50 protein-coding genes and 15 pseudogenes (2 of these 65 only partly in view) are annotated in these 56,825 nt (G+C 68.0%); 40 read left to right on the forward strand and 25 right to left on the reverse strand.

The features are described from left to right. Positions 1–861, reverse strand: partial view of an EAL domain-containing protein gene (locus H4N64_RS22910; protein ID WP_186284284.1) — the beginning only. Its footprint begins 1,500 nt before the window's first position; 861 of the gene's 2,361 nt are visible here — the first part of the coding sequence; it begins with the start codon at positions 859–861; its stop codon lies off the left edge, out of view. Between the two features lie 879 nt (positions 862–1,740). Here H4N64_RS22910 and H4N64_RS22915 point away from each other — a divergent pair. The 7 genes and pseudogenes from H4N64_RS22915 (at position 1,741) to H4N64_RS46815 (ending at position 6,047) form a co-directional block, all read left to right on the forward strand. Beyond that, on the forward strand, positions 1,741–1,896 hold the full coding sequence (locus H4N64_RS22915) for a hypothetical protein (protein ID WP_336246779.1): 156 nt from the start codon (positions 1,741–1,743) through the stop codon (positions 1,894–1,896). 334 nt (positions 1,897–2,230) lie between these two features. Continuing rightward, positions 2,231–2,488: pseudogene (locus H4N64_RS46420) on the forward strand (transposase); the annotation flags it as partial. Positions 2,489–2,505: 17 nt separating this feature from the next. Further along, positions 2,506–2,751 (forward strand): annotated as a pseudogene (locus H4N64_RS22925) (transposase); the annotation flags it as partial. A 537-nt stretch (positions 2,752–3,288) separates the two neighbouring features. Beyond that, positions 3,289–4,509 carry a metallophosphoesterase gene (locus H4N64_RS22930; protein WP_186284285.1) on the forward strand — a complete coding sequence of 407 codons (1,221 nt, stop codon included), beginning with the start codon at positions 3,289–3,291 and terminating at the stop codon, positions 4,507–4,509. 274 nt (positions 4,510–4,783) lie between these two features. Beyond that, positions 4,784–4,915, forward strand: a pseudogene (locus H4N64_RS46805) (transposase); the annotation flags it as partial. Positions 4,916–4,989: 74 nt separating this feature from the next. Next, a pseudogene (locus tag H4N64_RS46810) lies at positions 4,990–5,394 on the forward strand (IS110 family transposase); the annotation flags it as partial. Positions 5,395–5,513: 119 nt separating this feature from the next. Then, a complete protein-coding gene (locus H4N64_RS46815; protein WP_418896284.1) occupies positions 5,514–6,047 on the forward strand; it encodes a transposase in 534 nt (177 codons plus the stop codon). A gap of 57 nt (positions 6,048–6,104) precedes the next feature. On the opposite strand, the gene H4N64_RS22945 is transcribed toward H4N64_RS46815, so the two are convergent. Then, positions 6,105–6,452 (reverse strand): VOC family protein, encoded by a 348-nt coding sequence (locus H4N64_RS22945; protein WP_260859910.1) that lies wholly within the window; start codon positions 6,450–6,452, stop codon positions 6,105–6,107. A gap of 69 nt (positions 6,453–6,521) precedes the next feature. Further along, positions 6,522–8,354 (reverse strand): annotated as a pseudogene (locus H4N64_RS45375) (ISAzo13 family transposase). 204 nt (positions 8,355–8,558) lie between these two features. Between H4N64_RS45375 and H4N64_RS22955 the strand changes: the two are divergent. The 4 genes and pseudogenes from H4N64_RS22955 (at position 8,559) to H4N64_RS22965 (ending at position 10,553) form a co-directional block, all read left to right on the forward strand. Continuing rightward, positions 8,559–8,900 (forward strand): VOC family protein, encoded by a 342-nt coding sequence (locus H4N64_RS22955; protein WP_186284287.1) that lies wholly within the window; start codon positions 8,559–8,561, stop codon positions 8,898–8,900. Between the two features lie 91 nt (positions 8,901–8,991). Further along, a pseudogene (locus H4N64_RS46820) lies at positions 8,992–9,282 on the forward strand (transposase family protein); the annotation flags it as partial. Positions 9,283–9,340: 58 nt separating this feature from the next. Then, positions 9,341–9,718, forward strand: a complete 378-nt coding sequence (locus H4N64_RS45380; RefSeq protein WP_260859893.1) for a transposase family protein — start codon at positions 9,341–9,343, stop codon at positions 9,716–9,718. Between the two features lie 337 nt (positions 9,719–10,055). Next, positions 10,056–10,553 carry a hypothetical protein gene (locus H4N64_RS22965; RefSeq protein ID WP_186284332.1) on the forward strand — a complete coding sequence of 166 codons (498 nt, stop codon included), beginning with the start codon at positions 10,056–10,058 and terminating at the stop codon, positions 10,551–10,553. Positions 10,554–10,623: 70 nt separating this feature from the next. On the opposite strand, the gene H4N64_RS22970 is transcribed toward H4N64_RS22965, so the two are convergent. The 4 genes from H4N64_RS22970 to H4N64_RS22985 form a co-directional block, all read right to left on the reverse strand. Further along, on the reverse strand, positions 10,624–12,279 hold the full coding sequence (locus H4N64_RS22970; RefSeq protein ID WP_186284288.1) for an NAD(P)/FAD-dependent oxidoreductase: 1,656 nt from the start codon (positions 12,277–12,279) through the stop codon (positions 10,624–10,626). Positions 12,280–12,311: 32 nt separating this feature from the next. Beyond that, positions 12,312–14,063: an NAD(P)/FAD-dependent oxidoreductase gene (locus H4N64_RS22975; RefSeq protein ID WP_186284289.1), complete on the reverse strand. Its 1,752-nt coding sequence runs from the start codon at positions 14,061–14,063 to the stop codon at positions 12,312–12,314. A 277-nt stretch (positions 14,064–14,340) separates the two neighbouring features. Beyond that, positions 14,341–14,541, reverse strand: coding sequence for a hypothetical protein (locus H4N64_RS22980; RefSeq protein WP_186284290.1), 201 nt, complete (start codon positions 14,539–14,541; stop codon positions 14,341–14,343). A 65-nt stretch (positions 14,542–14,606) separates the two neighbouring features. Further along, complete coding sequence (locus H4N64_RS22985) at positions 14,607–15,080, reverse strand: hypothetical protein (RefSeq protein ID WP_186284291.1); 474 nt, start codon at positions 15,078–15,080, stop codon at positions 14,607–14,609. Positions 15,081–15,315: 235 nt separating this feature from the next. On the opposite strand from H4N64_RS22985, the gene H4N64_RS22990 reads away from it, so the two are divergent. Continuing rightward, a complete protein-coding gene (locus H4N64_RS22990; RefSeq protein WP_186284292.1) occupies positions 15,316–15,723 on the forward strand; it encodes a hypothetical protein in 408 nt (135 codons plus the stop codon). A gap of 310 nt (positions 15,724–16,033) precedes the next feature. Here the strand turns inward: H4N64_RS22990 and H4N64_RS22995 are convergent, their stop codons facing one another. After that, positions 16,034–16,777 (reverse strand): hypothetical protein, encoded by a 744-nt coding sequence (locus tag H4N64_RS22995; RefSeq protein WP_186284293.1) that lies wholly within the window; start codon positions 16,775–16,777, stop codon positions 16,034–16,036. 520 nt (positions 16,778–17,297) lie between these two features. Here H4N64_RS22995 and H4N64_RS44465 point away from each other — a divergent pair. Further along, positions 17,298–17,771, forward strand: a complete 474-nt coding sequence (locus H4N64_RS44465; RefSeq protein WP_222109285.1) for a hypothetical protein — start codon at positions 17,298–17,300, stop codon at positions 17,769–17,771. Positions 17,772–18,282: 511 nt separating this feature from the next. On the opposite strand, the gene H4N64_RS23005 is transcribed toward H4N64_RS44465, so the two are convergent. Further along, entirely contained in the window at positions 18,283–18,819 is a 537-nt protein-coding gene (locus H4N64_RS23005) for a hypothetical protein (protein ID WP_186284294.1), read from the reverse strand. A gap of 175 nt (positions 18,820–18,994) precedes the next feature. After that, positions 18,995–20,365, reverse strand: a complete 1,371-nt coding sequence (locus H4N64_RS23010; RefSeq protein WP_222109286.1) for an FAD-dependent oxidoreductase — start codon at positions 20,363–20,365, stop codon at positions 18,995–18,997. 85 nt (positions 20,366–20,450) lie between these two features. On the opposite strand from H4N64_RS23010, the gene H4N64_RS45385 reads away from it, so the two are divergent. Beyond that, entirely contained in the window at positions 20,451–20,585 is a 135-nt protein-coding gene (locus H4N64_RS45385) for a hypothetical protein (protein ID WP_260859923.1), read from the forward strand. 31 nt (positions 20,586–20,616) lie between these two features. Here the strand turns inward: H4N64_RS45385 and H4N64_RS23015 are convergent. Further along, a pseudogene (locus tag H4N64_RS23015) lies at positions 20,617–20,953 on the reverse strand (laminin G); the annotation flags it as partial. 483 nt (positions 20,954–21,436) lie between these two features. Between H4N64_RS23015 and H4N64_RS23020 the strand changes: the two are divergent. The 6 genes and pseudogenes from H4N64_RS23020 (at position 21,437) to H4N64_RS23035 (ending at position 25,760) form a co-directional block, all read left to right on the forward strand. Continuing rightward, positions 21,437–21,895 carry a TIGR03618 family F420-dependent PPOX class oxidoreductase gene (locus H4N64_RS23020; RefSeq protein WP_186284295.1) on the forward strand — a complete coding sequence of 153 codons (459 nt, stop codon included), beginning with the start codon at positions 21,437–21,439 and terminating at the stop codon, positions 21,893–21,895. Between the two features lie 374 nt (positions 21,896–22,269). Next, positions 22,270–22,551: pseudogene (locus H4N64_RS47130) on the forward strand (recombinase family protein); the annotation flags it as partial. A gap of 154 nt (positions 22,552–22,705) precedes the next feature. After that, the gene (locus H4N64_RS45395) at positions 22,706–23,038 is read left to right on the forward strand and encodes a serine integrase family protein (RefSeq protein ID WP_260859924.1); all 333 of its coding nucleotides are present in this window, start codon (positions 22,706–22,708) and stop codon (positions 23,036–23,038) included. Positions 23,039–23,046: 8 nt separating this feature from the next. After that, complete coding sequence (locus tag H4N64_RS44480) at positions 23,047–23,541, forward strand: recombinase zinc beta ribbon domain-containing protein (RefSeq protein WP_222109289.1); 495 nt, start codon at positions 23,047–23,049, stop codon at positions 23,539–23,541. A 327-nt stretch (positions 23,542–23,868) separates the two neighbouring features. Then, positions 23,869–25,014 carry an MFS transporter gene (locus H4N64_RS23030; RefSeq protein ID WP_336246781.1) on the forward strand — a complete coding sequence of 382 codons (1,146 nt, stop codon included), beginning with the start codon at positions 23,869–23,871 and terminating at the stop codon, positions 25,012–25,014. A gap of 236 nt (positions 25,015–25,250) precedes the next feature. Continuing rightward, complete coding sequence (locus H4N64_RS23035) at positions 25,251–25,760, forward strand: TetR/AcrR family transcriptional regulator (RefSeq protein WP_418896285.1); 510 nt, start codon at positions 25,251–25,253, stop codon at positions 25,758–25,760. A gap of 92 nt (positions 25,761–25,852) precedes the next feature. Here the strand turns inward: H4N64_RS23035 and H4N64_RS45405 are convergent, their stop codons facing one another. Continuing rightward, positions 25,853–26,137 carry a response regulator transcription factor gene (locus H4N64_RS45405; protein WP_260859894.1) on the reverse strand — a complete coding sequence of 95 codons (285 nt, stop codon included), beginning with the start codon at positions 26,135–26,137 and terminating at the stop codon, positions 25,853–25,855. 551 nt (positions 26,138–26,688) lie between these two features. Between H4N64_RS45405 and H4N64_RS23045 the strand changes: the two genes are divergently transcribed. From H4N64_RS23045 to H4N64_RS23060, 4 genes and pseudogenes are all read left to right on the forward strand, one after another. Beyond that, positions 26,689–26,874 carry a hypothetical protein gene (locus H4N64_RS23045; RefSeq protein WP_186284298.1) on the forward strand — a complete coding sequence of 62 codons (186 nt, stop codon included), beginning with the start codon at positions 26,689–26,691 and terminating at the stop codon, positions 26,872–26,874. Between the two features lie 151 nt (positions 26,875–27,025). Then, positions 27,026–27,259: pseudogene (locus H4N64_RS45410) on the forward strand (O-methyltransferase); the annotation flags it as partial. 121 nt (positions 27,260–27,380) lie between these two features. Beyond that, on the forward strand, positions 27,381–28,598 hold the full coding sequence (locus H4N64_RS23055; protein WP_222109291.1) for an MFS transporter: 1,218 nt from the start codon (positions 27,381–27,383) through the stop codon (positions 28,596–28,598). Further along, positions 28,595–29,569, forward strand: a complete 975-nt coding sequence (locus H4N64_RS23060; protein ID WP_336246782.1) for a LysR family transcriptional regulator — start codon at positions 28,595–28,597, stop codon at positions 29,567–29,569. Before H4N64_RS23055 ends, H4N64_RS23060 begins: the two co-directional genes overlap by 4 nt. Here H4N64_RS23060 and H4N64_RS23065 read toward each other — a convergent pair. The 3 genes from H4N64_RS23065 to H4N64_RS23075 form a co-directional block, all read right to left on the reverse strand. Then, the gene (locus tag H4N64_RS23065) at positions 29,555–30,178 is read right to left on the reverse strand and encodes a TetR/AcrR family transcriptional regulator (RefSeq protein WP_336246783.1); all 624 of its coding nucleotides are present in this window, start codon (positions 30,176–30,178) and stop codon (positions 29,555–29,557) included. The two genes, H4N64_RS23060 and H4N64_RS23065, sit on opposite strands and share 15 nt — an antisense overlap. Then, positions 30,154–31,290, reverse strand: a complete 1,137-nt coding sequence (locus H4N64_RS23070; protein ID WP_186284301.1) for a chorismate mutase — start codon at positions 31,288–31,290, stop codon at positions 30,154–30,156. The genes H4N64_RS23065 and H4N64_RS23070 overlap by 25 nt, the downstream gene beginning before the upstream one ends. 79 nt (positions 31,291–31,369) lie before the next feature. Then, positions 31,370–32,137 carry an AfsA-related hotdog domain-containing protein gene (locus H4N64_RS23075; RefSeq protein ID WP_186284302.1) on the reverse strand — a complete coding sequence of 256 codons (768 nt, stop codon included), beginning with the start codon at positions 32,135–32,137 and terminating at the stop codon, positions 31,370–31,372. A gap of 286 nt (positions 32,138–32,423) precedes the next feature. Between H4N64_RS23075 and pdhA the strand changes: the two genes are divergently transcribed. Beyond that, positions 32,424–33,554, forward strand: a complete 1,131-nt coding sequence (gene pdhA, locus H4N64_RS23080; RefSeq protein ID WP_186284303.1) for a pyruvate dehydrogenase (acetyl-transferring) E1 component subunit alpha — start codon at positions 32,424–32,426, stop codon at positions 33,552–33,554. Between the two features lie 26 nt (positions 33,555–33,580). Here the strand turns inward: pdhA and H4N64_RS23085 are convergent, their stop codons facing one another. Beyond that, positions 33,581–34,882 (reverse strand): RNA-guided endonuclease TnpB family protein, encoded by a 1,302-nt coding sequence (locus tag H4N64_RS23085; RefSeq protein ID WP_186284304.1) that lies wholly within the window; start codon positions 34,880–34,882, stop codon positions 33,581–33,583. A gap of 17 nt (positions 34,883–34,899) precedes the next feature. On the opposite strand from H4N64_RS23085, the gene H4N64_RS46825 reads away from it, so the two are divergent. Both H4N64_RS46825 and H4N64_RS23095 read left to right on the forward strand, forming a co-directional pair. Then, positions 34,900–35,244, forward strand: a complete 345-nt coding sequence (locus tag H4N64_RS46825; RefSeq protein ID WP_186284305.1) for a toxin-antitoxin system HicB family antitoxin — start codon at positions 34,900–34,902, stop codon at positions 35,242–35,244. Continuing rightward, positions 35,195–35,723: pseudogene (locus H4N64_RS23095) on the forward strand (alpha-ketoacid dehydrogenase subunit beta); the annotation flags it as partial. The gene H4N64_RS46825 and the pseudogene H4N64_RS23095, both read left to right, overlap by 50 nt. A 73-nt stretch (positions 35,724–35,796) precedes the next feature. Here H4N64_RS23095 and H4N64_RS23100 read toward each other — a convergent pair. Further along, a pseudogene (locus tag H4N64_RS23100) lies at positions 35,797–35,983 on the reverse strand (chorismate synthase); the annotation flags it as partial. A gap of 278 nt (positions 35,984–36,261) precedes the next feature. On the opposite strand from H4N64_RS23100, the gene H4N64_RS23105 reads away from it, so the two are divergent. After that, positions 36,262–36,825, forward strand: coding sequence for a DinB family protein (locus tag H4N64_RS23105; protein ID WP_186284306.1), 564 nt, complete (start codon positions 36,262–36,264; stop codon positions 36,823–36,825). 212 nt (positions 36,826–37,037) lie between these two features. On the opposite strand, the pseudogene H4N64_RS23110 reads toward H4N64_RS23105, so the two are convergent. The 5 genes and pseudogenes from H4N64_RS23110 to H4N64_RS23130 all read right to left on the reverse strand — a co-directional run. Continuing rightward, positions 37,038–37,222 (reverse strand): annotated as a pseudogene (locus H4N64_RS23110) (chorismate synthase); the annotation flags it as partial. Between the two features lie 149 nt (positions 37,223–37,371). Further along, on the reverse strand, positions 37,372–37,980 hold the full coding sequence (locus H4N64_RS23115; protein WP_222109293.1) for an acyltransferase: 609 nt from the start codon (positions 37,978–37,980) through the stop codon (positions 37,372–37,374). A 25-nt stretch (positions 37,981–38,005) separates the two neighbouring features. Further along, on the reverse strand, positions 38,006–39,214 hold the full coding sequence (locus tag H4N64_RS23120; protein ID WP_186284308.1) for an FAD-dependent monooxygenase: 1,209 nt from the start codon (positions 39,212–39,214) through the stop codon (positions 38,006–38,008). A 40-nt stretch (positions 39,215–39,254) separates the two neighbouring features. Then, positions 39,255–39,809 carry a flavin reductase gene (locus H4N64_RS23125; protein ID WP_186284309.1) on the reverse strand — a complete coding sequence of 185 codons (555 nt, stop codon included), beginning with the start codon at positions 39,807–39,809 and terminating at the stop codon, positions 39,255–39,257. Next, positions 39,806–41,398: a 4-hydroxyphenylacetate 3-hydroxylase family protein gene (locus H4N64_RS23130; RefSeq protein WP_186284310.1), complete on the reverse strand. Its 1,593-nt coding sequence runs from the start codon at positions 41,396–41,398 to the stop codon at positions 39,806–39,808. The genes H4N64_RS23125 and H4N64_RS23130 overlap by 4 nt, the downstream gene beginning before the upstream one ends. A gap of 263 nt (positions 41,399–41,661) precedes the next feature. Between H4N64_RS23130 and H4N64_RS23135 the strand changes: the two genes are divergently transcribed. The 4 genes from H4N64_RS23135 to H4N64_RS23150 all read left to right on the forward strand — a co-directional run bounded on the left by H4N64_RS23135 (position 41,662) and on the right by H4N64_RS23150 (position 44,904). Beyond that, a complete protein-coding gene (locus H4N64_RS23135) occupies positions 41,662–43,086 on the forward strand; it encodes a class II 3-deoxy-7-phosphoheptulonate synthase (protein ID WP_186284311.1) in 1,425 nt (474 codons plus the stop codon). Between the two features lie 56 nt (positions 43,087–43,142). Beyond that, a complete protein-coding gene (locus H4N64_RS23140; protein ID WP_186284312.1) occupies positions 43,143–43,622 on the forward strand; it encodes a MaoC/PaaZ C-terminal domain-containing protein in 480 nt (159 codons plus the stop codon). A gap of 148 nt (positions 43,623–43,770) precedes the next feature. After that, entirely contained in the window at positions 43,771–44,145 is a 375-nt protein-coding gene (locus H4N64_RS23145; RefSeq protein WP_186284313.1) for a TetR-like C-terminal domain-containing protein, read from the forward strand. A 24-nt stretch (positions 44,146–44,169) separates the two neighbouring features. After that, the gene (locus tag H4N64_RS23150) at positions 44,170–44,904 is read left to right on the forward strand and encodes a siderophore-interacting protein (protein WP_186284314.1); all 735 of its coding nucleotides are present in this window, start codon (positions 44,170–44,172) and stop codon (positions 44,902–44,904) included. Between the two features lie 206 nt (positions 44,905–45,110). Here H4N64_RS23150 and H4N64_RS23155 read toward each other — a convergent pair. Further along, positions 45,111–45,760 (reverse strand): annotated as a pseudogene (locus H4N64_RS23155) (ISAzo13 family transposase); the annotation flags it as partial. Here H4N64_RS23155 and H4N64_RS23160 point away from each other — a divergent pair. The 6 genes and pseudogenes from H4N64_RS23160 to H4N64_RS45425 form a co-directional block, all read left to right on the forward strand. Continuing rightward, positions 45,757–45,960, forward strand: a pseudogene (locus H4N64_RS23160) (transposase); the annotation flags it as partial. The pseudogenes H4N64_RS23155 and H4N64_RS23160 sit on opposite strands and share 4 nt — an antisense overlap. 192 nt (positions 45,961–46,152) lie before the next feature. Continuing rightward, positions 46,153–46,818, forward strand: a complete 666-nt coding sequence (locus tag H4N64_RS23165; RefSeq protein WP_186284315.1) for an SMI1/KNR4 family protein — start codon at positions 46,153–46,155, stop codon at positions 46,816–46,818. A 136-nt stretch (positions 46,819–46,954) separates the two neighbouring features. Continuing rightward, positions 46,955–47,494 carry a CU044_2847 family protein gene (locus H4N64_RS45415; protein ID WP_260859895.1) on the forward strand — a complete coding sequence of 180 codons (540 nt, stop codon included), beginning with the start codon at positions 46,955–46,957 and terminating at the stop codon, positions 47,492–47,494. Continuing rightward, a complete protein-coding gene (locus tag H4N64_RS23175; RefSeq protein ID WP_186284316.1) occupies positions 47,491–48,381 on the forward strand; it encodes a trypsin-like peptidase domain-containing protein in 891 nt (296 codons plus the stop codon). Before H4N64_RS45415 ends, H4N64_RS23175 begins: the two co-directional genes overlap by 4 nt. Continuing rightward, a complete protein-coding gene (locus H4N64_RS45420) occupies positions 48,378–50,957 on the forward strand; it encodes a prenyltransferase/squalene oxidase repeat-containing protein (RefSeq protein ID WP_260859896.1) in 2,580 nt (859 codons plus the stop codon). Before H4N64_RS23175 ends, H4N64_RS45420 begins: the two co-directional genes overlap by 4 nt. Before the next feature lie 219 nt (positions 50,958–51,176). After that, a complete protein-coding gene (locus H4N64_RS45425) occupies positions 51,177–51,308 on the forward strand; it encodes a hypothetical protein (RefSeq protein WP_260859897.1) in 132 nt (43 codons plus the stop codon). A gap of 361 nt (positions 51,309–51,669) precedes the next feature. On the opposite strand, the pseudogene H4N64_RS23185 reads toward H4N64_RS45425, so the two are convergent. Further along, positions 51,670–52,476 (reverse strand): annotated as a pseudogene (locus tag H4N64_RS23185) (multicopper oxidase domain-containing protein); the annotation flags it as partial. 821 nt (positions 52,477–53,297) lie between these two features. Between H4N64_RS23185 and H4N64_RS23190 the strand changes: the two are divergent. Further along, positions 53,298–55,271 (forward strand): sensor histidine kinase, encoded by a 1,974-nt coding sequence (locus H4N64_RS23190; RefSeq protein ID WP_336246784.1) that lies wholly within the window; start codon positions 53,298–53,300, stop codon positions 55,269–55,271. After that, positions 55,268–55,687 (forward strand): roadblock/LC7 domain-containing protein, encoded by a 420-nt coding sequence (locus H4N64_RS23195; RefSeq protein ID WP_186284319.1) that lies wholly within the window; start codon positions 55,268–55,270, stop codon positions 55,685–55,687. Before H4N64_RS23190 ends, H4N64_RS23195 begins: the two co-directional genes overlap by 4 nt. 992 nt (positions 55,688–56,679) lie before the next feature. On the opposite strand, the gene H4N64_RS23200 is transcribed toward H4N64_RS23195, so the two are convergent. Beyond that, positions 56,680–56,825, reverse strand: partial view of a TetR/AcrR family transcriptional regulator gene (locus H4N64_RS23200; RefSeq protein ID WP_186284320.1) — the 3' portion only. It continues 412 nt past the right edge of the window; the window shows 146 of its 558 coding nt (coding positions 413–558); its start codon lies beyond the right edge, outside the window; it ends in the stop codon at positions 56,680–56,682.

Genomic DNA, 56,825 nt, shown 5'->3' on the forward strand with positions numbered 1-56,825 from the left:
GCCGCCGACGTCCGCGATCAGCACGACCGGACCGAGGAGGGCGGGCAGGGTGAGGACACAGATACGGGCGCGGGACAGCCGCTCCCGGTTGCGCGGCACCAGCTGGGTTGTCCTGGCCATGGACGGATGCAGGGCGCCCGCGCCGAGCAGCGCATAGGAAGCCATCCACAGGGCATAGCAGACGTCGGCGGCGACCGGAGCGCCAGTCGCCGCCAGCGTGGAGTAGTACAACGCGTCGGCGACCAGCGTGGCACCCACCCACAAAGTGAACAGGGCGAGGGCTGGCAGGCGGACTCCCGAGACGAGTGCCAGCTTGGCGACCATGCCCAGCAGCAAGAGATCGGCCAGCGGATAGGCCAGGGAGACCGTCAGCGCCAGCGCCGACAGGTGGCCGCGCAGGTAGGGCATGACGATGAATGCCCATGCCAGGGTAGACATCCCCAGGGTAATGATCCCCGCATCCAGCACGGCCCCCCATCGCCAGCCCGAGCCCCGTGCCGCCATCAGGCTGACCAGGCCGGCAGCGAAGCATGGATAGGCCGCCAGATACAGCACGTCGGCCGGTGAGGGGAACGGCACCGGCGTGCCCGCGACCTGGAAGGCGCCGAAGATGGCATCCGCCCCCGTGAACAGCCCCATGCCGACAGCGAACAGATACCAGGAGTGGCTCGGGCGCGGCCGGTGCCACCGGACGCCGACCAGGATCGCGACCGTGGCACAGGCCGCCAGCACCGGGGAGAACAGGTGACGTACGGGCGCGGTGACCACGAGGTAGACCGTGATCACCGCGGCGCCGGCGGCCAAAAACCACCACCAGGCGTTCCTGCGCCTACGCAGCGCTTTGCTCTGCGCCTCCTGCATGACACCTCCGCGGACGTAACCCGTGGTCCTGGTGGCCGGGGTCGGATAGCCCACAGGGGCTGCCTGTACGCTCCACCCAAAGAGGACTCGGTAAAGATCGCAACCGCACCTCACGGCCGCGGAACCCGCCGTCGGCATGACGGTCAGCACCGTCCCGGCGCTTGGGCGGAGCCCTTCGAGGACTTGCCGTAGCGGTCCATCATGCTGCCGTAGGCGCCAAACTGCGGGACCTGCGGTTTTGCGGCGCAGGTCGACCAGGCCCAGCGGGTATGACTCGGTGCGACGGGGCGCCGTAGGCGTAGACCGTCTTCAGGATGGCGGTGTCCCGCAGGACCGCCAGGGCACCCTTGCGGCCCTGTCCCTTGCCCTTGGCGGGCCGGGCGTCGGCCGCGTCAAAGAGTGCCTGGACCCCGTCGTAAGTGAGCGGCCGGTGTGTCGGCGATCGCCCTCGTACTCCACCGTACGCACTGCCCGAGGAGAAGCAGGAAGCCATCAGTGCCCTGGGCGCCGGCGTCCTGGACGCGGCCCTGACTCAGCAAGAAGGAAGGGGATGGCACGCGACGGTCCAGGTCGAGCGGCGTGCGCCCTCACCCCATGGGCACCACCCGAATGGGAAACGACGATCGGGACGGTGACCACGCAGTGGCCGGCCGCGATCTTCTCCCCGCCTTTGGGGCCCCTCCGCCAACGCGCTCAACAGCCAGAACAACGACCTGTCCCGGCTGATAGGCTCCGCTTTCGGCGGTGCTTCCGCGGCAGCCGGTGGAATCAACCTGCTCGCGCTCCTCGACGCCGCGAGCTTCCTCATCTCCGCCGCATTGATTGCGGCAATCCCCACCGCACCACGGGCAGAGCTAACACCCTCCGCGCAGGTGGGTGGTGAAGCGCAGTCTGGGTTGGATCATGCACGCCCACCGCCTGGTCCGCGATTACGAACGCCTCCCGCAGCACAGTGAGGCCCTGATCACCTGGGCGGCGATCACCCTGATGACCCGCCGCCTGACACAGCTGACCCGCCAAGCGCTCCAGGCATGACCACCTGGGCGTACTGCTACGAAGGATCCCGGGGGCGTTGACGGTTCGGAGTCTCCGTCACCTCGATCCTCAGAATCTTCAAACCAGACGGGCTTCAGGCGCGAGAACCGGAGCAAACGGGCGGACACGTTCGCGGCTCGATGGACGCGAGGGTGAACGTATGGGGCAAACACCTCAAGCCCGACGGCCAGGAAAGTACTTACCGGCATAGACCGTCCCTAAATGCCCACTCGGAGGGCATTTAGAGCCGGTATGACGATCTTGTGGTCGCCTGATCGTGTGGGCTTGGGTGGTTCGGGCTGGTCGCGTGGCTTGGTCCTGCTGGGCTGTTCGGGTGAGTGACCGCAAGCCCTACAAGAGCGACCTGTCCGATGAGCGGTGGGCGTTGATTGAGCCGGTGATCGCGGCATGGAAGGCCGACCACCCGTCCCCGACGGGACATCAGGGCCGATATGAGATGCGGGAGATCGTCAACGCGATCCTGTACCAGGGCAGGACCGGCCGCCAGTGAGACTACTTCCCGCACGACCTGCCACCGAAGTCGGCCGTCTACTACTTCGCGGCCTGGCACGACGACGGCACGGACACGGAACCCACCTCTGCACGGACATGCGCCACTTCATCGACGGCCAGGACTGGCTGACCGTCGTCCAGCTACCCGCCTACGCCCCCGAGCTCAATCCCGTCGAAGGCATCTGGTCACTCCTGCGACGCGGCTACACCACCAACGTCGCCTTCACCAGCTCAGACCACCTCATCTGCACTGTCCGCCACGGCCTCCGCAAGATCCAGTACCGCCCCACACTCCTCGACGGCTGCCTTGCAGAAACCGGACTCGCTCTCCACCCCGCATAACTCACCACGACAACCCGAGTTCAAGCTCAGTAGTCAAAGTGTGCGGCGGCGGACACTACGCACACCGGTATCTGCGAGGCTCAGGCTTCGTACACCCATCGGCCTACTGTGCCGATTTGGAATTCCTGATCCGACAATGTCGCGCGCCGGTTGAAAACTGCGCTCAAGCATGGTCGCTAACTGGCTGTTCTCGGTGGGCCCCTGAGCCTCCAGCGCGGCAGTCTCCGGAGCGAAGACATCGCTCCTGCCGGTACCTCGCTCGTCGAGCACCACGAGGGCGCCGTCTTCGCGGCGATCGGCCAGCGCGGTACCGGCTCGCGTTGGAACATCTACCGTCGGCGCGCTCCGCTGACGGCAGTTCAGCCGGGGCAGCAGCGCCGGCTCGCTGTGAAGGCGGTGTCCGTGGCGGAGCCTTGACATCTCATCCCGCCAAGAACCGCTCCCGCCAAGGGGCCTCGCTCATGGAAGCCGGTCCGGTCAGCCGAAGGAGGGCCGGATACAGTGCGTGGAACGGCAACCTGCTTCGTGAGGGGAAGCGTGACCGACACCAGCGACACCCGACCCGCCGACAGCGAAGCACACGCGCCACGGCCAAGCCGGCTGCTCCGTCTGATGCGCTACCTCCCGCTGATCGCCCCTGTCCTGCTGTGGGCGGCGCCGTATGGGGTGCTCCTGCACACCGGACAGCACTGGCCGGTGCCCGTCACGCTCGCCGGCACCGCCGTGTCCGCCCTCGGCCTCGTCGGCATGCCGCTCGCGATGATGCGCGGACACGGCCGGCGTCAGCAGGACCGGGCAGCGATCGTCGGTGACACCTTGCTGGGCATCAGCTGGGTCCTGTTCACCTGGTCCATTCTGCTCGGTGTCCTGCTACGGCTCGCCCTGACGGTTGCCGACGTCGGCGAGGGCCAGGACCGGGCCCGAATCGTCACGTGGACCGTTCTCGGCATTACCGCCGCACTGCTCGCCTGGGGGTACGTCGAGGCCCGCCGCGTGCCACGCGTGCGCCGACTCGACGTGCAACTCCCCCGTCTGGGTGCCGGGTTGGACGGCCTGCGTGTCGTCCTCATCACCGACACCCACTACGGCCCGCTCGACCGCGAACCCTGGTCGGCACAGGTGTGCGAGACCGTGAACAGCCTCAAGGCCGACCTGGTCTGCCACACCGGCGACATCGCGGACGGCACGGCCGAACGCCGCCGCGCCCAGGCCGCTCCACTCGGAACCGTGCGGGCCACCCAGGCCCGCGTCTACGTCACCGGCAACCACGAGTACTACAGCGAGGCCCAGGGCTGGGTCGACCTGATGGACGAACTGGGCTGGAAGCCACTGCGTAACCGCCACCTGCTGCTCGAACGCGGCGGCGACACCCTCGTGGTCGCCGGCGTGGATGACGTCACCGCCGAGTCCTCCGGACTGGCAGGACACCGCGCCCACCTCGCCGGAGCCTTGCACGGCGCCGACCCGGACCTACCCGTCCTGCTGTTGGCACACCAGCCCAAGTTCATCGACCGGGCGGCAGCCGACGGCGTCGACCTTCAACTCTCCGGCCATACCCACGGTGGGCAGATCTGGCCCTTCCACCACCTGGTCCGCCTCGACCAGCCCGCCCTCGCCGGCCTCAGCCACCACGGCCCCCGCACCCTCCTCTACACCAGCCGCGGCACCGGTTTCTGGGGCCCGCCATTCCGCATCTTCGCCCCCAGCGAGATCACCCTGCTCGTGCTCCGCTCCCCGCACCTGCCCACCTCGAAGTAGCACTCGACCGGCCGGCACATCCGCCAGTAGTGCTCGGTCGGGTTGATATCGGTTCTGGCATGGCGCGGTGACCGGTGGGAGGGACAGGTGCCGGTCCACAACCCGACGAGTACCTGCAGTTCACGGGCACCTGGTAGAGGTTCAGACCAACACCGTCCGTTTTCTAGACCGGGTGATGGCCTGGAGGGTGCGGAGGGCGTGCGCGACGGAGACGACGGAGCGGTGGCGCCGGCCTCTGAAGATGCGCCATCTGCCGCAAAGTCCTGGAACTGAACAAGAGGTCCGTCGCCGCACCGACGTGGTCGGCATCTTCCCCGATCGCACCGCCATGCTCCGCTTGGCCGACGCCGTCCCGGCCGAGCAGAACGACGAAGGCACCGAGGCCCGCCGCTACAAGGGACTTGAGCGCGACATCGTCCGAATTGATGGATGCCCGTCAGCCGGTCCTGCAGCTCTCACTGGACATGGAGGACCCGGCCGATGGTGATCTTCGTCGTTGACACCCACAAGCGCAACCACACGGCAGTCGCAGTTGACGAACGCGGACGCGAGCTGGGCAGCCACACAACTGGTACCACCAGCCCAGACCACCTGCGCTTGCTTGCCTGGGCCCGTCGCTTCGGCGAAGACCGCACGTGGGCCGTGGAAGACTGCCGTCAGCTCTCACGCCGTCTCGAGGGAGACCTCCCCGCCGCCGGCGAACGGATCGTGCGCGTCCCGCCCAAGCTCATGGCCCACTGCCGCACCGCCGCCCGCACCTACGGCAAGTCCGACCCCATCGACGCTCTGGCCGCAGCCCGAGCGGCACTGCGGGAACCGGACCTGCCCACCGCGCACCTCGACGACGCGAGCAGGGACGTGCGCCTGCTGATGGACCACCGCGACGACCTGGTCGCCGAACGCACCCGCGTGATCAACCGGTTGCGCTGGTACCTGCACGAACTGGACCCGGCACTCGACCCTCCAGCTCGCAGTCTCACCCAGCGCCCAAGCAGGTACTCACCGTGGCGGCCTTCCTCGACGGCCGAAACGGCCTCGTCGCACGCCTGGCCAGGCAACTGCTGGCCCGCTGCCGAGAGCTCACCGCGACCGTCCGGGACCTGGAAGCCGAGATCACCGCCCTCGTTAACCGACTGGCCCCAGCTCTCCTGGAGATTCCCGGCTGCAGCGCTCTCACCGCAGCAAAGATTCTCGGTGAGACCGCCGGAATCACACGCTTCAAGTCGAAGAGCGCCTACGCCCGGCACAACGGAACCGCGCCTCTGCCCGTGTGGTCCGGCAATCGCGAACGTCACCGACTCAGCCGTATGGGAAACCGCCAGCAAACGTCGCACTACACCGCATCGCCATCACGCAGGCTCACTACCATCCCGAAGCACGGGACTACCTTGAGCGCCGCCGCCAGGCCGGGACACGAGCACAGAATCGATCCGCGTCCTCAAATGCCGACTTTCCGATGTCGTCTATCGGGCCTTGCGCCGCGACGTTCACCCTGCCGAGGAGCCACAGGTCCCCCTCGCAGCAGCTGCTTGGCATAGGAGCAGATGCGCAATCGGGACCGGGTCTGACGGGCAATACCTGTCACGCCGGTGATGTCAGGAAGACGTCAGGCAGAAGGGGTGGCCAGCTGGATCCAGGAGTACCCGCCAGCGTCCGTTGCCAGGCTGATGGTCCGGTTTGGCCGCTCCGAGTTCCAGCGCCAGCTCTTCCATCGCATCGAGGTCGTCAGCGCGGAAATCCAGGTGGAACTGTTGTGGCACGTCCTGACCCGGCCACCGCGGAGCCCGGTATCCGTCAACCCGCTGGAAGCCCAAATCACAGCCGGAGTCGTCCGTCAGCGCCGCGAACTCGTCCGTACTGAAGAGCTCGCGCATCCCGGTCAGTGCACCGTAGAAGCCCGCCAGCGTCTGCGGGTCGGCACAGTCCAGAGTCACCCCTCGCAGTTCAGCGCCTGGCACCATTCGCTCCTTCGTGTCCGCGCGTCTGTCTCCGTAAGCCGCCGCTGCACGCGATCACCGGCCCACAGCGACACCGTACTCGCCACATCCAGCGCTCAAGTAGCGGTTTACCCCTTCCTGAGAGCAACGGGTGGCTGTGACCAGCGCTTTCGATACACCCCCTAGGGCTCGCAGAGAATCGGGTTTGATCTTTGATGGGGGTCGGCCGCTGTACTTGTCGAGATGGGCAGCCACGTCTGTCGGAGTGCGGAATCTGGCAGTTGAGGGCGGGATCGCATGATCGTGCTCGGCCAGGAGGGGCCGTACTTGCTGAACGGCACGCGTGAGAGTGCTTCCGGCGACACCGAAGAGCCGGGCGAGCAGTTCATGGGTGCCGATCTTGCGGAGGCAGAGCACGGTGGCCAGGATCCGCTCTTCATCGGAGAGCTTGTCCTTGGCACCCGCGCCTCGCGCCCTTCGGCGCTCACCGCCCCGGCGTTCGTGTCGGGTCCGCTCGCGTCGTTGTGCCAGCGCCGGGATCAACACGCGGACCAGAGCGTCCAGTTGCGGAACGGTCATCCCGTCAGCTCCGGATCACGGAGAGAGCCGACGTCAGGGCCGACCAGAAGCTCAGGCAGTCGAGCGGTCGTGCCGGCGTCGGTCTCCGTTCCCACCTCAGGTGGTGAGAGCACGCAGGAATCGGCTGGGTGGAGCGTGTAATTCCAGTCGCCGTGGAAGCGGTGCCTGCTCATGGGCAAAGCGTCGACCTGCGCGTCGGCGACCTTCACGCCGGTGTCGTAGGTGCCGGTGTCGAGTTCGGCTTCGACTCTCAGCCCGGCCCCGGTGGCGGTCGCCGCGATGCTGTTCACAGTGACTTCGTGGCTGGTCAACGGCCTGCCACGCCAGTTCATAGAGATGTGGGAGAACAGCCGGTGCTCCACCTTGTTCCACTTCGATGTCCCCGGCGGCAGGTGGCAGACGGTGATCTCCAGGCTCGTCTCGGCGGCCAGGGCGGCGAGTTCGCCCTTCCAGGCCCGGGTGCGGTAGCCGTTGGAGCCGCCTGCGTCCGCGGTGATCAGCAGACGGGTGGCGTGCGGGTAGTCGTGCTGGCCGCGGGCCTGCCACCAGCGGCGGATCGAGGCGACCGCGAACGCCGCCGTGTCGTGGTCGGTGCCGACGCTGACCCAGCCGGTGTTCGCCGCGACATCGTAGATCCCGTACGGGATCGCCTTACCCGGCCCCTGCCGGTCCAGGAAGTCGTGCGTCTTGACCAGGGCGGGTTGCCCCGTGGGCATCCACTCGCGGCCGCCATTTTTGTACTGGCCAACCAGCTCCTTCTTCTTGGTGTCCACGCTGATCACCGGGTCACCGGCGCCCAGTGGTCCTTGGCCCGGTAGTTGATGTAGCGGAACTGGGTATCGTGGTCCGGGTGTTGTGCGCCCTCGATCGTCTTCGCGTTGGCCTGCAGGCTGAAACCCTCCTCACGCAGCAGGTCTCCGACTGCGTCCGCACAAACCCGGTGTCCTTGGCGGATGAGCTCGTCGGCGAGTTTCCTGGTCGACTTGGTGGTCCAGCGCAGCGGCGCCATCGGGTCTCCGCGCATGTCCGGCTCAACCAGGGCCAGCAGGGCCGGCCGCAGCCCCGGGTCCACCTCGGCCGCCCTCTTGCGCCCACCGCCCGGACGGCGCACCCGCCCCAGCGGCTCCGCCCCCGCTTCCAACTCGTCCACGCCCTACGGACCGTGGTCTCACTGACCTGGGCTGCCCGCGCGACCGCCCGGATCCCGCCGTGGCCCAAAATGCAGGCTTCTGCGCCCATCAGCAGCCGCCGCTGTCGCTCGTCCAGATGCGGGAACAACACCCCGAACTTCACGGCCAGTTGATCAGGCGTCTCGTCCAGGATGCCTATACCACGTGAACGAGCTCGGACGCGGGAAGCAACACCTTGATTGTCTGCGAGCCCTAACGGGCTGCCCCGCGATTGGTTTTGTACGCGGGTCGCGACAGCAGATGTACATCTCGTCGAGCCCCCTGTCGACGCAGAGTCGATGTACACGAGCACGGAGAGCACCCAAGTCAGGCCGGACGATGCGATGGTGTGATGATGTCGGTCATGGCTATCGAATCAGTCGTCGTGCGGCAGCGCGTCGAGGATCTGGACGCGGCTGTGCCCTTCTACGAGAAAGTGACCGGAAGCACCGCATCCCGTTTCGCCTTCGCCGGGGTCACCCTGGCAAGCGTCGGGCCCTTCCTGCTGTTCAGCGGTCCGGACGAGGCCGTGCAGCGAGTTGCCGGCGTGGCGGCCACCCTGGCGGTCGCAGACCTGGACGCAGCGGTGAAGGAAGCGGTGGCGGCAGGCGCCGAGGTGATGGTTCCTACCTCTCCAACACCGAATGGCCATCGCGCCGTGCTGCGGCACCCGTACGGCGGCGTCTTCGAGTACGTCGGCCCCTGAACCTTCGGCCACCGCGATTGATCGCGGGCCGTGACATGACGACGGCCGCGCGGGTTCTTGAGGGGTGAAGATAAAGCAAGCCCGCACGGCCATGTCGCATCCTGCCTTCTGCGGCGTCACACGCCCACATCTCGGCGAGTTGATCGAAGAGCTCGCGCCTCGCTGGGAAGCGCTCTGCGAGTCCGGGCGGCACGAGCGGCGTCGGGGCGCCCGCCGACGTCAGCCCGGCACCGGGCCGACGTACGAACTGGTCTTCACCGACCGGCTGCTGGCCACCCTGGTCCACCTGCGCACCGGCCTGACCCCACAAGGCCTGGCCGTGGTCTATGAGGTGGGCTCCTCCACCATCGGCCGCGCGATTAGCGAGATCCGTGCCCTGCTCGGCGAGCGCGGCTTCGCCGCCCGGCCGGCCTGGAATCCGCCTGCGCACCCTGGAGGATGTGTTCGCCTACGCTGCGGCCGAGAATGTCACGCTGCGGATCGACGGCACCGAGACCCAGGTCCGCCGGCCCCAAGGCGCACTGCCCCGGCAGAGGGCCTTCATCTCCGGAAAGCGCAAGCAGAACACCATCACGATCAGCGACGGCCAGGGCCGCACCCCGTGGTCCGGGGCCATCCGCCCCGGAGGTATGCATGACCAGACCGCCGTCCGCACCGAGGGCATCGCCGAGCAGTTCCGGCAGCACCCGACGGTGAGCCGAGGTGGACGAGGGCTGCAGGGGCCTGGCCAACGAGTTCCCCGACCAGGTCAGCGCTCCGCCCAGGAAACCGGCGGGCATCAACAACGCGCCGCTGACCGCATGGTACGCATGGCGTGAGATGCGCCGCCGTCAGTCCTCCCGCCGCATCTGCGTCGAATGCTGCGGGACCTGCCGTCCAGCGGCGACGCGGTGCGTCAGGTCCTGCTGCGGCAGGGCTCTTGGCCGCAGCACTGGTCCCCCTACGGTTTTCCCGGAAACACCAGCCCGGCCTCACGCCTTACGTCGCGGAGCCGCGGGCCACACTGGGGCCGCGGCAGTGCCAGGACTGTCACGCCTGGATTCCCCCGGTCGGCGGGCTGGATTCCGTTGCGACCCGTGCCGGCACTGGCGCGAGAGGCACCCCGGGGCCAGTGCGTGCGCTGGCCCGGAACAACCTCCCCTTACGCGGCGGTCGATGCTGCGGCTGCCACCCCTATTCGACATCGCCGGCCGGGACGACACCTTCACGTTCTGGCAACCGCACCCCCAGGCCGTCTTGGCCTCCCTAACGGTGAGGGCCTGGTCCTGCGACGTCTCGGCCACAGTGCAGGAGACGTTGAGCGACGGCCTCGGTGAGTGGGCGATCTTCCAGGACGTGACGCCGGAGCCGCCGGTGCGGGGACAAGGCGAAGACGCCAACGGGCGGGAGGTCGGAGCGGCTGCGGTAGGGACGGGGTTCGCGGTAGTCGTCGTGTTCCGGGAACTGGTCGAAGAGGAAGAGGGCCGCCAGGTGGGAGAAGCCCTCCAGACCCTGGAGGCAGGCCTCGCCGAAGCGTTCGTCGACGGTGATTGTGCTGCGGACGGCACCCCAGTCATCCGTGTGCTGGACGTCCGTCCGGTTGTTCCGGACCGTACCTATCGGTGTGATCTCGAAGCTCGGTACGGCCAGCTGCGCGGGAGGTCCAATTCGTAGCGAGCGACACGGGACCCCGGCAGCAGCACCCTTGCGGGTACGGCGGCCGGGGCCGTCGTACCTGTCCCGCTCAGAAGATCTTCCGGCCGGTGACGCGGAGCCGCAGTGCCTGGCCGCCGCTCTTCAGGAGCATCTTCCGTACGGTCGGGTCGCCGTGCCTGGTGAGCCACAGCGCCGTCTTGGCGATGACGGGCGGCTTCGGGCTCATGAAGTGCACCGAGCGCTTCTGGAATCCGAATGGCTTGGGCATGAAGTTCGCGCTCTCCAGGACGTCCCACAGTGCCTCGGCCGCCTCGTGCGCGGTGATCTTGCCCGCCTGGTGCGCGTCGACCTGGGCCACCATCGTGTCGAAAAGGTGTTTGTAGCCCTCGTGGTCGGGCCAGTCGTAGCCGAGGTACTGGCCCTTCTCCAGGTCCTTGAAGTGCTGGTCGCTGCCGTCCTTCTGGTACTTCGTCAGGCCGGCGCGGGCGCGGAAGGTGCCGAAGTTGTTGCCCCACACCCAGACCCGGAAGACGGCCTTCCAGAACTCGAAGTGGTCGAACGCGGTGTACCCGCCGTTGACGATCTCGTCGTTGTAATGGAAGCGGGCGCGCTGCCACTCGTCGTAGTCGGCGAAGCGCTCGGCGGAGAAGTCGCCGTCCTGGCAGGCCTGGATGAGGCGCCAGGCGAGCCGGTTGACCGCGTCGCCGGTGTTGGCGAGGCCGTAGGAGAACAGCGGGTCGATGAACCCGGCGGCGTGCCCCAGCAGCGCCCAGCGGTCGCCCACGGTGCGCTTGGAGGAGTACTGCAGCCGGTCGGCGCTGACCCACTCGCGGACCGGGGTGACGCCGGCGTACTGCCGCTCGATGTCCGGGAAGCGGGAGGTGATGTCGGCGAAGTCCTCCTCGATGGAGTGGTTCGGGTTCTTCGGGTAGACCCGTGGGTCGACGGTGAGCCCGATGGAGCACAACGGGTTGCGCGACAGCGGGGTGTTGTCGAAGCCGATCACCCAGGCCCACCCGCGGTGGAACGTGTGGTGGACGGTGCCCTCGTACCACGGTACCGGCGGCCTGTGCTCCGGCGCCCGGTCCCACAGGTCGTCTGTGTGGGTGATGCCGTAGACGTGAGTGAACATGGACCGTGAGTGGTGCTTGAACACCGGGATCTCGTCGCGCAGGTCGAACTTCTTCGCGATCGGCGAGCGGTAGCCGCTGGCGTCGACGACGTAGCGGGCGCGGAACTGTTCGCCCCTCTCGCCGTGCAGCGTGACGCCCGAGTCCTCGAAGTCGATGTCCCCGATCCGGAAGTCCTGCAGCGGGGTGCAGCCGCACTTGATTGCCAGGTGGAAGACGAAGGCGTCGATGTCCTGGCGGTACAGGTGGTGCGCCTCGTGCAGCAGCCCGGGGGTGTGGAACTCGTTGGTCTCACGCGGGTTTTGCGGCTTGCCCTCCTCGTGGCGCAGGAAGCCGAAGTGCGTCTTGGTGCCGAATGTCGGGCCGATCGTCTTCGCGCAGTCCTTCAGGGTGCACAGAGTCGTCAGCTCGGGCACGTTGTAGCGGGCGGCGATGATCCGCTGGGACACGTTGGTGTACGGGATCGTGGCCTCGCCCACGGCGAAGCGCGGGTGCACGCCTGCGTCGATCAGCAGCACCTTGAGGCCGTTGCGGGCCAGCGCCGCACCCAGCATGGAGCCGCCCATGCCGGCACCGATGATGGCAATGTCGAACCGTTTGTTCTGCGGGCTCATGTGGTGTGTGCTCCTCGGGGGTAAGACGGCGGTCAGGACCGCGGCGCAAGCGGCGAGCGCAGGCTCCGGCCCACGACGGGCCAGGTGGCGACGGTGTGCTTGAACTTCTCGCCGAGGCCCACCTCGTCCGGCGACCGGCGCTTCTTGCCGAGCAGGGCGAGGCCCTCGGCCACGAGAGGGCCGATCTCGGAGGGCGCGTCGTTGCGCGCCCATCGCCCGGTTCCGGCGCCCTTGCGCGGGAGGCCGTCGAACCAGCGGTTGGACGTGTCCGTGAGACCCAAGGCCGGCGGCAAGAAGTCCGCCCTGTGCAGGGCGGCGAGAATGTTGCCGGCCGCGGTGCCGCTGTCCTGCCCGCCCTCCTGCGCGAACTGCACCTGCCCGCTCACGTACGCGAGCAGCTCCCGCAGCGGCGGGTAGTCGGGGATTGCGCCGTCGCGCGCCAGCCCCTCCAGCCGGGCCAGGCTGGCGACGTCGTACGAGTCCAGGAAGTGCGCGTACGCGGTGCCGATCTCGAACGTGGCGAGGATCTGACCGAGCGACCAGACGCGCAACCAGGTGTCCCACAGGCGGAAGTCGGAGAACGACGTGTAGGCGTCGGCGGCCAGGGCGTCGTTGTTCCTGAGCAGCCCCAACTCCAGCTCCTCGACGTCCGTGAAGCGCTCGGCCGAGAAGTCGTCCTCCTTCAGCGCCTCCAGCAGCCGCCACGCGAGAGCATTGATGATCTCGAACGAGTTACTCAGGCCGTGGGAGAACAGCGCGTCCACGAAGCCGGCGGCGTGCGAGGTGAGGCACCAGCGCTCGCCCACGGTCTTCGCCGAGGAGTACTGCTGCCGGCCCGTGCGTACCCAGGGGCGGACGGCGACGGCGTCCGTGAACTGGCTGCGGATGTCCGGGAAGCGGCTGATGAAGGAGCGGAACTCCTCCTCCGGTGTGCCGTCGAAGTCGGGATGGACCCGCGGGTCGACGTTGAGCCCGACGCTGACCAGCGGGTTGGTGGTGCGGGCGTGGTTGTTGAACGGGATCACCCACATCCAACCGCCCTCGAAGACGTGGTGCAGGGTGCCCTGGCTCCACTTCGTCGGGTGGCCGTGCGCGACCCGCGACAGCAGATCGTCGTACGCCGTCACGTTCATCATGTGCGTGAACAGCGAGCGCGAGTGGTGCCGCATGACCGGCGCCTCATCGCGCGGGGCGAGCTTCGACGCCAACGGGGAGCGGGAGCCGCTCGTGTCCATGATGTAGCGGGCCCGGTAGGCGATGCCGCGCTCGTCCGTGAGTGTGCCGCCCTGCGCGTCGAAGTCGACGTCCACGATCCTCGTCCGCTGGCGGATCTTGGCGCCGTACTTCACGGCCACGTTGAGCATCCAGGCGTCGATGTCCTGGCGGAAGAAGTGGTTCCCGACGGGGGCAGTCCGCGGGACAGGGAACTGGTGGCACTCTTCGAGACGCTGGCGCTCACCCTCACGGTGGTACAGGAATCCGAGATTCTTCCTGATGCCCGAGGTCGTGGCGATCTTTCCATGGACATTCTCGAACGTGGTGAGGTACTTGATCTCCGGCACGTCGTAGCGCTCGCTCACGAGCCGCATCAGCATCGACGTGTACGGGGTCGTCGACTCCCCGATGGCGAAGCGCGGATGGGTACCGGCATCGATGACGAGGACGCTCGCGCCGCCACGCGCCAGAACTGCCGCCAGAGCGGTCCCGGCGAGCCCGGATCCGAGAATCGCCACATCGATGTCGGGCCGCTCGGCCGACCTTGCGGACTTGGTCACTTGGGGCATGAATCCCTCCGGAACTCGGACCGGCTCAGCTGGGTCCGACCGTCCGCAACCGGGCTCGCAGCGGCCTCGAAAACGAGCGGACGCCCTGTCCGTCAAGTCGGCTTCCCGTCCAGTGCTGCAGCCGAGGGCGAGGTCTGCCCAAACGGGACACCGTGACGAGCCCCTGCCATCCACGGACAGCGGCACGGCCAGGAAGGGGGCCACCGAGCAGGGCGATTGCAGTGCCGGAGCGGCCGGGCCTGCCGGGGGCTGGAGGAAACGGATGCTGAGCCTGCCGCTACCAGTCTCGGACGGACTCCACTCCGGAGATGAGGCTGTCGCGGGCGTCTTCGCGGACGGGGCCGTGGGGTACTTCGGCCTCGTTCACGCTGTGGTCGAGGGCGGCGAAGAGTTCTTCGCGCTCGACGGTCTCGAAGAAGCCGGGTCGGCGGTCAAGCTGGTCGCATGCTTCACCGTAGGCGCGCCCGATTTCCTCCATGCGTGTCGATCGGACACCTGCGGGTTCTTCGGCGAACACCTGAAGGATCGCCTTCCGTGTGCGCGTCACCGCTCATCGACGGATCCCTGCCGGGCAAGGAACTCCTCGAACGCCGCCTTCTGCTTCGGATCCATGAAGCCTTGGCGGACATCGCGGGCCTTCGTCTGCAGCCAGTGCGCCTCGTCGGGGTCCAGTAGCTCGGCGACTACCACGCCGTCACGGGCAACCGCTGTGCGCCCTCCTACGCGACGACGAAAGAGCGTGAACGCGCCGAATTCCGTTGGATGGGCCAGTTCTGGCTCCTGCGCCACAGCCCGGTTCTCTCCCCCAGCGGCACTGTTCGGGGAGGCGGTGGGGGCCCAATGCTCCCAGAGCGCCAGCGTGGCCGCGGGCACCAGCACTGCGCGTTCCCCCTCTGCACGCCCCTCCCACACGAACGTGACCGTGACTGGCTCGCCGACGGCCTCGGCCAACCCGAGCACCCTCTCCACCTCATCATTGATCGGGTAATCCACCACGACCTCGATCTGAATGCCCATGACGCCTGAGACTACTGGCCGCCTCAGACTCGCCGGCCCAAAGTCCCTGTGCCTCGACGTCCACGGCGCACCAGGTCGACCGTCCGATACCGGTGATTTCACCGACTGAGCGCCTTTCCGAGGCAACACTGCGATGGAGAGCAGGTAACGGAAAGTCACAGAACGGCCACACCTCTACAGCTCCACCCCAACCAGCGCGATGATGCCCGTCCGCAACTGTGCTCAAAGGGGAACCATGCGCATCCGCACTGCCGCTGTCACCGCCGTCGCGCTCACCTTCGCGCTCACCGCCTGCTCCAGCGACACCGACCAGCCCAGCTCCGAGCCGGAAGCCGGCGCGAGTGAGGTCTCTCAGAAGGACACGGACGACGCTCTTGCCGCCGCCGGCATCCCACCCGCGCCGACCGGCGCCGACCGGCAGGCCCTCCTCGATGCCCTGGCATCCGCTGCCCCGGACGTCGTGCGGTACGAGGACGAGGCGATCGACGCAGCCCGCAATCAGTGCTCGGCGATCAATGGTGACGCAGGCATGCTCGACTACCTCGCCGCGCAGCGCTTCACGTACAAGGACGTGACGACTACGCAAGAGCAGGCAGCGAAGATCAACGAGGCATTGAAGTCCTCTGGCTTCTGCAAGATCTGACGCATGATCCTCCTTTCCGGCAGGGCGTTGATACGGCAGACCAGGGGATGCTTCCAGGCGCCCACGCAGCGGGCGCCAGGCTTCGCCCGGCACGGACATAACGGGGGCGGCAAGGGACCCGGTGATCGCGCCGACGATCGCCTCCTGCGTTTCGCGCACCTGCTGGTGAAGCCGCAGTATTCGAGAAGTGCGCTGTTCCCCTTGAGGTCGATGCTGTCTGCGATGGTTGGTGGTCGAGGTTGCCGTCGGCGCACGTGCGGAGAAGGCTGTCGGCCAGCCTTTGCCACTGGCGTTCGGCGAGGCATCGCGGCTATCCGGATTGTGGTCGCATGAGCTTGAGATCTTCGCCCCATGCGTCGAGCACCTCGCTGTGTCCGGCTTGTCGAGCCGCGGCCTCGACAAGCGTGAAGAGGTGTCGTTGCAGGGATACGTCGCCTGTTGCCGAGATGCGGTCCACGGCACGAAGCAGCACGTCAGTGTTCCAGCCCTGAAGTGGGTGTCGGGCCAGCTCCCACTCCAGGTACTTGTTGTAGGGGCGGGGCCGACGGTCCAGAGCGAAGAGCAACTCAAGCAGGAACCGCACACTGTCGGCGGCGTCGAGGCGCGCGGCGAGAGCCTGGCCGTCCCGATGGTTTTTGACGGAGCGGTAGAGAGAGTTGGCATAGGCATCGAGCCAGCCGCTGGCATCCTGGAACGCCTCATCGGCACTCAGCCGCGCCTTGTCGGCGAGGATCCGGGCGATGCCTCCGTCGAGCCGGTCGAGCACGATCCGGCCACGGGCGAGGGCGTAACGCTCGAAACCGGGCATGCCGGCTGCGCGGAACTCGGCGAGCGTGACGATGACGAGGTCGAGCTCGGCGGTGCGGTGTCCTGCGAACCGGGTGAGACTCGTTGTGGCGTCATCTGCCAGAACCACATACAGATCGTGGTCGGAGTGCCGGGTGATCAGGCCGTCGTGAGCCCGGGAACCTTTGAGGACGAGGCCGACGACGGCCGTATCAGCGGCGGCGAGGTCGACAAAAGCGTCGTAAGTGAGGGGTTGCTGAGCAGTCATGGTGTGAATCTCCGGTGGTGTAATCGCGGGAACGCCTGCCGGGGCGGCCCCTCAACGGGGCGCCCTGCATCGTCTGCGGTTGCACGCGGCCACCGCCCGGAAGATCAACGCACATTCGAACTCTAACGCCCGGCTCGGTGTGGAGCAGGGCATTCGAAGAGACCTTGGGATGGCGGTTCCCGGTTGGTCTCTCCGTTAAGTCCGGCGGGCGGCGAGGCAGTCGGACCAGCTGTCGCCTGCGAGCGGGCCCAGCGGGCGGCGGTGACGGGCTGATGCCGACGAGGTCGGAGATCACGATGGGTGGCAGGTCGGCGAGGGCTTCCATCATGGCGGCGTTGCGCGCTGCGCGGGCTGGCAGGTCGTGGCGCTTCATCGTGTCTCCGAGGCCCACGGGGTTGCGGGTGTCGGCGTACACCTGAACGTGGCCCTGGCAAGATTTCCGTGAAGCCGGGGTGTGCCACCGTGGCCGGTGACACACCGTCACGGGTAGTGGCGTCGGAGCACGGCTGGGGATGACTCGGTGGCGGAGCAGCGGGACCCCCGCGCGTCCAGCCATGATCCGCTTCTGGAGCTTCAGATCGGTGATGCGGCCTTCGTTGAAGCCGGAGTTGAACGGGATGGTGATGCCCTGAACGACTGCGGGCTGGTCTTCGCGGATGGCTTTGGCCAGGCTGGCCAGGGCCGGGAGGCGGGCGGTCGTGAGGTGCTCGAGCCAGTCCGGCAGCGGGGCGGCGTCGCGGGTGTCGAGCATGGCGGCGAACTGACGCACCAAATCGTGGGTGCGGTCCAGTTCAGCGCAGTGATCGAACAACCGCCGGAGTGCCTCGGCTGCGTGCAAGTTGCGGCGGGATGGCGCGGTGGTGATCCCCAGCGGCCGGAGAGGGCCCGGCTCGGGTCCTGTGTGCTGGGCAGGGCTGGTGGGTGCACGGTGATCTCGATGGCGGTGATCGGGGTGCTGTCGGGTGGACGTCGGTCGCGGTTCCAGATGTTGTAGCTGGAGGTTCCGCACTTGACGATGCGGGCGGACAGTCGCATCCGGCGCCCGGGCAGCAGCGTGTGCAGGACGCGGGCGCCGATGTGTCCCACCAGGTCGGAGCGGCTGCTCGGCCCTGAGGCCGCGGTTGCTCCGACCATGCTGACCACCGTGTCGCGGGCGGCTTCCAGAGCGACGATGAAGCCGGCTCGGTCGGGATCGCAGCCGGGCAGTGTCTCCACCGCGGTCACCATGACCGAGCGTAGGGACTGGTAGAGGGTGAGCAGTCCCCATATCTCCTGGTTGAGACCCACCGGGTCCTTCGAACGTAGAACTCGGCCTTTGAGCAGGGTGTGACGGAGCGCCAGGTAGGTGATCTCGATTTCCCAGCGCTCGTGGTAGAGACGCACCAGGTGGTCGGCGGGATCGGTGCGGTCCAAACGCGTTGTTCTCCTCGCATTCGGCATCGAACCGCGGGCCCGGCTCGTCGACCGGGGCGAGGAACAGCGCGGTGAGTGGGTGGAGCGCACGGTCAGCGTGGGATCAGCGAGCCCTCTCCCGTGACCGTCAGGCGTGCCTGGTGGCCGCCCGGCGAGCAGTTGCGGCCGTTGGGATAGGTAGGCTTCGCGGTGACACTGATCTGTCGGTCGAGCACGGTGGCGCCCCGCTGGTTCTTGAATACCAGCGTGACGTGTATCGGCGTTCCTGGGAGGTCACGTACGACCGCGAAGCCAGGCCAGACAAAGGGCTCAGGGGTTTGGGGGGTCCTCGCTGCCGGGCTTTCTGCGGCGGTAGCGGATTCCGTGGTCATCACGGGGTTCCCTGGGGTCGCCGGTTCATCCGACCAGGTCTCCCGCAGCTGCAATGTGCGCTTCCGGCATGTGCCGTCCCAGCAGGCCGTAAGGGTCGCGTCGGCCACCTTGTTCGCGAGTGTCGGGTGGACCTCGACCCGGATTCCGGCGGGCGCGTCCATCAGGGTGCAGGGATGGGTGTCTCTCGCAAAACCCGCGCACGCGGTCAGCAGCGCCAGAGACGCCAGGGGTACCGCCAATCCGGCGTTCTGTCTCACGCTGGCTCCTCGGCAACCGTCCGCGTCTTGATCATGGCCACTCATGCTCGCACGGCAACTGCACCACGCCGATCGACCTGGACCGTCGCGTGCCATCCCCTTCCTTCTTGCTGAGTCAGGGCCGCGCGGGGTTGTTGTCGTGGGGCTGGTGGGTTGCGTGTCGGGGGGGGTGAGATCAGGAGTGCATACGGCGCAGGGCGTCCATGGCGCCGGCGACGATCTGCTCGTCGGTGTGATGGGCGAGTCTGTGGGCGTAGGCGCCGGCGTTGAAGCCGAGCAGGACGGGCTTGCCGAAGGCTTTGCGGCCGTTGACCCAGTAGGCCCACAGGCCGGGATCATCGTGGTCGAACCATGCGAGATTGCTGGCGTCGCGGTCCCAGAACACTTCGTCGAACTCCAGCCACAGCTTGTCCAGGAGCCCGGCGCCCAGGGCATTGATGGCTTCCTGCTTCTCCTCGGGCAGTGCAGGGTTGAAGGCGATGCGGCCGGCTTTCAGGACGCCGATCGGGACGGTGACCACGCAGTGGTCGGCCGCGATCTTCTCCCCGCCTTTCAGGGTGACCACGGTCTGCCGCGTGTCGTGGCTGACTGCGGTGACGGTGGCGCCGGTGCGCACCGTGAGGTCGCCCTGGAGGTGCTCGACGAGCGAGTCGTAGCCGTCAGGCAGCAAGACGTCGCCGCCGCTGCCGCCGGTGCCCTCCTGAAGGGCGGTGATCGCGAGCTGGCCGGGTTCGGCGGCGTACTCCTGGGTGTAGGTTTCGTTGGCCGCCCAGCGCAGGGCCGCGGAGGGGGCGGCCGGCAGGACATCACCGATCGTGGTGGTGTCCGGGTCGTCGACCTCGTCCAGTTTCTCGCTGTATGGCTTCAGCTCAGCCAGCGCGGCCTCGTCCTCACCGGAGACGCTGTCATAGTCGAAGGGCAACGCGCGGCCTCCGCTCTGCCGGAGCAGTTCGGTCACCGGGTTGCCTCCTTGCCAGGAGTGAATCCATGACGCACCCATCTCCGCCGGCACTCCGGCGATCTGCTCGGTCCACACCCGCCCGCCGACCCGGTCGCGACCCTCCAGCACGCTCACCCGCATCCCAGCCTCCACCAGGGCACGCGCGCATCCCAGACCGGCGAAGCCGGCTCCGATGACGGTGATCGTCTGCTCCGCGCGGGTCGAGGTGAGGATGGCACGGGCCGCGCGGCGACCGCTGTCCAGGGCTCCGGCAGTGGTGGCCGGGGCCAGGCTGGAGGCCGCTTCACCCGCAAAGTGCAGCCGCCCACCGACCGAGGCGGCCAGCCGGGTGCGGGCATCAAGGCCCAGCGGGCTGGGAGCGAGGTACGAGTAAGAGCACAGCGCGAAGGGGTCCGTGGACCACGAGGTCCGCAGGAACGACACCGGATCGGGGATGCGGCGCCCGCCGACGCGGGTGCGGGTCCGGGCGGGACGGGACTGTCCCTGGGATGCTCCGCAGCCTGCCACAGCGACCACCGCCCCGGTCGCGCCGGTCACCGTGAGGAAACCCCGTCGGCTCATCTTCGCGGGCTGACGTTCCGTCATGACCGTCCGTTCCTTGTGCCTTGCGCCTGTACGTCAGTTGGACCGCCGTGTTGGATCTGCTCACGCATTTGGACTGCTCCCCTCCTTGAAGGACCCCGTTGAGCTCCGCGCTCTCATCGACAACGGCGACTTCGACGCCTGCTGGGCGTTGCACCTCGCCCGCGAGCACCAACGCCTCTACCCCACCCCCGACCAGCACCACTGCCAACTCACGGCCTGATCACAAACGTCCCTGCAGAAGAGCTACACCCGTTCCAGTTCGGGATCATGATCTGCGCGCTCAAGTCACGCGGCCGGGACCAGGTGCGGCCGTCGTCGTCGCTGTACTGCCCGGTCCACGACCGGGGCGGGGTTGCCGTGGCTGTCACCGGCACCGTCGCTGACGACCCGCAGCGGCCCCCAGGTACGGCCGCCGTCCATCGAGCGTTTCAGCACGATGTCGATGTCCCCCGCATCCCCGCAGGTGCGATGACGGCCCTCGGCGAACGCCAGGAGCGTACCCTGGCCGCTCTGCACGACCGCCGGAATCCGGAAGCACGCATACCCCGGATCCTGGGACACCTTGAAGATGACCCGCTGCTCGAACAAGGGTGCGTGCGCGAAGCCCCGACGGCATACAGGACCCTTCGATGTGACTGCCCATCCCGACAAACCACGCCCAACCTACGCATGATGGGCAGTACTTGACGTCAGAGACACGCCACAGGAGGAACGTGGCGCGCCACGCGACCACCCCCAGGGACATCCCCCAGCACCCCGGCACCGGACAGAACGTCCGCAGCGCCCGTCGGCAGTGCGGCCCCCCGAAAACCAGCGGAGCACACTGCTACACGCCATTGACGGGCGCGAACAGCCCCGACAACACCGGGACATGCCATCACCGCCAGACAGTGCGGAACCGGCCAGTACCGCAACCACGAAGCCTCGCCCAGCGGGCCAGATTGCGGCACAGGCAGCACCACGGACAGCGGGAGCCGCCACCGGCCACAACCACAGGGCGTGTTGTGGAAGTGGGCGTTGGGCTTTTCGAGTCCATGAAATTACTGGACGGCCAGGGACGTTGATCAGCACATGACTCGACGACCAGGGCCTCGCTCACTGTCCGACGACGCCCTCTCCAGCTTGCTTGGCCAGCAGCAGTTCGGCACGCTCGCCACCATCAAGCGCAGTGGCCACCCCCACCTGACAACCATGGTGTACAGCTGGGACCCCGAAGCCCGCATTGTGCGGTTCTCGACCACAGCCGACCGGGTCAAAGTCCAGCACCTGCGGCGCAATCCACGTGCGGCGCTGCATGTGTCGGGTGGCGACGTGTGGTCGTTTGCCGTCGCCGAAGGCGAGGCCGTGGTCTCTGAGAGCACGACGGTTGCTGGGGACGCGGTTGGGCGGGAACTGCTCGGGATGATCCCGAAGGCCGGGCGGCCCGAGGACGAAGATGAGTTCCTGGAGGAGTTGGTTGCCGAGCGCCGGGTGGTCATCCGGCTGGAGGTGGACCGACTGTATGGCACGGTGCTCGACATCGACGACTAGGACATAACGGTCGCTTCGCAACGGACCGCGAGTTTGTACCTCGTTGCCACGGCCCGGGGCCGCTCGAGACGGTTGATCCCGCACTCAAGGAGCAAGCCGTAGTGCACACATAGACGACGCTGGGACCGGGAATGTCCCGGTCATCGGGGTGGAGGGCCTGCTTGACGCTGCTGCCGTTGTGCGTCGGCTGCTGCAGAGGCGGGCCGACGTCGATGAGGGCGGTGGGGCTCGGCGGGCAACGACGGCCGTGAACTCCCCAGAACGGCCTGTGGGAGATGGTGCCGGAACTGCGCCGGGAACCGGCGGTGCGGTTGCTGTCCGAGCTGGTGGCACGGATGGTGACCGCAGCCGGCGGGGCGGGGGTGACGGCGATGATGGCGTCGCCGTCTCCGTGGAACCGGGTTGACGGCAAGATCCAGCCGAGGCATCTCGACCGTCTCGCGGTCGTCTATGTGCGCCAGTCGAACCCGCTGCAAGTCATCGATCACGCGGAGTCGACCCGGTTGCAGTACGGGCTGCGCCAGCGGGCGGCCGAACTGGGCTGGGATGCATCGCGGGTGCTGGTCATCGATGAGGACCTCGGCCACTCGGCGTCCGGTCTGGTGGCCCGGCCCGGTTTCCAGCGGCCGGCCTCCGAGGTCGGCCTCGATCACGTGGGGCTGGTGCTCGGGGTGGAGATGTCCCGCCTGGCCCGCAGCGGACGCGAGTGGCACAGCTGCTGGAACTGTGCGCGCTGGCCGGCGCACTGCTGGCCGACCCGGACGGCATCTACGACCCGGCATCTACGACCCGGCCGAGCACAACGACCGCATGCTGCTGGGGCTGAAGGGCACGATCAGCGAGCCCGAGCTGCACTTGATCAAGCAGCGGATGTGGAACGGGCGGATCGCCAAGGCCCACCGCGGCGAGCTCGCCGTCCCCCTGCCCATCGGCCATGTCCGGCTTGCGGACGGGCAGGTCGCAAAGGACCCCGACGAGCAGGTGCAAACCCTTGTCCACCTCGTCTTTGACCTGTTCGACGAGCTGGCCACCGTCAACGCGGTGCTGCGCTTCCTGGCCGACAACGGCATCGAGACGGCGTGCGGGCCCGCTCGGGTGCGGGCACGGGGCAGCTGGAGTGGCGCCGCCCGAGCCGGATCGTGATCCACAACATGCTCCGGCACCCGGCCTATGCCGGGGTGTTCGTCTATGGGCGCAGCCGCACCGATCCGCGCCGCCGCCTGTCAGGCCGCCCGTTCACCGGCCGGGTTCGTCGCCCGCGTGAGGAATGGCTGGTCTACCTGCCTGGGGGGCTGCCCGCCTATATCGACACCGGTCGGCACGAACGCAACCTCGCCAGGATCGAGGCGAACCGGGCACGCTCGGCGAGTATGGGAGCGGTGCGCGACGGACCGGCGCTGCTGGCCGGTGTGATCTGGTGCGGACTCTGCGGCACCCGCATGACCGTGCACTACCAGCGCGGCCGGGGCGGCAAGCTGTGGCCCAAGTACGAGTGCGACCGCCTCAAGGCCGACTACGGCGGCCGGCAGTGCCAGCAGTTGTCGAGCACCTGCCTGGACGGCTACGTCGCCAAAGCCCTCCTCGCCGCCATGGCACCCGCGACCCTTGAAGTCTCCCTGCAGGCCGTCGAGAAGGCCGAGCAGTAACGCGGGGGGCGACTGGCTACGCACGGCTCGTCCTGCACCCTTCCGCCGACGCACCGCCGAGCACGTCCGCCGGACACAGGCAAGACCAGGGAGCTGCCCCTCGCCGGTGAGTCGCACCCAGGCATGGAGGCCTTGAATAGACGCGACGACTAGTCTAATCTTGGTGATTAGACGCAACGGTAAGTCTCGTCTTGTGTCTCCCTCCCGTTGCTCGCTCCACATCCACACTCACGAGAGGCCACTTCAGTGGGGAACTCGACCGTCCGCGCCGTCAGCCCGGCAGGCTCCTCGACAAGGGCTCGCGGCAGCGGTCTCGCCGTATTCAGCGTGGCCTTCGCCTTCTGGATCACCATGGCGGGCACTACGGCACCCACACCGCTCTACCCGCTCTACGGAGACGCCTTCGGCTTCACCCCGTTCACCGTCACCGTGGTCTTCGCCGTCTACGCCCTCGGCGTCGTGGTCGGCCTGCTCGCCTTCGGGCGGCTCTCCGACCAGGTGGGACGGCGTCCGGTACTGATCGCCGCAACCTTGTTGTCCGTATGCGCCGCGGTCGCTTTCATACTGGCGCAGAACGTCGCGGCGATGCTTATCGCGCGGGTTGTCTCAGGCTTCTCAGCAGCCCTCGTCACCGGTGCGGCCACCGCCTCCCTCGCGGAACGGCTCGGACAGAACAGCCGGGTCAAGCCCGCCACCCTCGCCCTGTTCGCGAACATGGGCGGCCTCGCATGCGGCACCCTCCTGGCGGGAATCCTGGCCGATCTCGCGCCGTCCCCGCTGCGTACACCCTGGGTCGTCATGCTCGTCCTCGCCGCCATCGGCGCGCTCGGCGTCCTGCTGCATGGTGAGAGTTCAGAGCACCGTTCTGGCTTCTCGCTTCAGTTCCAGCCCCTGCACGTTCCCGCCGAGATCCGCTCGGACTTCCTGCGTTCGGCCATGGCCGGCGGTGCCGGATTCGCCGTACTCGGGGTACTGACCGCCGTGACGGGGCTGTTCCTGGGGACCGTGCTGAACGAGTCCAGCCACTCTCTGACCGGGCTAGTGGTCTTCATCGCCTTCGCCTGCACGGCATTCGGTCAGCTCCTGGTCCGTACGCTCAGGCCCAGCACCGCGCTGCCCGTGGCCTGCCTGGGCCTGATCGCCGCCGCCGCCCTGATCGCCGCGGCCATGGCCACCAGCACCCTGACACCTTTGCTCGCCGGCGCTGCTGTGAACGGCCTCGCGACGGGCATCGCGGTCGGCCACGGCATCGGCAGCATCACCACGCGCAGCGCGCCACAGCACCGGGGCGCGTCTATCTCCACCTTCTTCGCCATCCTGTACTCGATGCTCGCGGTGCCCGCCATCGGCGTCGGCGTCCTGATCCGCCAGACCAGTCTGCGCCCCGCAGGCGAGACGTTCAGCGCCGTGGTGGCCGCGCTCGCACTCGGCGTACTGCTCAGCCTGGTACGTCCGGCCAAGAAGGCCGCATGAGCCGGTTCGCACGCCTCGCATCTCGGTGAACCCGGCCCTGCCACAATTGAGGGACCCATACAACTCGAAGCCCGAAAGGTGAAAGAACCATCAGCGCCACGCGGAAACCCCAACCGGCCTGCGACCAGCACCCCGTCATCAGCCGAACCGGCCCTCGACGCAGCGAGAGCGTCCGGCTCGCGGTCCTCCACGCCGCGGACGACCTCCTGGTCGAGCGGGGATTCGCCGCCCTGACCATCGAAGGCATCGCCCAGCGCGCCGGCGTGGCCAAGCAGACGATCTACCGCTGGTGGAAGTCGAAGGTCGACATCCTCCTCGACACACTCACCGACGATGCCCGCGAGGCGTTGGAGTGGCGTACCGGGCAAGGCAGCCCCGAGGACGACCTCACGGACCACCTTCAGCGCGTGGCCGACTTCTTCGCAGAACCCGCCGGCCAGGTGATGCAGGCTCTGCTCGGGCATGCCCAGTTGGACAAGGAAACCGCCGCCTCGCTGCGTGGCGGTTTCCTGCGGGAACAGCGCGAGCGCGACATCGCCGGCCTGGGCGCGCTCCTCACGCGTGCCCTTGCCCCCGCCACCGTCGACGACCGGCTTGTCGACCACCTCGTGGATCTGCTGCTCGGGCCGCTGTACTACCGGGTTCTGGTGTTCGGCAAGCCGATCGACAAGGAGCTCGTGAACACCACGGCCCGGCTCGTCCTCACGCTGGCGCACGAGTTCACCTCCACTGAACCTGAAGCCTGAAACCGTCTGTCCCGGCACCCCGCCGGCCAACGTTGACGGTTGCATGCGAGTGGCCCCCGACACATACGTCGGGGGCCACTCGCATGCAACCGTCAGTGCAGGCTTATGGAGCCGTTCCGGATCCCCGCGATGACGGCCTCCGTACGTGAATTGGCGCCCAGCTTGATGAAAATTGAATGCAGGTGGACTTTTACGGTGCGCTCAGAAATACCAAGTAACCTTCCGACCATCCTGTTTGAATAGCCTTCCTTGATCCCGTCCAGCACCTGTCGCTCCCTGGGGGTGAGAACAGGGGCGGACGCCCCGTTTCTGAGGTCTCGAGCAGTAGAAACTCCCTCGGAAGTCGGACGAGGTATCAGAGACTTCCTCAGAGACATGTATCCCCCTGTTACGCAAAGATCATTGCTCGCTCACCAAGCGCACATGCGTGAGCACCATTGCCCGCACTGTCGCCTCGTCAACGATTACGCCTTATGACATCATCATATAGTCCAGGCTCAAGCAATCCGTTCAAACGTGGGTTACATCACAGGAAATAGTTGCAAGCTGAACTGAACGTCAAGGAATCACCGATTCCACTTACTGAAAGTGTATGGTGCATAGAAAGCACTGGATTAACCTGCTCCCGGCACCCTAGAGTGGATAGAGGAAGCTAAAGTCTTCCGCCGTACCACTTATCCCCTACGGGGAGGTGAGCTGATGCTCTTCAATCGAGAACGGCGCAGCACGTACTGGATCTACTTAGCTGGCTACCTATTTTTCTCGGGCGGCAAAGGTCGCCGCTCTCACCGCTTTCACTCTCTTCCTCTGCGGCAGCATCATCGACCTGCTCCGCTGGTCAGAGACCGCGCGCGGCCTGCACATCACCTCGGCCGGGGTCCTCGCCCTGGCCGTGCTCCTGTGCGCGTACGGATCGACCCTCATCATCATGAGCGGGTTCGGCATCCATGCCATCGATCTGCTCTCCATCACCATGACATCGGGACTCATCCTGATCCAGCTCTTTATCAAGGTGAATTCGGAAGCCATTGGCAGAACCAACCCGCTGACCCCAGAAGGAACACATAACCATGACGTCCACCCTTTTCTCCACCCAGACCCGGAACGTTCTTGAAAGAATCCTCAAAGAACAGCAGCGAGTAGACGAGACGGAACAGCCGAAACTCCTCGAAAAGATCCGCAGCCGGGTATCCCCGTGGACAGCGGAGGATATGATGGAAGCATGCTCCAGAGGATACTATGCAGCGCCGGGGAATATCAGCCGCATGCCGTATGCGTGCGCGGTGGATCTTCACAAAGAGAAATGCGAGGCCGCACGAGAGCATCTGAAATCTGCTGGGGTAGCCGAGCAGGCCGACGTGATCGAAGGGGAAGCCGTGGACGTGCTCTCCACGTTCGCGGAGCAGATCGATTTTCTCTACCTGGACGGGTGGGCAGATTTCTATCTCGATGTACTCAAGGCGGCGGAACCCCGGCTGCGTCCCGGTTCCCTGGTGCACGCGGACGACACCGAGAAGTTCGCAGCCGCTGCCCGTCCATACCTCGACTACGTCCGCGACTCCGCCAACGGTTACGTCTCCGTCGGCATCACCGACGGGCAGGGGCTGGAACTCTCCACCTGTGAATCTGGCCGTCGGCCGACTGGCCACGAGCGCGCTGCAACCGACCGCGACACAGGTGCTGTGGATCGTGGACAGCTACCTGATCGTCTTCGGCTGTCTTCTGATCCCCAGTGGCGCCATCGGCGACCGCTTCGGGCGCAAAGGGGCGCTCCTGTGCCGGCGCGGTCATGCCGTGGCGCTGTGGACCGCGTTGAGCGGAGGCGGCGGGGTGGCCGGCAACATGGTGGGCGGCGTCGTTCTCCAATTCTTCGACTGGCAGGCCCTGTTTGCTGTTGCCGCCCCTCTTGCCGCGCTCGGCCTCTTCGTAGCCGCGAAATTCCTGCCCCGTGTCGACCGGCACCACCATTCCGTCGACGTGCGCGGAGTGCTCATCCTCGTCGTCTCGGTCTTCGCGCTGCTCTTCGGCATCATCGAGGGAACCGAACTCGGCCGGACTTCCCCGGCCGTTCTGATGGCATTCATTGCGGGACTGTACTTTCTGACCTTCTTTGTCCGATACGAGATCCGCCGGGAACAACCGCTCCTCGACCCAAGGGTGTTCCGTCATCCCGGAATGCGAGCCGGGACGCTCGGCATCGTCGTGTCCTTCATCGCGATGTACTCGGTGTTCTGTCTCAACGGCCAGTACCTGATGAATGTGAAGGGTTATCCAGCAGCTCTGGCAGGGCTCGGTACCGCGCCGCTGGCCGTGGTGATCTTCCTGGTCTCCCCGCGGTCCGCGCGGCTGGCCGACCGCTACGGCTCACGTCCGGTCGTCGCCTGCGGGCTCCTCGTCGTGGTCGCGGGACTCGGGCTCTTCTCCTTGTGCGGCCCTTCGACGCCCTACGTCCTGTACGCGGCGTGCATCATCGTGGTCGGCGTCGGGTCGGGACTGTCCAACCCGCCGCTGTCCCAGGCCGTCATCACTTCCCCGCCCGCGCACCAGGCCGGAGTGGGCTCGGGCATCAACAGCTTCAGTCGTAAGATCGGCGGGGCTCTGGGCTTCGCCGTCTTCGGTACGCTGCTCAACGCCCGGTTCGCTGAACTGGGCAGTGTCGAACGTCCCGGCGCCGCCTCGGCGGATCGTCTCTCCGCGCAGATCCGCGAGGCCTTCACCACGGGCATGGCCGAGTCGTTGCGCGTGGTCGGGGTCATTCTGTTGCTCGCCTCGCTCCTGGTCGCGCTGTGGCTGCGTCGGCCCGTCAGCGAGCAGAACACTTCTCGGGAGAAGCAGTGACTGCGACCGATGCCGGAAGCCCCGCGCACAGTGACTGGAGCGAGGAGATGTCCACCCTGCTGGCACGGCAGGTGGACATGCGGCTGCTGCCGGCTCTGGACGCCTTGCTGCAGGAGGGCAGCGTCACCGGTGCGGCTGAGCGGCTGGCGCTCTCGCCGCCCGCCATGAGCCGGGCCTTGTCCAAGATCCGGCGAGCTCTCGGCGATCCCGTACTGGTCCGGGCCGGCCGTGGCCTGGTCCCCACGCCCAGAGCACTGGAGCTTCAGCCGAAGGTCCGCGCGCTGATGCGCGCGGCCGAGGACATCCTCACCCCGCACCAGCCTGAGGACCTCACCCAGGTCAGCCGGACCCTCACCATCGTCGCGGACGAGGCCTACGCGGCTGTTCTCTCACCGGCCCTGCTGCGCCGGGCGATTCAGGAGGTACCCCTGGCACGCTTCAAGTTCACCGCCGAGAGCAGCCATGGCAACGCACCACTGCGGGAGGGCGCGGTGGACATCGAAGTCGGCATCATCGACGAGCCCTCTCCGGAGCTGTGCATCGAGCCGCTCTTCCGGGACGAGTTCGTGGGCGTGGCCCGAACCGGTCACCCCATCCTGTCCGGCGAGGTGACCGCCAGGACGTTCGCCGCGGCACGGCATGTCAGTGTGTCGCGCAAGGGCCGTATGACCGGACCCATCGATGTCGGCCTGCGCGAACTCGGGCTGCGCCGGGATGTCATCGCCTCAGTGCCCGACTACGGTGAGGCCCTTTTGATGCTCCCCTTGACCGACTTCGTCACCGCGATGCCCCGCTCGCTCGCGGTCAGCGCGCAGAAGTCCGTGAGCATCGAGGTGTTCGACCTTCCGGTCGAGACCGAGCCCATCAGCATCTGTCAGGCGTGGCACCCCCGGCACGAGACCGAACCGGTGCACGTCTGGCTCAGGCAGGCCATACGGTCCGCGCTCCCGCGGGCCTCATCCGGCCACTGACGTCGGCCGCAGACCACCGAACAGGGCATCGACCGCAGAACGCGAGGGGGATACCGGCTCGCCCGGGAGACAGTTCGCCCCCGCCACGGCGCCAAGGAGCAGTCGGGCGATGAGCCGGGGCGCGATGTCGTCGCGTATGTCGCCCTCCGCAACGGCCTGCTCGAGCAGGTCGACCAGCCGCCGGAACACCGCTTCGCGGCACGCCGAGTCCCGGTCGTCACCCGCTGGTGTGCCGCGCGTCGCCCACAGCAGGGCATGCCCGGCCGGGTCGTCCGCCGCCACGTCGGCCAGCCCGCGCAGGAGTCCGGCGAGCATGTCGACGCCCCGGTCCCGTGCCTGCGCACTGCTGCCCAGCAAGGTGAGCACAGCCGCCCGCATCGGCCCGGTGACGGCATGCAGCAACTCCGCTTTGCTGCTGACGTGGCGATACAGGGCGGCCTTGGTCACGCCGGCGTGTTCGGCTATGTCGCCCATGCTCGTGGCGTCGTAGCCCCGGGTGCGGAACAAGGCCGTCGCGGCCGCGAGGACACCCTCACGACCGCGACGGAGACCGGACGACTGCTGTGCCGTCCTCGGTGGCCGGCTCACCTCGAAGCCTGCCCCCGGCACATCTCGAGTACGGCGTCCGCGACCGCACCCCCGCCGTCACCGAGGGTCTGCGTGTACCGGTCGCGTATCGCATGCTCGCGCCCGGAGTCGATCCGTGCACCGCCATCGCCCATGCGCAGACGCTGGATCTCCTTGGACGCCGTCAACCGCTGCTGGAGCGCGCCGATGAGTGATTGGTCCAGGGCGTCGATCTTTTCCCTCAGCCGGGTGACGTCCCCGGGCGCGGGCTCCACGGACACGTCGGCTTCCGCGGTGGCTTTGCCGGTCATGATCCTGCTCCGTTCGGACGGGGACATCACGTGATGTGCCGAGGCGTACGACCCCAGGGATCGGAGCCCCGGCAGGCTCAGCTGCAGGAGACCGACGGCGCGCGCGGTCTCCGGCCGGTCCATGCGGCCCGGGCAGTCAGCGAGGAGCAAGCGGCTGTCCGGGCCGTCGTGGACGACGTTCAGGGAAACCTCCTGCAGGAAAGGGTGCTTCTTCAATTTCTGCAGGTGCACAGTGAGTTGATCCGACCGGCTCGGGAAGCGGCCGATCAGGGAGGTCCGGTGGGCGCAGCCGGGAACCGGGATCCGCGCGGCGCCGCGGTGCGCACAGAGCAGGAAGCGCGTCGCGGCACCGGAACTGTCCTGTATCCCGGTGCCGGCAGCCTCCAGGCCGTAGCGCGCCGCGGCGAAGAGTCCGGCCACCGCGGCGTCGCACTCGCCGTCCTTGACCCGGCGTGCGCCCTCGGCGTTGGACGGCGCCGCGATCCACCGTGCGTGCGGGACATGGCTGCTGAGCCAGCGACGTACCTGCGTCCCCGCGTGGGGATGCCCACTGACCGTACGGACCCGCGACAGCGGCGTACCCGGTCGCACCAGCAGCGCGAACTCGACATCAAGCACGACTTCCCTCACCACAACCGGTGCCGGTGACTCCACGAGCGCGCGCAAGGTGTCCGGGACCGGTCCGGCCACCGTGTTGTGCACCGGCAGCATGGCGGCCTCGGCGGCTCCACGCCACACATGCGCCAGGGCCTGTGCGGCCGTCGCGGCCGCCAGCAGCGAGGACCCGCCGGCCTCCGGGAGCGAGCGCAGGGCCTGCTCGGTGAAGGTTCCTTCCGGCCCCAAGTAGGCGAACCTCCGCCCGCTGTGGCAGAGCTGTACCGCTGTGAGGGGCGCCTTCGTGTCCTGTACCGGCAGTTTCACGTCAGACGGTTGCGGTCGCGAGAGCCGTGTCCACCGCGCTCGCCACAGCCCCCTTGGCCCGCCGCAGCTCCTTCTCCTCCAGCAGCCCGGGGGCGAAGGCCGCCGCGTCGATGGTCACCGCAGCGGCGGCACGCCCCGCCTGCTCCAGTTCCACCGTCGTACGTACGGTAAGCCGGCTGGGCTCCGACAGGTCGGCCTCGTCCACCGTCAGCCGCAGCGTGGCGCCCACGGGGAAGAGGAAGTTCGAGAACGTCGTGTTCATGGAGTTGAGCACGATGTAGTAGCGCTGCTGCGGCCAGCGTGCGGTGAAGTAGTGCTCGATGACCGCGAGGAACATCTGGCGGGCCGCTTCGATCGCCACCATGCCCTGTACATGCACCCGGTCCTGCACGTCGACGAGGAGTTCGTTGTGGTCGTGCAACCGCAGCTGAGCCTCGTACGTACGGTCGTCGGCCTGCGTGAGACCGGCGATCAGGACGTTGTCCTCGCGGGCCTTGTGCAGTTCCTGCCGACGTGCGGGTAACGCGGTGGAGTGCACCAGCACGACGCGGTCGTCCAACTGCCGACGCGTGATCGCGTCGCGGAGGTAGGAGAGTTCGAACTCCCCGATGCCCTGCCCGGTGACCACGTGCACCGGCCCCTGGAGCGTGTCCAGGTCGCCCGCGTCGAGTGAACGGGTCAGGCCCGAGAGGGTCTCGGCGCCGACGGCCTCGGCGAAGTCGCGGAAGCGGTCGCCGACGACGAGTCGGGAGGTGACTGCACTGCTCATGGACATCCTCCTGGCTGGGAGAGCCGCGACTTTGCACAGTCGCGGACGGGTCCGTCCAGCGTGGAGTCCGCGCCACCGCGCCGGTAGTCGCCAGTTGGCAGTAGAACCACCTGTCTAGTCCCCGAGTTCTAGCGGCGGTCCGGTGAGCCGTCAAAGGGTGCACGGGAGCGGAGGCTAGAGCCGAGGTACTAGCCGTATCGGCCGACTGCCGCGGCTTCTGTCCGCCGCGAATGCTGGTGCGGGAACACGGCGCCCCTACTGACCCGGCCGAAGGAGCCTCATCCACATGACAGTTCTTGATCCGCCAGGTGTCGACGAGGTCGGCGTGGCGGCGATGCTGCCTTCAGCGGAGCCTCTGAGCCTCATCGACGACGTGTCCGGCACGGAGTCCCTCGATGCCGCTGTCCTGCTCGAGCTGTACCGGCAACTGGTCCGGGGCCGCCGCTACAACCTCCAGGCGACCGCACTGACCAAGCAGGGCCGGCTGGCGGTCTACCCGTCGACGACCGGGCAGGAAGCCTGCGAGGCGGGCGCTGTCCTGGCCCTGGACCGGCAGGACTGGATCTTCCCCACCTACCGGGACACATTGGCCCTGCTGGTCCGGGGCGTCGACCCCGTGGAGGTACTGACACTTCTGCGGGGCGACTGGCACAGCGGCTACGATCCGCGCGCCCATCGCGTAGCCCCCTTGAGCACTCCCCTGGCCACGCAGACCCCGCATGCGGTAGGCCTTGCGCACGCCGCAGCTCTGCACAGGGACGACCTCGTCGTTCTGGCGATGGTCGGCGACGGTGGCACCAGTGAGGGCGACTTCCACGAGGCGCTGAACTTCGCTGCGGTCTACAAAGCTCCCGTGGTCTTCTTCGTCCAGAACAACGGCTACGCGATCTCCGTACCGCTCAGCAAACAGAGTGCCGCGCCCAGCCTTGCTCACAAAGCGATCGGTTACGGCATGCCGGGTGTCCTGGTCGACGGGAACGACGCGGCAGTCGTGTACCGCGAGGTGCGCCGGGCCGCTGAGCGCGCTCGTGAAGGCGGCGGGCCGACCCTCGTCGAAGCGGTGACGTATCGCATCGACGCACACACGAACGCCGATGACGCCACCCGTTACCGCGACGCGGCCGAAGTGGAGTTCTGGAACCGTAGGGACCCGGTCACCCGCATGGAACAGCATCTGCGCGAGCGCGGACTTCTGGACGACGCCGGGGTGGACCGGATCCGGCAGGAAGCCGAAGACATGGCGGAGGACCTGCGCAGTCGGTTCGCCACGGATCCGTCCCCTGACCCACTGGACCTGTTCGACCACGTATACGCCCGGCGGACCCCTCAGCTTGAAGAGCAACGTGCCCTGCTGGCACAGGAGTTGGATGCGGCACAGAGTGTGCGCGACGGCTCCGCCAGGGGGGAGGGCCAGTGACTGCCACATTGACATCCTCCCCCTCTTCAAGAGAGGGGGATTCCAACCCAGGTGGGTTGAGGTTCACGGGCGCTCGAACGGCCGGTGGCCGTTGTCACCCCTCCGGCACCGGCTGAGCGCCGGGGGCGGGGAATCCCGCCCTGTCCTGCCGCGACGTTGACTGCTGCGTTCCCATCCGCGTTGCAGGTGAACCCGCAGGACACGCAGACGAAGTCGGCTTGGCTCTTGCGCGACTTCTTCTCGATCCATCCGCAGGCGCTGCACCGCAGGGAGGTGTAGGGGGCGGGAACGTCCTCGACCCGGCCGGGGGCCTTGTGCTCGGTGCGCTGACGCAGCAGACCCCAACCCTGGGCGAGGATCGACCGGTTCAGGCCGGACTTCTGCGCCACGTGCTTGCCGGGCTGCTCGATAGTTCCCTTCGCCGAGCGGGTCATGTTCTTGATGTTCAGCTTCTCGAACCGGATCAGGTCGTACGAGCCGGCGAGCAGGGTGCTGGTCTTCTCGCACCAGTCCTTACGCCGGTTCGCCTCCCGCGCCCTGAGCTTGGCGACCTTCGCGTACTCGGCCGCCTTCTGCGGGCTGTTCTTCTTCGCCCGTGCTGCGCGCCGCTCGTGCTTACGGATCCGGGCGCGTTCCTTGACGGTGAGCTGCGGGCAGTTCAGGGTACGGCCATCCGACAGTGCAGCGGTGATCGTGACGCCCCGGTCGATGCCGATGACCTCTCCCGTGCCGGACGCAGGAGCCGGGCCCGGGATGACGGCGAAGGCAATGTGCCACTGCCCGTTGCGGAAGGTGACCCGGAACGTCTTCGCATCGGGCAGCTTCGCACCCTTGCCCTTGATGCTGAGGCGGAAGCGGACCCAGCCGCAGCCGGGCACCTTGACCTGAGCCCACCTGCGGTTGAGCTTCTGCACGACCACCGACCGCCCCAGGACCTGCTTGCCGGTCTTGGCGTTCAGCTTCGGCGACCCGTCCTCGCTGTACTCGGGCACGCGGTCGGTGCCGATGACCCGGAAACCCTCATGACGGAACTTCCTGCGCCAGGTCGGCTCACCGAACCCAGACGTGAACCTGGCGTTCTTGGCCTTGGCGAAATCCTTGAGCGCCTGCTGCTGCACGTCCGCGTTCCCGGAGCCCAGCCACTCGTTCTCCCGCCGGGCCTCGGTGAGCTGGCGGCACTGCTCCGCGAAACCGGGCGCGGACTTGCGCCACCGGTCCCAGTGCGCGTGCTGCTCGACGGCCAGGTTCCAGACGTACCGGGCGTGCGCGCAGTGCGTGAGCATCTGCTCGGCCTGCGCGGGCGACGGATACAGCCGGAAGCGTGACACGCCGCCACTCTAGCGGCGTGCTCAAGTTCACGTTGCGCATCCCCGAAGACCTGCACAAGCGGCTGACCGAACAAGCCACCGCGGACCGGCCTCCCCCAACTCCGAGGTGTTACACCTGCCTGAGGCCGGCCTCAACACCACCTCGCCCGAGACGCCGAATCGCTCTGGCGGCGATTCGGCGTCCCCCGCCCCGCTACGCGAGAGCGGGCATGCACCCCGGCCGCAAAGGACCGGGCACCCTACCCGGAAAGAAAGGTGGATCTGACCGTCGCTCGGGCCGTCGGCAACGCGGCCGCCGTCGAGCAGGTGACGATGTCCAAGGCGCTCAATCGGGCGTTGCACGACGCCCTGACCGACGATGACCGGGTCCATCTGCTGGGCGAGGACATCGGCACGCTCGGCGGCGTGTTCCGCGTCACCGATGGTCTTGCCGCGGCATTCGGCGACCGTCGGGTCGCCGATACCCCCCTCGCCGAGGCGGGCATCCTGGGGACGGCAGTCGGCATGGCCATGTATGGACTGCGGCCCGTCGTGGAGATGCAGTTCGATGCCTTCGCTTATCCCGCATTCGAGCAACTCGTCAGCCACGTCGCGAAGATGCGCAACCGGACGCGCGGCGCGCTGCCGATGCCGCTGACCATCCGCATCCCTTACGGCGGCGGCATCGGCGGCGTGGAGCATCACAGCGACGCTTCGGAGGCGTACTACACGCACACACCCGGCCTCCACGTCGTCACGCCCGCCACGGTCGCCGACGCGTACGGTCTCCTGCGTGCTGCCATCGCCTCGGACGATCCCGTCATCTTCCTGGAGCCCAAGCGGCTGTACTGGTCCAAGGGAGAGATCGACCGCTCGGCCGCGCTGCCCGCCCTGGGCGAGGTGCTCGACGCCGCGTTCGCGCAGCGCGGCGGGGTCTCGTCGTGCGCCTGCGAGCCGGGTACACGGGTCAGGTGGAAGCCTCGACCTTGACACCTTTCATCGCCTGAATGCCCATCAGCGCCGCCGCGAGGCGAGCGCCAGGCGCCGGTCCCGGTGCACATGCGAGCCGACCCCGACCGGCACCCGGTAGGCCTGCACTTCCACCACACCGCCCAGAGTGTCGTGTTGCGCTCGCTCGGGATACTCTTGCTGATCTCGGGCGGGAGTCTGTGGTCTTGATCATCCGTCATGTCATCGGTCGAGGCTGTCACATTGGGGCCATTGAACCCACCCCAGCCAGCCGGGTTGTTAACGTCAAACAGCCGCTCGCGGCGGCGCGGCCCGAAGGGCACATCAGCCCCCACCGTCATCTCCCGGTGCGGTACGCTCTCGCGGCCCACGGCCGGCGACCGCGTCCGCGAGGGTCGCAGCCAGGTCTCCGTCGTATGTAGTGTGCGGCAATGACAAGAAGCGAGCGGCTCGCGGAGCAGCTGGACTGGTACTGGCACAAAAACCTGCGGCCGCGGCTGGACGGTCTTACCGATGAGGAGTACTTCTGGGAGCCGGTGCGCGGCTGCTGGAGCATCCGCCCACGTGGCACGTCGGCCGCACCGATGTCGGAAGGTTCGGGGGAATGGACGATGGACTCCGCGTCCCCTGCCCCGGCGCCGGCGCCGGTGACCACGATTGCCTGGCGGCTGGCGCACATCATCGTCTCCTGCCTGGGCTATCGGGTCGGATGGTACTTCGGCGGCCAGGACGTCGACTCCCAGACATTCGCCTACGCGGGGACCGCTGACGAGGCGCTAAAACAGCTCGATGAGATGTATGGGAGATGGAACGCGGGGGTCCGCGAACTCTCGGACGCTGACCTGGACCATCCGCCCACGGTGGGTCCCGAGCGGTTTCCCATGGAGAACAGGGTCCTGCACGTCAACAGGGAGCTGATCCATCACGGCGCCGAGATTTCCCTGCTGCGCGACCTCTACCGCTGGCAGGACGGAGCCGTACCGCGCCGAATATGACTTTCCGGTAACCGGCGATCGAGCTTCGGAAACCTACGTGGACTCCGTGACGCTCCGTGGTTGCGAGCTTCAGCGAAGCTGCGCCCTCTTTGCAAAACCAACTCTGCCAGACGATCTACATCTCAGACTGCCGCCCACCACCAGCACGAGCGCCCCGAACGACCCTCACGCCACCACCCTGGTCAGCTACTTCAAGATGGCGCAGCTTCGGCCAGGAACGTGACCTCGTCCCGCTCGAACTTCATCCGCGCCCCGCGGCCATAACCCAGGCACCGCCGCGCCAGGTGGTCCGCCACCATCCGCGTCGTCACCGGGATCCCCGCGGGCGTCCTCTCCAGCATCGCCACCAGTGCGGTCCGTGCGACTCCCCCGCGGTCAGCCAGCGCAACCTGCTCAACGGTGCTCCTCGGAATCGGGTGGGCGGGAAGCAGCCGGTTCAACTCGGGGACACACAACGCACGCCCAGGCATCGAATTACGCATCGAAGTCGACGAGGATATGGAGAACACCAGCAGCCGCAGGACGCGGTCCGTGGCCGCCCAGCCCTCAGCGGGACCGGAATTCGTGCAGGGTGACGTGCTCGGGCTCGGCAACCGCCGTGGTGTCGGCAGCCACGCGCTCGGTCAACGCCGTTGCCGGGTGAAGTCCCGTCAGGCAGCGTTGCGCCAGCTTCTGGTACTGCACTGTGCCGTTGCCCTTCCAGGCGACCTCGTCCGCTGTGAGCTCCCGGGCCACCTTGGCCGGGCTCCCCAGGACGAGGTGCCGTTGCGGGATGTGGAAGCCGCTCTTGACGAAGCTGCCGGCACCGACGAATGCCTGTCGCCCCACCACCACACCGTCCATCAGCACCGACTTGATGCCGATGAGGCTGTCTCGGCCCACCCGGCATCCGTGCAGCACGCTGCCGTGTCCCACATGGCCGTCCTCCTCGACGACCGTGTCTGCTCCGGGGAAGCAGTGCAGAACGCAGCCGTCCTGCACGTTGGAGCCCTCTCTCAGTTCGATGTGCCCGAAGTCGCCCCGCAGGCTCGCGAGGGGACCGACGTAGCAGCCCGGCCCGATGTCGACGGAGCCGATCAGGACGGCGTCCGGATGGACGAAGGCCGTGGGGTGCACGACGGGTACGTTTCCTTCGAAGGAATAGATCCTTGCCATGGTTCCTCTCACCATTCGTCGGCTGTCAGGCAGGAGCCGGGGCCGAGGCGGACCCCAGCCGGCCGACGGCGTCGTGCCCGTGGATCCAGGCAAGGTCGTCGGGCAGGGTGGCCAGCCGGACATTGCGGGCCTGCGCCTCGGGCCCGTCGGGCAGCTGGAAGCAGCCGGCGTTCTTGCGGGAACCGGCCTGCAGCAGCCGGGTGCGCGGCCGGCGCACCTGCTCGTACGCGCGCAGCGCCGCCTCGGCCCCGTCGGCATCCACGTCGCCGAGGAGGTGTGCGAGGACCACCGCGTCCTCCAGCGCCTGGTTCGCGCCCTGGCCATGGTGCGGCAGCATCGCGTGGGCGGCGTCACCGAGCAGCGTCACCGCGCCCGCACTCCAGGTGCGCTGCGGTTCCCGGTCGTACAGAGCCCAGCGTCCCGGTCGCTCGCAGGCCGCAAGGATCTCGGTGACGAAGGGATGCCAGCCTTCGAAGGCCGCCAGCAGTTCGGCCGTCTCGCCCTGCGTGGACCACGACTCGATCGTCCAGTCACGGTCGGGGACGACGGCCAGGAAGTTCAGGGCGCTGCCACCCGCCACGGGATAGGCGATGAAGTGCCTGCCGGGACCGAGCCAGAGCCACAGCACCTGCTCGGCGAGCTGAGGGACATGCCTCAGCCGTTCCATGGGGATCAGGGCCCGGTATCCGCTGGTGCCCGAGAACACGGCATCCTCGGGGCCGAAGAGGCTGTGGCGCACCACCGAATGGATGCCGTCGGCCCCGATCACCGCGTCGGCCTCGTCTTCGGTGCCGTCCTCGAAACGGATCACGGCACCGCGTTCCGTTCTCTCGACCTCGGTGCAGCGCGCTCCCAGGCGCACGTGCTCGGCGCCCAGTTCGCCCAGGAGAGCTTCTTGGACCGCGGCCCTCTCCACGGTCCAGAAGGGGGCCTTGAACCTTTCCTCGTACGCGCCGGTCAGCGGGTGCGACACCATGCACCGGCCCGATCGCCAATGCCGGAAGTCGGCGCGTACCGGCTCGACCGCCGATCCCTTCAGACGCTGGGCGACTCCCAACTCCCGTAGCACCCTGTGCCCGTTGGCGCCGACGGCGATACCGGCCCCTTGGTGCGCCACCTCCCTCGACTGCTCATGGACCTTCACCTCGATGCCCCGCCGCCGCAGTCCGATGGCAGCGGCCAGACCGCCGATACCGCCGCCCACGACCGCCACGTACGGGCGCCTCCCCGCCATGGTTTCTCCTCTCCGTGCTCGCTGATGGGGATGTGCGTGGTCAATGCGGCGGCGCGACTTCGGTGAACGTGCCGCGGTGGAAGACCAGCGGCGCGTCGTCGCGGGATGCGGCACCGAGCACCCGCCCGACCACGAGCACGTGGTCGCCGAGGCGCTGGGTCAGGTGCAGGGCGCATTCGAGGGTTCCGGGGCCCTCGGGGAGAACCAGGCATCCGGTGTGCGGTCCGACGGCCCACTGTGCGGCCTCCTCGACGGGAGGGCGCTGCATGGCCGGCGCCGTGAGTACGCCGACCAGGGCACGCGACTGGTTCCCCAGGAACGAGACAGCCCACTGGCCCGTCGTACGCACCCGCTCCAGGAAGGTGGAGTCGTCCCGCAGACACATCGACACGAGGGGTGGATCGAGGGACACCGAGGTGAACGAGTTCACCGCGATGGCGTCGTGGCGGGGCCCGGACGAGGTCTCGAACCGTGTCGACACCGCGCACACACCGGTCACGAACTGCCCCAGGATGTACCTCAGTTGACGCTCGTCCAGAGCATCGGCACCCTCGGACGGCGCGGGCGGTCCGGTGGGCGTCGCGGGCGTCCTCACCGTGTGGCCTCGGCCGCGCCCAACGAGACCGGGGCCGGCATGCGGCCGCCTATCACGGTGGTGTCCTCGGGGTTGACGAGGTCCGGGACCTTCCAGCCGTTCTCGTCGTACTCCGACAGACACTGGTCGACGAGTTGCTTGTACTGGTCGAACCGCCCTGACGCCTGCTGGGCATGGAGCGCCTCGAAGCGGATCTGCTCGTGGTTGCCCGCGTAGTTCATCTCGTACAGCTCCCATCGGGCACCGAACTCGGTACCGACGGCGTCCCAGGCCAGCTTCATGAGCTTGACACGGTCGATCGCCTCGACGCCGAGACCACGGACGTACTTGTCCAGGTAGGGCCGGATCTCGGGGTTCGCCCAGTCGCTGGCGTGGGAGTTGTTGTAGATCAGGGCACTGCCCAGGTCCCGCAGGAAGATCTCGCGGACCTTGGGGAAGATGGAGGAGGACAGGACACGGAAGGCAAGAGCCGTCTCGCCGTTCGGAGTGACGGTTCCGTCGGGCCACTTGGTCGGATTCTCGGCCATGGAGTCCACCAGGGCCCAGAACATGTTGCGATAGGCGAGGATCTCGCCGAGCCGGCTCTGTACCCCACGGAACTCCGAAGTGCCCGTCGTCTCAAGGCCCTTGGCGAGGAGCCCGGTCATGAAGTCCATCTTCACGGCGAATCGGACGCAGGCGTGGAACATGGCCCGGTAGAAGAACCCGGAGCCGTAAAAGAAGTTGTTCGCCTTGTCCACGTCGTAGCAGAAGACGTTCTCCCACGGAATGAGCACCTGGTCGAACACCAGGATCCCGTCGTTCTCGTCGAAGCGGCTGCTGAGCGGCTGGTCGAAAGGGCTGCTGACAGTGGCCGCGGAGAACTCGTACGACGGCCGGGAGATGATTTTCAGGCCCGGGCTGTTGGTCGGCACGATGAAGTACGCGGAGAAGTCCTTGGCTCCGTCGGGGATGCGCCCGTAGCTGCCGATGAAGATGTGCTGGGTCAGCGCCGCGCCCGTGCCCACCACCTTGGCCCCGGAGACGACCAGTCCGGCGTCCGTCTCGCGGTCCACCGTCAGCATCACGTCCCTGAGCTCGGTGAGCCCCCGGTTACGGTCGATCGGCGGGTTGACGATGCCGTGGCCGATGAACAGGACGTTTTCCTGCGCCTTGCGGTACCAGGCGGATGCATTGTCCTCGAACGGCGCGTAGTGCTCCTTGTTGGATCCCAGCGTGGAAAGGAACGCGGCCTTGAAGTCCGGGGTTCGGCCGAGCCAGCCGTACGTCATGCGCGCCCACTCCTCCATGGCGCGCGCGGACGCCCTCAAGTCCCCGGAGGTGTAGGGCGCCTTGAAGTAGGGGTGGGTGAACCCTCCGTTGCCGGTGTCCGTGGGAACGACCAGCTTGCTGTTGCGCTCGGGGTCATGCAGCGCGTCGTAGAGCCGGGCCACCATGCGCGCGTTGTTCCGGAACGCGGGATGCGTGGTCACGTCCTCCACCCGCTCACCGTAGATCCGCACTTCGCGGCCGTCGCGCAGGCTCTGCAGATATTCGTCCCCGGTCTGCGGGCGGGTCACGGTCCCGGGCGGGTTGGCGGTGCTGCTCATACGGGGATCACCTTTCGAGGCCGGTCGTCTGGTAGCGGCAGGGCGCCGGACTTCCTGTGTGGCCCCTTGCGCCCACCGAAATCCTTCAGGAGGCGGACCGCCCTCGACAGTCGGCCGCTGGGGCTAGTACCCGCGTATTAGATCCGCCCTTCTAGCCTCAACGACCCACTGCCCGCCCCTCGTCCGCCCGTGCCAGGCTGCGCCGCACGGTAACTGCAACCCGGTGCCCGGCCCTTGGAAAAGAAGGCGTTGAGGTTTTCTCCGTGGAACATTCGAATCGCGAATCATGGCGGGCCCTGCCCGCAGCACAGCAGCCGGACTGGCCCGATCGCGCGGCGCTACGCTCGACGGTGTCGGCCCTGTCGGCCGCGCCGCCCCTGGTGTTCGCGCGGGAGTGCGACACGCTCCTGGACCGCCTCGGCGAGGTGGCGCGCGGCGAGGCCTTCCTGCTGCAGGGCGGTGACTGCGCAGAGACACTGGACTCGGTGAGCGCGGAATCCGTCCGCAACAAGCTGGAGGTCCTGCTCCAGATGGCCGCCGTGCTCACCTACGCGGCGGCCGTCCCCGTGGTCAAGGTCGGCCGTCTCGCCGGCCAGTACGCCAAACCCCGCTCCCAGCCCACCGAGACCCGGGACGGGGTCACCCTGCCCTCGTACCGCGGCGATGCCGTCAACGGGCTTGATTTCACCACCCGTTCGCGCACCCCCGACCCAGCCCGGCTCCAGCGCGTCTACCACGCGTCCGCCGCGACCCTCAATCTGCTGCGGGCGCTGACCGCCGGAGGCCACGCCGACCTGGACCAGGTACACGAGTGGAACCGCGACTTCGTGGCGCTGTCCCCGGCATGCCGCCGCTACGAACGGCTCGCGGACGAGATCGACCGGGCGCTCGGCTTCATCCGCGCCTGCGGCATGAACACTTCCACCCTGCGCACCACCGAGGTGTTCGCCAGCCACGAAGCGCTGCTCCTCGACTACGAGTCCGCGCTCGTGCGTACGGACCCCGACACGGGACGTCGGTACGCCCTGTCGGGTCACATGCTGTGGATCGGCGAGCGAACCCGTCAACTGGACGGTGCGCACGTCGCGTTCGCCTCCGAGGTGAGCAACCCCATCGGCGTCAAGCTGGGGCCCGACGCCGACCCGGACGACGTACGGGCGCTGATCGACCTGCTGGATCCACACCGCACGCCCGGCCGGTTGACGTTCATCTCGCGGATGGGCCGTGGCCGGGTACGCGACCGGCTGCACGGCCTCGTCGAGGCCGTGCGCGGGACCGGCGCGGACGTGGTGTGGGCGTGCGACCCCATGCACGGGAACACGTTCACGGCGCCGAGCGGGCACAAGACCCGGCGCTTCGACGACATCCTCGACGAGATCACCGGATTCTTCGAGGTCCACAGAGCACTGGGCACTCACCCCGGTGGCGTGCACGTGGAGTTGACGGGCGAGGACGTCACCGAGTGCGTGGGCGGCGGCAGCGAAGTCTGCTCCGACCACCTGCATCTGCGCTATGAGACCGCCTGCGATCCACGTCTCAACCGCGGCCAGTCAATGGATCTGGCCTTCCGGGTCGCCGAGTGGTACAGCGCCGAGAAGCGCCGCCTCACCCCGCCCCGCCCGGAACCCGCCACCCACCATCCGGAGGCCGTGCCCACACGCGCGGACTACGTGCCGTCCCTCGCCTGAGCACCGCCTTCCCCAGGACATCTCAAGGAGCCCTTCCACGCAGGAGGTCAGGAACCGTGCGGCACTTCGAGCACTTTCCACCCGGCAGCACCTACGAGTTGGGGGCCACCCGGCTCACGACCGACGACATCATCACGTACGCGCGCTCTTTCGACCCCATGCCCTTCCATCTGGATCCCGAGGCCGCCCGTCGCTCCCCCTTCGGCGGGCTCGTGGCCAGCGGCTGGCACACCGGAGCCGTGATCATGGGCCAGTTCGTGCGCGCCCTGCTCGCGGACTCCGCCTGCCAGGGCTCCTACGGCATGGACGAGGTTCGTTTCCTGAGCCCCGTACGCCCGGGGGACGAACTGCGCGGAAAGGCGACGGTGGAGGACGCCTCGCTCCACCCCAGGCGGCCGGGCACGGGGACGGTCCGCTTCCTCGTCGAGGCGGTCAACGAGCGCGACGAACCGGTGTACCGGATGCGCACACGGCTGCTGTTCGGCTGTGCGCAGGCCGTTGGCACGGCGTCCGGAGTCCAAACCGCCCGTTCCTGATCCGGCTGCGCGTGCGGCAGCCCAGAACGCCAGCCCTTCCGTTGACCAGACGCACCGTTGCGTCTAATCTTCTTCCCAGTCGGCCTCGGGAATGCCACCCCCGTCCTTCCCGAGGCCGGCTGTGCCATCGCAACGAGGAGGTCACGCCATGGACGAGCAGCGCAGCGCACCACGGTCGGGCGCCGAACTCCCCCAAACGGCACCCCAGTTGTTCGCCCTCATCGGCCACACCCTGCAGGATCCGGCGACCGCCACGCCACTGCGCGGTCGGGTGCCGGCGCGCCAGGCGCAGAACGACCGCGCACGGCTGACCGACGCCTTCGCTTCCGCCCCGGTCCCCGCTCTGAGCCGGCACGACGCCGACCAACTCCTCGACCTGGCAGTGGGCCCCGTCTTCTACCGGCCCTTCACCACAGGGCAGCCGATGGATCCCCGATTCGTCAGACACCTGACCGCCGCCCTCGCCGACCGGCCCGCCTCGCCGCGCGCCGACGCCCGCCCCGTAGCTCGCCCATCCCACTGACCTCCCGCGGAAAGGCCACCTTTCATGTTCCGCGCACGCCGGACCCGCTTCGCCGCCACGGTGGAGTCTGTCTCCCGGATCGCCCCGCGCATGGCGCGCATCACCTTGGGAGGGCCCGGCATGTCGGCCTTCCACTGCGACGAGCCCACCCAGTGGGTGAAGCTGTTCGTGACCGATCCCCTCGATGGACAGCCCGCGGGCCGCGCCTACACGGTCCGCCACTGCTCCTCGGCAAAACAGACCATCGACATCGACTTCGTCCTGCATGGCAACGGCCCAGCGGCGCGCTGGGCGGAAGCGGCCACGCCGGGTCAAGAGGTCTCTTTCGGCGGCCCCAAGGGGGCCTTCCGCCCGGACCCCGAAGCCGAGTTCTATCTCCTGGCCGGTGATGAGAGCGCCCAGCCCGCGGTCCTCACCATCGCCGAGAGCCTGCCGCGTGGCATGCGGGGCGCCGTCTACCTGGAAGTGGAGGGACCCGAAGCCGAAGCCGACCTGTCATGGCAGGCCGACCTGGACCTTGTGTGGGTACACCGCACCGCGGGCGTCCCGAAGGGAGAAGCCCTCCGGGATGCAGTCCTCAAAGCCCCCGTCCCGCCGTACGAGCGTGTCGCGGCGTGGGCGGCGGGAGAGTCCGGAGCCGTCCGGGACATCCGCCGCCACTTCTTGGAAGGCATCGGCCTCGACCGTCACCGCGCCTACGCGAAGGGCTACTGGAAACGGGACGAGGCGGATCATCGCGACCCACTGGCCTCGGACTGACGACACCGCGGGCTCAATCGGAGCGAAATCTGATGTATGGACCCGGGTGGCAGTCGCAGCACTCCGGGAACTGCCGGGAGCAGCTGGGCCTGCTCCTCTCGCCCCCCTCTCGCCGCCCCGGACGTGTCTCGCCCTGGCCCCCTGGGTGGAACGACCGGCCCCTACCGCCCTCGTCCTGGTCTCGACGGCCCAGGCGGTGCGCGAGGGATCGGTTCGCCCTTGGGGCGCCACTCGCGCCCAGCGTTCGGCAGCCGACCAAGCATCTCCTTCTTCTTCGAGTCGACACTGATCACGGCTCGCCAGCCGCCTGGAAGTGTTTGACCTGCTCGTTGATGTAGCAGAACTGGGCGTCCCGGTCCGGATGCCGCTTGCCTTCCAGGGCCTTGGCGGTCCCCTGCAGGCTGAATCCGCTCGCCCTCAGCAGCTTGCCCACGGAGACCGGAGATATCGGATGGCCTTGACGGGTCAGCTCGGCGGCCAGTTTGCGCAGCGGCTTCGTGGTCCAGCGCAGCGGCGACATGGGATCACCTCGTTCATCCGGCTCGACCAGCGTCATCAGCGCTGGCAGCAGGTGCGGATCACGCTCCGTCAGGCGCTTGCGGCCACCTCCCCGCCTGCGGATACGTCCCCCGCCCAGAGGCACGGGGCGCGCTGCCAGCTCGAGCAGACTCCTTCGGACGGTGGTCTCGCTCGCTCCCGCAACTCGCGCGACGGCGCGTACACCGCCATGGCCGAGTAGTCCCGCCTCCGTCGCCAGCATCAGCCGCCGCTGCCGCTCGTTCAGATGTGGCAGCAACACGCCGAATCGCACGACAAGTTGTTGCCGTGCCCCTCCTTGATCGCCATGCCGAATCATCGATTCGCACCATCTTCACCCAGCCCACCGCTGACCTCGTGCGCAGTCAGCTGGACACCGTCGCCGACATGTTCGGCAACCAGTTTCCCAAGGTCAGGGCCATGCTCCTGGAGGCGAAGGAGGACCTGACAGCGTTCGCGCACTTCCTGCCCCGCCACTGGAAGAAGATCCAGTCCACCAACCCGCTGGAACGGATCGACGCGCTCCATCCCGAACTCCCCGAAGGCGCCCCCGCACTACCCAACACCACAAACACGACCACCAGTTGATCGGCTGCACCACGAAAAGGGGCACCACCTGATCTAGTTGGGGCTCTGCTGCCTGGTTCCTCTCCTGCATCCTTGGCCCCGAGAGGTGACCTCCCGATCCAGCTCCCCGTAGCCTGTGCCGGCATGACAGAGCATCCGCACGTGGCCGCCCTCGAAAGACTGATGCCGCCGGAGCACGGCAAGGACGAGAAGATCGACTGGGACGCCGTGGAGGACGTCTGGGGCACCCGCTTTCCGGCTGACTACATGGCGTTCATGGCCCGCTACGGCACCGGTTCGATCAACGGCGATGCCGGAGTGTTCTCCCCGCTGCCCTTTCAGGGCCGCCGCTGGGTCGACGACGCGATGAAGGAGGAGACAGCCAACGTCCGTTACACCTGGAAGAGGGAAGGCGGCCATGAGGCGCTCGACGTCCACCCCGAACACCTCCTGGCCTGGGGCGTCACGGCGGGCGCGGACATTCTGTGCTGGCTGACCACGGCCAACGATCCCGATCGATGGCCGGTGGTGGTGTGCGGCCGCCACACCCGCTCGCGCTTTACCGTCTACCCCTTCGGTATGGCGGAGTTCCTGTGCCGACTCTTCGAGGACCGGTTCGAGGGCTTCGCCGATGGCTGCCCGGTGAGCTCGATCTTCTGGGAGAAGGGCACCCCAAACAGCTTCGTGCACTCGAAGGAAGCAGAGCGCCGCTGGCTCGCCGGGCTGGATCCGGACACCGGCGAGCCGGATCCGTACGCGGACATGTTCCCCAGGGACAAGGCCCCCGGCGATCGGGAGAGTGATTCGTGAGTTGATGTTCGTTTCGAGGTTGGCTCTGGATGAGGCTCGCTGATCAGGACAATGACGTTCGTCCTGCGGGCGGCTCTGGGCGAACAATCCGGGTTCAGGCTCAGCGAGGATGCCGCGGTTGACCAGGTGTTTCAGCTTGGCGGGTGTTCTCGGTGTGGCGCGGTTCGGTGCCGAGGCCGAGTACGCGGCAGACATCTTTGGCTCGGAGTCCTTCCTCGGCTTGCTCGAAGAGGGCGAGGACTCGTTCGACAGTAGGCCGGATGGATCTTGTGGGCTGAACAGGTCGCAGACTGGCCGGGTGCTGGCTACGCTTCCGGCGGGGCAGTTGGCCGCCGCGCACCACACATCACGGACAGGGGGACTCATGGCCGAAGTCCGGGTCGAGACCGTGGCGTTGGACGCCACAGGAACTCGGCAGATCGCCAGCCGGACGCGCTCCAGCGCTGCATTGGCGGACCGCGCCGGGGAACTGGAGGAAGCGATCGTCCAGGCGTCGGACATAGCGCAGGAGGCGCTCGCCCACGTGCCGCGACGCGACGGATGGCAGGTATCGAGCATGGCCGTCACATTCGGTCTGACCCTGGCCGCGGAGGCGGGGGTCATACTGTCGAAGGCGTCGGCCGAGGCGTCCTTCGAGGTCACGCTCACTGTGGAACGGGTCGCGGAGACGCCGTGACGGGCACCGGCTACTGGATCGAGCTCTTCCAAGCCCAGCAGCGCCTCGGCGGCGGATTCCTGATTACCCGTCGCTATGTCCTCACGGCTCTGCACTGCCTGCGGGGTCTGGCCACCCTCGATGACCGTGTGGATGTGGTCCTGGCGGACGGCAGCCGCCTGGCTGGTGAAGTGTGCCGCCGGGACGAGGAGGCCGACCTGGCCCTGATCGCCATCGCTGGCGCGTACGACGTGCGCCTGCCGATCCCGCGCGCTGGCGTCGCCCACGGCGGGGACGCCTGGCACGGGCCGTACCGTCCGGCAGCGGCCGAGGTGCATCTGCGCGGCCAAGTGGACAGCGGGGCGGCCAAATATCTCTGTGAGGGGGGCGCTGTCATCCAAGCGCTGCAGCTGACGGTGCACCAGATACTGGGCGACTATTCCGGGTACTCCGGCGGCCCGGTTGTCAAAGGCGTCCCCGGGGATCATGAACCGGTGGTCGTGGGCATTCTCCTGGAACAGGTGCCGGACCGGGTCGCCGCGGACCGAGCGGCCAATGTGCTCTTCGCAGCAACGATCGGCGAGGCGATGCGTCGCTTCGACCAGTTCGATGTGGAGCACCTCCTTGATGTGATCGACCCGGCCGGTTCCACACCGGGGCAGTCCAGGAGGGCACGTTCCGTTCTACAGCGGACGGCCAAGGCCGATCCCGCACAGCAGGAAGCAGAAGAGCGGGACGAGCCGAAGGTGGCCACCGTGGCCGCAGCCGCGGCGGCGGCCGAGTCCTGGTTTGAGCGCATCGACGAGTGGTCAGGACGCCACATCCTCGACCCGGCCCAGGTCGCCGAACTCAAATTCACGGCGGCGAAGGCGGCCATCGAAGGCCACACGCGCGGAAACTCGTCATGAGCGACCACTGGCAGGATGCCATCTCCAATGCCGAACGCGCGCTGCGTGGAGACACCAGCGCGCAAACACGGGCCGCGGCCGCCGTACAGGCGCTGCTCCGCGAACCAGAGCCGCTCCGGTACCCCCACATCGCCCGGGACCTTGCCCGGCTGACGGTACTGCTCGACTCGCTCGGCCTGATCGGGGATTCGCACCGTCTCATGGAGCATGTGGTGTCACGCCTGCCATGGGACCCGGTGGCGGCCTCTCTGCCGGACGACGTCAAGAACGCATTGGCTGCCCTGTTCGCGGACCGCGGGCTGGTGTCCGCGGCGGACACCATGCTGTCCATGGCTCCCGCACGGACCGCACAGAGTATGGGCGACGACGCACCCCTGACCCTGGCCAACCTGGCGGCGATCAAGCTGCGCCTCGGCGATCTGTCCGGCGCAGAGGAGGCGGCCCGGCAGGCTGCCGCGCGCTTCGGGACGACCGATTCCGCGGACACGGACGGCCTGGAGGGAAACGGACCAGCCTCCGGCTCCGCCGACGACCGGGACCCTGACCGGCTTGAAGCGCTGCTGCTTGTGGATGCGGTGCTCGCCGAGGTGTGCCGCCAGGACGGACGCCACGACGAGGCGGACACGCACGTACATGCTCTGGCCTGGGCCGCCCGCCGCCTTGTACGAGTGCTCGGGGGCGACCATCCGACGTCTCTTTCGGCACTAGTCACACTGGCTCGCGCCGAGTTCGGTTCGGCTCTCGTGGCCGGGGACGTCGAACGAGCCGAGCGGTCGGCTGATGTCCTTGCGATCACCGCGCAGAAGACGGCCGCGACCCTCGGCGACCGCCACCCCCTGTCCCGTTCCGCTCTGATGAACCTCGCAACCACGGAGTTCGAGGCTGCAGGGGCGATGAGGGATGAGCGCCGGCTCGATACGGCGCGTGCGATGGTCCTTGCTCTGACCGGACGTTCCGGTAGCAGTGAGAGGGCCGCGAAACCGGCATCAACCCCTCGTCTGACCGATGCGGCCCGGTCCAGCACCCCGTCTACCTCGTCCGAGCAGGCCGTCTCTTCGGCGGGTGGACGTCCCTACGCACACGGGACCCGGCAGTCGCTCGTCCTCGACGGACCGGCCGTCGCCTCGCCGCCCCCGCGGGGGCGGGAGCGTGTCTTGTCCCAACAGCAGCGCGGGCACGGTCCCTTGAGTTCCCGTCAGCCCGGCCGCACCCTTCCCGCTCCCCACGAGGAATCCGCGGACAGTCCGCCCCCGGCCCGTTTCGTCGGCTGGCTCGGCGGGCTCGGGGCCGTGGCCGCCGGGTACGGCGTGTTCCAGTTCCTGTTCAGTGTGCTGCCCGGCTCCTTCGAGGGTTCGGCAGCCCGGTATGTGATCGCCGGGGTCAGCGGGCTCGGCATCTGCATCGCGGCCTGGCTGGTGGCGGCACTGCTGCGGGCGCGGGCAGCGGCCACGGAGCGGGCGTCGGCCACACGTGTAGGGCCTGCCGCCACGGCGCCTGGGGCGCCCGATTCGCTCCCTCAGGCTATCGCCTCCGCCTACGACACCCTCCTCGACCAGGTGTCCGTCGTCGACGACCCCGAGCACGGGCGGCTCACCGGCTGGCCGCACTCCCTCGGCGAGGACTCGCCCTCCCGGCCCACCCCCGTCGGCACCGCGTACGGGCTGCACATCATGCTGGACCTGGGCGTGCCTGACGGCCGGCTGAGCACCGGCGACCTGGTGGACACGCTGTGGCGGATGCGGCTCCCGGACGGCGGCTGGTCGGCGCGCTCGCAGGGGTCCGAGGCGCGTCCCGAGGTCACCGCGCTGGTGCTGGGCGCGCTGGCCCGGGCCGGCGCGTCCGGCGAGCGGCTGGCCGCGGAGGTGGACCGATGCGCGAGCGGCTTCACGCGTCAACTCGACCGCGCCGGGTGGGAGTCGACCCACGTGGTGACGACCGTGCTGCGCGGGCTGCTGCGCGCCGCGCCCCGCTCCGAGAGCCTGCCCGTGCTGCGCCAAGCCCTGGCGGACGGCGCGATCAGCGACCCCCACCGCGACCACCTGCGCTGCTGGGGCTACCGTCTCCAGCCGCCGTACGGCCCGCCGTCCCCGCTGCACACCGCGCAGGCCATTGTCGCCCTCGACCGGGCCGCCCGGGTCCTGGGTGAGGGGGGCGACACGCGCGCCGCCCGCGAGGACGGCATCCGCTGGCTGCTGTCCTGCCCGGACGCCCCGCACGACACCTGCCTGGACCTGGAGAACCTGTACGAGGAGGTGCGCCGACCCCGCACCGACGACCCCTCCCGCCACGAGGTGCTGAACGTACGGCACTTCACCGCCTCCTGGCTGGCCCGCGCCCTCCTCTCGCCGGGCGCCCTGGAGATCGCCCGCGCCGAGGGGCTTCAGGACGAGCTGCGGGTGCGGCTGGAGGGGGCCGTGGCCGCGGTGTGGGCGGGGCAAACGGACGGCATCTGGTACTGGGGGCGGGGCGCCGGTACCGAGGTGCGGCGGCCCATCTCGATGACCTATCAGGGGCTGTCGGCGCTGCGCACGCATGCCGTATGGCTGTATCAGCCGGCCGGTCGAACGCACATGTGACGAGCGATTGTTAGAGGATGAGCGGATCGCGTCGACGCCGGACCGGTCCGCCACCACACTGGCGAGCCCGCCCGGCAGACGCCCTCCGTCGCACCCCCGTTCCCCGCGAGTCGGTGGCAGCCACAAAGACACAGGGGCTGGCGAAGGGCACGCCAACGGTACTGGCCCGTTTGTCATTTGCTGGCGACACTCCGACAATTCTTGCGCCCCATCGGTCTCGTGCACCGTAAGCCGGGCTACTTGGCGTCGGTGAAGAGGACCTCCCCGCCCTCGGCCTACGCCCTGGCCCGGATCGCCGGCCAGATCTCCTCCTTGTCGGGCAGCCGCACCCGGTACAGCTTCGCGATCTGATACCCGCCCCGGCAATGCGACAGGACACGAGCGTTCGTCTCACATTGGTGTCCCACAGGCCGGACAAGGGCCACCGTCAATGAGGAAGGGACATCCGAATTGCGAACCTGCACGATGTGTAGGTCCCAATTCCGGAATGTCCTGTTCCTGATTGATGACCTGGGCGTTCTTGCGCTGTCTCAATCCGGGACAGAGCCACTCCGTCTCATGATCTTGTCCCGCGGCTACCGCGGCACATGGTCGGGCCACCGGCCGATCGCTCAGCGCCGCTTCCCGGTCCTCCCGGACCCGCCGGAGGACGCCGCACTGTACGAGGCCATGCGCCGCGCCAGCCACGGCGTCACCTCACCCGAGATCCGCGGGGGGCCGACGTATGCGCGCCGTTGGACATGTGGTCGCCGGAAGCGTCGTGTGCGGTGCCCTCACCCATGTCCATGCCCATCGGCGCGCCCCTGCCACCGCGCAACTGCGCGAGCACGCCGTCCGGGGTGGAGCCGCCCACGCCGTCCACCCAGTCGTCCAGAACGACGACCCACTCCTTGTCGTAGGACAACGGCTCCCTGGGGTCCTCAACGATCAGCGGGGCGTACAGGCCGCGGTCGAGCTGCATTCCCGAGTGCGAGTGCAGCCAGTACGTCCCCGGGTGTGCCACGGCGAAGCGGTAGGTGAAGTCCGCGCCGGGCTTGATGGAGTACTGGGTCAGGCCCGGTACGCCGTCCATGTCGCAGCGCATCCGGACACCGTGCGAGTGCAGTGTCGTCGCCGCGTGCAGGTGGTTGGCGAGCGTGAGATCGAGGGTGTCCCCCGCGGTGATCCGGACCTCCTTGCCGGGCAGTGTGTCGCCGTACGCCCATGACCTGACGGTCTGTCCGCCCAGGTCGAGGGACGTCTCGGTGGCGGTGAGCGTGAACCTGCGGAGGGGTCCGGACCCGCGTTCCTTCTCGGCGGCGACGACCTCGGGATCGGACGGGTTCACGTATCCCTTGGGTCCCTTGGGGGCGAAGCCGAGTCCGCTGTGGTCGGCGGCCACAGCCCTCGACTCGGAGCCGGGCCGCGAGTGGGAGCCTGCCCCGGAGGGGGAGTCGGCCTCGGAACAGGCACCCAATACTCCCGAGCCGGCGGCCACGATCGAGGCACCGAGCAAAGTACGCCGCGTATGTGTGTGCATAGATTAATAACACACGTTTTGCGGTGATATACGGGAGAACCGGGACGGCGCGTCTCATGAATCGCCTGCGCCGCCCAGCGGGGCGCAGGTCTGGCGCAGCGGCCGTACGGCTGGGGCGTTGGCCCGCCGGCAGATGAGGGCTGCGTTGTGGCGCTTCTTTTCCGCGCGCTTCCTGTCGTAGTAGACCCGCGATTCAGCTGGTCACCAGGCTTTCCCTCTCCGGAGTCACAACCGGTGGCCCGCCCGGGCACCGGAGATCGGCAGCCACATTACGCAGCCCTGCCTGCCGGCGGACACGCTTCCATCAGCGACCATCCGGTGCCGCCGGGACCGGCGACAGCACCCCCCGGATCATCAAGGACAGGGGCAAAGAGTCATACCGGCCCCGAAGGCCACGAACCCGAACCGGGCTCTACGAGGAAGGTAATGGGCAGCCCTCGGTAGGTCTGGGCCTTCCGGCCCGGGGACTGGCCCCTGCCACCGGGGCCCCGTGCCGCCGCCCCGGATCTGCCATGCCGGTCCTCACCGGGCAGAACCTGCTAGTGACCAGCCGCCTGCCGCAGTCACAGTGTCTTGGCAGGAGATGTGAGGGCGGCGCAATTGAATTTCCCACGCACCCTAACCGGTCGGAAACCGCCCGGCACTGCGGTCGGACTAGCTTCGTGACTATGAGGGTCTTGGAGCCGTTACGGTCGCTGTTCAGCAGGCTAGGCGCAATAGGCGTGGGTATTTCGGGCAAGGCCGGCTCAGGGCTTCGCCGCGATGGTCGCAGGGCTCCCGGCCGTCGGCCGATGCCTGGCTGGCGCAGCATCAGGGGCCGTGTGGCGGTGGTCATTACGATCCCGATCTGCCTGCTGCTGACTGTGGCCGGTTACGCCGTGCACGGCCGCGCCGAGGCGCTCGGCGACGCCCGGACGACTCGTGCCGAGGTTGGCCTCAGCCTGCGCGTCCAGGCCTTGGTGCATCAACTCCAACGCGAACGTGGCCTGACCAATGGCCTGTTGGGCGGTGAGGAGGAGTTCCGCCCCCAGCTCACCGCTGTGCGCAAGCGCGTTGACGCGGCACTGCACGAAATGCGCCGGGAGGATGCCGTCCAGGGGGTCATCCAGCGGCGCTTGCAGCGCCTCGCCGACATCCGCGCCGCTACCGACGCGGAGACAGCCGACCCTGCCGCGACCCTCACCTTCTACACCGCCGCCGTCGAGGCTCTCAACGCCGTCGATCCGGTGGCGGAGACAGCGACGGGCGCCGACCACCAACTGCGCGACGGGCTCGCAGCGTTGCGGGAGCTGGCCGCGGCCAAGGAATCCGTCGCTCTCGAACGCGGCTACCTCAACGGTGTGTTCGCCGCAGGCGCCTTCCGCGGCAGCGCGTACCTCACCTTCACCGAGGTACGCGCCACCCGCGTAGCCGCCCTCGCCCGCTTCCGTCAGGTCGCCACGGAACCCCAGCGCGTGGCCCTGAAGAACGCTTTCGGGACCGAGAGCGCCGAACGCGCCGCCGCCTACGAGAAACGAGCGGAAGGCGCCGCCGACGGCTCCGCGCTGCCTGCCGACGCCGGCACCTGGTGGGACGCGATGACCGTGCTCGTCGATGATCTGCACGCCGTCCAGCAGTCGGTGGGGGACGACGTACGGGACCGCGCCGAACGCCTGAGGCACGACGCCGAGAAGGAACTCGCCGCCTATCTCGTCGCGGGAATGCTCATGTCCGCCCTCATCGCCGGCCTCGCCGCCTTCGCCTCCCGTTCCCTCACTCGCCCGCTCGGCGCCCTCGCCGAGGCCGCTCATCACGTAGCACGACATCGGCTGCCCGCAACCGTCGCCCGCATCCAGCGCTCGCCGCAGGACCAAGTGGAACTCCTCCCGTCGGCGGACGCGCCGGACCATCCCGACGCGCGACTGCTGGGCGGCGCGGCGGAGATCGCCGAGGTCGCGGCATCCCTGCACCAGGTGGAACACACCGCCCTCCTCCTGGCCGCTCAGCAGGCCGGCCTGCGGCGCAACACCACCGAATCACTCGCCAATCTCGGCCGCCGCAACCAGAACCTCGTGCGTCGTCAGCTCAGCCTCATCACCCGTCTGGAACGGCAGGAACTCGACCCGGACGCCCTCGCCGAACTGTTCGAACTCGACCACCTCGCCACCCGTATGCGGCGCAATGCCGAAAGCCTGCTGGTCCTCACCGGGCAGAATCCACCCCGGCCCACGGCAGCACCGGCCAATGGGCTGGAAGTCGTCCAGTCCGCTGTCGCCGAGGTGGAGCAGTACCGGCGGGTCCTGATCGCGACCGTGGAGCCGGTACGAGTGCGCGGACACGCCGTCGCCGATGTCGCCCACCTCCTTGCCGAGCTCATCGAGAACGGGCTGACCTTCTCGCCACCGACCGAACCGGTCGAGGTGCACGGCTGGTACGACCGTGAGGACGACATGTACTGCTTCGCTGTCGTCGACCACGGGATCGGCATGTCCGAGGCCGACCGGGCACGTGCCAACGCCCGCCTCTCCGACTCCGGTGAGGAAGCCTTCCTCGCCGCGCCCACCCGGTTTCTCGGCCTCCTCGTCGTCGGCCGGCTCACCCACCGCCTCGGTGAAGGCACCCAAGTCCACCTCTTCGACACCACTGGCGGCGGACTGTCCGCACTCCTCGCCCTCCCCAAGCGCCTCCTCGCACCCGTGGAGGATGCCTCTCCCCCATCCCCGCCCGCCAGGCCCGCTGTCGCCTCCCTGCTCAACGGCTTCCGAGCAGGTGTCGCCCGTGCGGAAGCCGGCACCACACAAGGAGCGTCATCGTGACCACCGCCGTCCAGAGTTTCGGCTGGCTCATCTCGGACTTCGTACGCACCGCAGACGGTGTCACCGACGCCGTCGCCGTCTCCTCCGACGGCTTGCTCATGGCCGCCTCGGACAGCCTCAGTCGCGATCGCGCCGATCACCTCGCCGCAGTCGTCTCCGGCATCACCAGCCTCGCCCAGAACGCGGCGACGGCCCACGGCTTCCACGGGATGAAGCTCGTCATGATCGAAATGCTCGGGGGCTTCCTCATGGTCGGTCGCATCCGCGACGGCAGCTGCCTCGGCGTCCTCGCCGCCGAAGGGTGCGACGTCGGCCTGGTGGGCTACGAGATGGCTGTCCTGACCGACCGCGCCGGCGAACTGCTCACGCCGCAGCTGGTGCGCGAACTCCATTCCGGGCCCGTGGCCGCGGGATAGTCGCCGGAGCGCTCCACTGACTGTATGTCAGGACCAATGCGAGTCATGCGGGTGCAGACCAGCAGGCATCCAGTTGGCCCACGACGCCCAGTAGCGGTGGTCCCGGGTGATCGTCTCGCCAATGTCCACCATGATGGTCACCATCACCCTCGGAGCCTACGACTCGCTGGCAATTGCTCTGCGAGACGGATGCCCCGCGCCGTGTCGAATCCGCTGCCAGCGGGCGTCGGACAGGTCGCTGGGGCAGGGCCGTACGGGGCCATGTTCCGAAGCAGCCGGCTGTCGGCGGGCGCGGCAGCGGGCAAAGGGCGGCGATTGGGGGCGGGTTGGGAGCATCGGAGGGAAACGGCTCCCCGATGTCATGCAGGAGTCGGCCGCCCAGCAGCCGCAGCAGCCTCCACTCGGGAGGGCATGGAAACCGCGACGCCCAACTCTCCCGAGACAGAACCAAGCACTCAGGTAGTACTCCGGTGGAAATCCCTCTCCGCCGTGCGGCGGGGGCAGACCCTGCCTGCGAACGATGCCGAGGGCACGGGCGTTGACGACGATCAGGGGTATCCGAACGTCCCTGAATCGGAGCCCCGCATGCTGAAGGAATTCTGCGCGCCACCGTCCTACTCGCCCTCGTGGCCACCTTCGCCGTCTCCTCGCTCAAGGGTAGATCCGCATGGACTGCCCCGTCCCGAACCAAGAGGTGCAGGTGTTCGTCGACGTTGGCTCCACGTACACCATGGACAGCATCCCGCAGCGCTCCTGGGGCACTTTGTGCATCTCGTACGCCCAGGATGGCAAGCTGTACTGGGGCGACTTCTCGGTGGCCCCACCATCACCCCGTACGGGCGTGAGTTTCTTCGTCCCGGTGAAGGGCGAGGCCCGGATCGGGCTGGCTGGGGCCGCCGTGAAGGGCGAGCCGCTCTCACCCAGTGCATGGCACCCGCCGCCGAGGCGAGGGTCGTCGACGGCGGGTACACCCTGCGCGACCGCAACAGCCCTCAGCCCAACAACCGGTTCCTGACTGCGGCGAGGACTTCTGTGCGGCTGCGCGGTCCGTTGTCGGCTGCGATGAGGTGGTCGCCGATGCGCAGTGAGAAGGTGATCAGGCAGCGGGCCTCGACATCGCCCTCGTCGGGGCAGAACG

It is taken from the genome of Streptomyces cupreus, assembly GCF_014257025.1.
GTDB lineage: Bacteria > Actinomycetota > Actinomycetes > Streptomycetales > Streptomycetaceae > Streptomyces > Streptomyces cupreus.

Coding starts and splice junctions, on each gene's coding strand:
- H4N64_RS22955 (WP_186284287.1), top strand. CDS start 8,559: ATGGCTATCGAATCAGTCGTCGTGCGGCAGCGCGTCGAGGATCTGGAC.
- pdhA (WP_186284303.1), top strand. CDS start 32,424: ATGACAGTTCTTGATCCGCCAGGTGTCGACGAGGTCGGCGTGGCGGCG.
- H4N64_RS45420 (WP_260859896.1), top strand. CDS start 48,378: ATGAGCGACCACTGGCAGGATGCCATCTCCAATGCCGAACGCGCGCTG.
- H4N64_RS23120 (WP_186284308.1), bottom strand. CDS start 39,214: ATGGCGGGGAGGCGCCCGTACGTGGCGGTCGTGGGCGGCGGTATCGGC.
- H4N64_RS22975 (WP_186284289.1), bottom strand. CDS start 14,063: ATGCCCCAAGTGACCAAGTCCGCAAGGTCGGCCGAGCGGCCCGACATC.
- H4N64_RS22965 (WP_186284332.1), top strand. CDS start 10,056: ATGCTGCGGCTGCCACCCCTATTCGACATCGCCGGCCGGGACGACACC.
- H4N64_RS22970 (WP_186284288.1), bottom strand. CDS start 12,279: ATGAGCCCGCAGAACAAACGGTTCGACATTGCCATCATCGGTGCCGGC.
- H4N64_RS22990 (WP_186284292.1), top strand. CDS start 15,316: ATGCGCATCCGCACTGCCGCTGTCACCGCCGTCGCGCTCACCTTCGCG.
- H4N64_RS23010 (WP_222109286.1), bottom strand. CDS start 20,365: ATGACGGAACGTCAGCCCGCGAAGATGAGCCGACGGGGTTTCCTCACG.
- H4N64_RS23165 (WP_186284315.1), top strand. CDS start 46,153: ATGACAGAGCATCCGCACGTGGCCGCCCTCGAAAGACTGATGCCGCCG.
- H4N64_RS23130 (WP_186284310.1), bottom strand. CDS start 41,398: ATGAGCAGCACCGCCAACCCGCCCGGGACCGTGACCCGCCCGCAGACC.
- H4N64_RS45395 (WP_260859924.1), top strand. CDS start 22,706: ATGCTGCTGGGGCTGAAGGGCACGATCAGCGAGCCCGAGCTGCACTTG.
- H4N64_RS23105 (WP_186284306.1), top strand. CDS start 36,262: ATGACAAGAAGCGAGCGGCTCGCGGAGCAGCTGGACTGGTACTGGCAC.
- H4N64_RS22985 (WP_186284291.1), bottom strand. CDS start 15,080: ATGGGCATTCAGATCGAGGTCGTGGTGGATTACCCGATCAATGATGAG.
- H4N64_RS23145 (WP_186284313.1), top strand. CDS start 43,771: ATGGACGAGCAGCGCAGCGCACCACGGTCGGGCGCCGAACTCCCCCAA.
- H4N64_RS23115 (WP_222109293.1), bottom strand. CDS start 37,980: ATGGCAAGGATCTATTCCTTCGAAGGAAACGTACCCGTCGTGCACCCC.
- H4N64_RS44480 (WP_222109289.1), top strand. CDS start 23,047: ATGCTCCGGCACCCGGCCTATGCCGGGGTGTTCGTCTATGGGCGCAGC.
- H4N64_RS45405 (WP_260859894.1), bottom strand. CDS start 26,137: ATGTCTCTGAGGAAGTCTCTGATACCTCGTCCGACTTCCGAGGGAGTT.
- H4N64_RS23075 (WP_186284302.1), bottom strand. CDS start 32,137: ATGAGCAGTGCAGTCACCTCCCGACTCGTCGTCGGCGACCGCTTCCGC.
- H4N64_RS23045 (WP_186284298.1), top strand. CDS start 26,689: ATGAGCGGGTTCGGCATCCATGCCATCGATCTGCTCTCCATCACCATG.
- H4N64_RS22995 (WP_186284293.1), bottom strand. CDS start 16,777: ATGACTGCTCAGCAACCCCTCACTTACGACGCTTTTGTCGACCTCGCC.
- H4N64_RS22980 (WP_186284290.1), bottom strand. CDS start 14,541: ATGGAGGAAATCGGGCGCGCCTACGGTGAAGCATGCGACCAGCTTGAC.
- H4N64_RS23020 (WP_186284295.1), top strand. CDS start 21,437: ATGACTCGACGACCAGGGCCTCGCTCACTGTCCGACGACGCCCTCTCC.
- H4N64_RS23150 (WP_186284314.1), top strand. CDS start 44,170: ATGTTCCGCGCACGCCGGACCCGCTTCGCCGCCACGGTGGAGTCTGTC.